This is a genomic window from Streptomyces sp. NPDC001544, from assembly GCF_042894285.1.
Classification (GTDB): Bacteria; Actinomycetota; Actinomycetes; order Streptomycetales; family Streptomycetaceae; genus Streptomyces.
In genome coordinates, this window is the sequence record NZ_JBIAVN010000016.1 from 114,756 (window position 1) to 171,969 (window position 57,214).

General features: G+C 70.4%; 49 protein-coding genes and 1 tRNA gene (2 of these 50 only partly in view). 25 read left to right on the top strand and 25 right to left on the bottom strand.

Features of this window, described 5'->3' with window-relative positions:
• The 5 genes from ACFY0F_RS31035 to ACFY0F_RS31055 all read right to left on the bottom strand — a co-directional run.
• Positions 1–2,345, bottom strand: partial view of a hypothetical protein gene (locus tag ACFY0F_RS31035; protein ID WP_388801570.1) — the 5' portion only. The gene continues 715 nt to the left of window position 1, outside the view; the window shows 2,345 of its 3,060 coding nt (coding positions 1–2,345); its start codon is at positions 2,343–2,345; its stop codon lies beyond the left edge, outside the window.
• 1 nt (position 2,346) lies between these two features.
• Positions 2,347–3,684 (bottom strand): type VII secretion protein EccB, encoded by a 1,338-nt coding sequence (gene eccB, locus ACFY0F_RS31040; RefSeq protein ID WP_388801573.1) that lies wholly within the window; start codon positions 3,682–3,684, stop codon positions 2,347–2,349.
• A gap of 10 nt (positions 3,685–3,694) precedes the next feature.
• Complete coding sequence (gene eccD / locus ACFY0F_RS31045) at positions 3,695–5,101, bottom strand: type VII secretion integral membrane protein EccD (protein WP_388801576.1); 1,407 nt, start codon at positions 5,099–5,101, stop codon at positions 3,695–3,697.
• 58 nt (positions 5,102–5,159) lie between these two features.
• The gene (gene eccCa, locus ACFY0F_RS31050) at positions 5,160–9,137 is read right to left on the bottom strand and encodes a type VII secretion protein EccCa (protein ID WP_388801579.1); all 3,978 of its coding nucleotides are present in this window, start codon (positions 9,135–9,137) and stop codon (positions 5,160–5,162) included.
• A gap of 228 nt (positions 9,138–9,365) precedes the next feature.
• Positions 9,366–12,248 (bottom strand): AAA family ATPase, encoded by a 2,883-nt coding sequence (locus tag ACFY0F_RS31055; RefSeq protein WP_388801581.1) that lies wholly within the window; start codon positions 12,246–12,248, stop codon positions 9,366–9,368.
• 187 nt (positions 12,249–12,435) lie between these two features.
• Between ACFY0F_RS31055 and ACFY0F_RS31060 the strand changes: the two genes are divergently transcribed.
• The 4 genes from ACFY0F_RS31060 (at position 12,436) to ACFY0F_RS31075 (ending at position 18,810) form a co-directional block, all read left to right on the top strand.
• Positions 12,436–13,419 (top strand): helix-turn-helix domain-containing protein, encoded by a 984-nt coding sequence (locus tag ACFY0F_RS31060; RefSeq protein WP_388801584.1) that lies wholly within the window; start codon positions 12,436–12,438, stop codon positions 13,417–13,419.
• A gap of 201 nt (positions 13,420–13,620) precedes the next feature.
• Positions 13,621–16,428, top strand: coding sequence for an AAA family ATPase (locus tag ACFY0F_RS31065; RefSeq protein ID WP_388801587.1), 2,808 nt, complete (start codon positions 13,621–13,623; stop codon positions 16,426–16,428).
• 352 nt (positions 16,429–16,780) lie between these two features.
• Positions 16,781–17,407, top strand: a complete 627-nt coding sequence (locus ACFY0F_RS31070; RefSeq protein ID WP_388801590.1) for a LuxR C-terminal-related transcriptional regulator — start codon at positions 16,781–16,783, stop codon at positions 17,405–17,407.
• 368 nt (positions 17,408–17,775) lie between these two features.
• On the top strand, positions 17,776–18,810 hold the full coding sequence (locus tag ACFY0F_RS31075; RefSeq protein ID WP_388801593.1) for an RICIN domain-containing protein: 1,035 nt from the start codon (positions 17,776–17,778) through the stop codon (positions 18,808–18,810).
• Between the two features lie 62 nt (positions 18,811–18,872).
• Here ACFY0F_RS31075 and ACFY0F_RS31080 read toward each other — a convergent pair whose 3' ends face one another.
• The 4 genes from ACFY0F_RS31080 to ACFY0F_RS31095 form a co-directional block, all read right to left on the bottom strand.
• On the bottom strand, positions 18,873–19,334 hold the full coding sequence (locus tag ACFY0F_RS31080; RefSeq protein WP_388801596.1) for a DUF3592 domain-containing protein: 462 nt from the start codon (positions 19,332–19,334) through the stop codon (positions 18,873–18,875).
• 108 nt (positions 19,335–19,442) lie between these two features.
• Positions 19,443–20,048, bottom strand: coding sequence for a lytic polysaccharide monooxygenase (locus ACFY0F_RS31085; protein ID WP_388801599.1), 606 nt, complete (start codon positions 20,046–20,048; stop codon positions 19,443–19,445).
• A 94-nt stretch (positions 20,049–20,142) separates the two neighbouring features.
• The gene (locus tag ACFY0F_RS31090) at positions 20,143–21,204 is read right to left on the bottom strand and encodes an SPFH domain-containing protein (RefSeq protein ID WP_388801601.1); all 1,062 of its coding nucleotides are present in this window, start codon (positions 21,202–21,204) and stop codon (positions 20,143–20,145) included.
• A 57-nt stretch (positions 21,205–21,261) separates the two neighbouring features.
• Positions 21,262–22,587 (bottom strand): peptidoglycan-binding protein, encoded by a 1,326-nt coding sequence (locus ACFY0F_RS31095; RefSeq protein WP_388801605.1) that lies wholly within the window; start codon positions 22,585–22,587, stop codon positions 21,262–21,264.
• Positions 22,588–22,788: 201 nt separating this feature from the next.
• Between ACFY0F_RS31095 and ACFY0F_RS31100 the strand changes: the two genes are divergently transcribed.
• The 3 genes from ACFY0F_RS31100 (at position 22,789) to ACFY0F_RS31110 (ending at position 27,214) form a co-directional block, all read left to right on the top strand.
• Positions 22,789–22,865, top strand: a tRNA-Lys gene (locus ACFY0F_RS31100).
• Positions 22,866–23,312: 447 nt separating this feature from the next.
• Positions 23,313–25,280: a glycosyltransferase family 2 protein gene (locus ACFY0F_RS31105; RefSeq protein ID WP_388801609.1), complete on the top strand. Its 1,968-nt coding sequence runs from the start codon at positions 23,313–23,315 to the stop codon at positions 25,278–25,280.
• The gene (locus tag ACFY0F_RS31110) at positions 25,277–27,214 is read left to right on the top strand and encodes a galactose oxidase-like domain-containing protein (protein WP_388801612.1); all 1,938 of its coding nucleotides are present in this window, start codon (positions 25,277–25,279) and stop codon (positions 27,212–27,214) included. Before ACFY0F_RS31105 ends, ACFY0F_RS31110 begins: the two co-directional genes overlap by 4 nt.
• Positions 27,215–27,275: 61 nt before the next feature.
• Here the strand turns inward: ACFY0F_RS31110 and ACFY0F_RS31115 are convergent, their stop codons facing one another.
• The 5 genes from ACFY0F_RS31115 to ACFY0F_RS31135 form a co-directional block, all read right to left on the bottom strand.
• A complete protein-coding gene (locus ACFY0F_RS31115) occupies positions 27,276–28,322 on the bottom strand; it encodes a glycoside hydrolase family 6 protein (protein WP_388801614.1) in 1,047 nt (348 codons plus the stop codon).
• A 97-nt stretch (positions 28,323–28,419) separates the two neighbouring features.
• Positions 28,420–29,085, bottom strand: a complete 666-nt coding sequence (locus tag ACFY0F_RS31120) for a class F sortase (protein WP_388801617.1) — start codon at positions 29,083–29,085, stop codon at positions 28,420–28,422.
• A 12-nt stretch (positions 29,086–29,097) separates the two neighbouring features.
• Complete coding sequence (locus ACFY0F_RS31125) at positions 29,098–29,715, bottom strand: hypothetical protein (RefSeq protein WP_388801620.1); 618 nt, start codon at positions 29,713–29,715, stop codon at positions 29,098–29,100.
• A gap of 96 nt (positions 29,716–29,811) precedes the next feature.
• Entirely contained in the window at positions 29,812–30,591 is a 780-nt protein-coding gene (locus ACFY0F_RS31130) for an HAD-IIA family hydrolase (RefSeq protein ID WP_388801623.1), read from the bottom strand.
• A 98-nt stretch (positions 30,592–30,689) separates the two neighbouring features.
• Positions 30,690–31,559: a hypothetical protein gene (locus tag ACFY0F_RS31135; protein ID WP_388801626.1), complete on the bottom strand. Its 870-nt coding sequence runs from the start codon at positions 31,557–31,559 to the stop codon at positions 30,690–30,692.
• A 211-nt stretch (positions 31,560–31,770) separates the two neighbouring features.
• On the opposite strand from ACFY0F_RS31135, the gene ACFY0F_RS31140 reads away from it, so the two are divergent.
• From ACFY0F_RS31140 to ACFY0F_RS31150, 3 genes are all read left to right on the top strand, one after another.
• Positions 31,771–32,853 (top strand): Gfo/Idh/MocA family oxidoreductase, encoded by a 1,083-nt coding sequence (locus tag ACFY0F_RS31140; RefSeq protein ID WP_388801628.1) that lies wholly within the window; start codon positions 31,771–31,773, stop codon positions 32,851–32,853.
• Entirely contained in the window at positions 32,850–33,365 is a 516-nt protein-coding gene (locus tag ACFY0F_RS31145) for a heme-degrading domain-containing protein (RefSeq protein ID WP_388801631.1), read from the top strand. Before ACFY0F_RS31140 ends, ACFY0F_RS31145 begins: the two co-directional genes overlap by 4 nt.
• 73 nt (positions 33,366–33,438) lie before the next feature.
• Positions 33,439–34,305, top strand: a complete 867-nt coding sequence (locus ACFY0F_RS31150) for an LLM class F420-dependent oxidoreductase (RefSeq protein ID WP_388801634.1) — start codon at positions 33,439–33,441, stop codon at positions 34,303–34,305.
• Positions 34,306–34,423: 118 nt separating this feature from the next.
• Here the strand turns inward: ACFY0F_RS31150 and ACFY0F_RS31155 are convergent, their stop codons facing one another.
• From ACFY0F_RS31155 to ACFY0F_RS31175, 5 genes are all read right to left on the bottom strand, one after another.
• Positions 34,424–35,281 (bottom strand): fumarylacetoacetate hydrolase family protein, encoded by an 858-nt coding sequence (locus ACFY0F_RS31155; RefSeq protein ID WP_388801637.1) that lies wholly within the window; start codon positions 35,279–35,281, stop codon positions 34,424–34,426.
• A 128-nt stretch (positions 35,282–35,409) separates the two neighbouring features.
• Positions 35,410–36,126 carry a YidC/Oxa1 family membrane protein insertase gene (locus ACFY0F_RS31160; protein WP_388801641.1) on the bottom strand — a complete coding sequence of 239 codons (717 nt, stop codon included), beginning with the start codon at positions 36,124–36,126 and terminating at the stop codon, positions 35,410–35,412.
• Between the two features lie 94 nt (positions 36,127–36,220).
• Complete coding sequence (locus ACFY0F_RS31165) at positions 36,221–36,532, bottom strand: DUF6412 domain-containing protein (RefSeq protein ID WP_388801644.1); 312 nt, start codon at positions 36,530–36,532, stop codon at positions 36,221–36,223.
• A 97-nt stretch (positions 36,533–36,629) separates the two neighbouring features.
• The gene (locus tag ACFY0F_RS31170) at positions 36,630–37,874 is read right to left on the bottom strand and encodes a DUF6531 domain-containing protein (RefSeq protein WP_388801647.1); all 1,245 of its coding nucleotides are present in this window, start codon (positions 37,872–37,874) and stop codon (positions 36,630–36,632) included.
• Positions 37,875–38,197: 323 nt separating this feature from the next.
• Positions 38,198–39,052 carry a class E sortase gene (locus tag ACFY0F_RS31175; protein ID WP_388801649.1) on the bottom strand — a complete coding sequence of 285 codons (855 nt, stop codon included), beginning with the start codon at positions 39,050–39,052 and terminating at the stop codon, positions 38,198–38,200.
• A 291-nt stretch (positions 39,053–39,343) separates the two neighbouring features.
• Between ACFY0F_RS31175 and ACFY0F_RS31180 the strand changes: the two genes are divergently transcribed.
• The 3 genes from ACFY0F_RS31180 to ACFY0F_RS31190 all read left to right on the top strand — a co-directional run bounded on the left by ACFY0F_RS31180 (position 39,344) and on the right by ACFY0F_RS31190 (position 43,410).
• Complete coding sequence (locus tag ACFY0F_RS31180) at positions 39,344–40,819, top strand: beta-1,6-galactanase (RefSeq protein ID WP_388801652.1); 1,476 nt, start codon at positions 39,344–39,346, stop codon at positions 40,817–40,819.
• A 128-nt stretch (positions 40,820–40,947) separates the two neighbouring features.
• The gene (locus tag ACFY0F_RS31185; RefSeq protein ID WP_388801654.1) at positions 40,948–41,958 is read left to right on the top strand and encodes an SEC-C domain-containing protein; all 1,011 of its coding nucleotides are present in this window, start codon (positions 40,948–40,950) and stop codon (positions 41,956–41,958) included.
• A 108-nt stretch (positions 41,959–42,066) separates the two neighbouring features.
• Positions 42,067–43,410 (top strand): DNA cytosine methyltransferase, encoded by a 1,344-nt coding sequence (locus tag ACFY0F_RS31190; protein ID WP_388801657.1) that lies wholly within the window; start codon positions 42,067–42,069, stop codon positions 43,408–43,410.
• Here the strand turns inward: ACFY0F_RS31190 and ACFY0F_RS31195 are convergent.
• The 4 genes from ACFY0F_RS31195 to ACFY0F_RS31210 all read right to left on the bottom strand — a co-directional run bounded on the left by ACFY0F_RS31195 (position 43,354) and on the right by ACFY0F_RS31210 (position 47,875).
• Positions 43,354–43,782, bottom strand: coding sequence for a very short patch repair endonuclease (locus ACFY0F_RS31195; protein WP_388801788.1), 429 nt, complete (start codon positions 43,780–43,782; stop codon positions 43,354–43,356). The two genes, ACFY0F_RS31190 and ACFY0F_RS31195, sit on opposite strands and share 57 nt — an antisense overlap.
• Positions 43,783–43,857: 75 nt before the next feature.
• A complete protein-coding gene (locus ACFY0F_RS31200; protein WP_388801660.1) occupies positions 43,858–45,675 on the bottom strand; it encodes a DEAD/DEAH box helicase in 1,818 nt (605 codons plus the stop codon).
• Entirely contained in the window at positions 45,672–47,102 is a 1,431-nt protein-coding gene (locus ACFY0F_RS31205; protein ID WP_388801662.1) for a hypothetical protein, read from the bottom strand. The genes ACFY0F_RS31200 and ACFY0F_RS31205 overlap by 4 nt, the downstream gene beginning before the upstream one ends.
• 17 nt (positions 47,103–47,119) lie before the next feature.
• Positions 47,120–47,875: a hypothetical protein gene (locus tag ACFY0F_RS31210; protein WP_388801665.1), complete on the bottom strand. Its 756-nt coding sequence runs from the start codon at positions 47,873–47,875 to the stop codon at positions 47,120–47,122.
• 232 nt (positions 47,876–48,107) lie between these two features.
• On the opposite strand from ACFY0F_RS31210, the gene ACFY0F_RS31215 reads away from it, so the two are divergent.
• Positions 48,108–49,136: a helix-turn-helix domain-containing protein gene (locus ACFY0F_RS31215; RefSeq protein WP_388801668.1), complete on the top strand. Its 1,029-nt coding sequence runs from the start codon at positions 48,108–48,110 to the stop codon at positions 49,134–49,136.
• Between the two features lie 30 nt (positions 49,137–49,166).
• On the opposite strand, the gene ACFY0F_RS31220 is transcribed toward ACFY0F_RS31215, so the two are convergent.
• Positions 49,167–49,793: an ATP-binding protein gene (locus tag ACFY0F_RS31220; protein WP_388801671.1), complete on the bottom strand. Its 627-nt coding sequence runs from the start codon at positions 49,791–49,793 to the stop codon at positions 49,167–49,169.
• A 215-nt stretch (positions 49,794–50,008) separates the two neighbouring features.
• Between ACFY0F_RS31220 and ACFY0F_RS31225 the strand changes: the two genes are divergently transcribed.
• The 5 genes from ACFY0F_RS31225 (at position 50,009) to ACFY0F_RS31245 (ending at position 52,173) form a co-directional block, all read left to right on the top strand.
• Positions 50,009–50,854, top strand: coding sequence for a helix-turn-helix domain-containing protein (locus tag ACFY0F_RS31225; protein WP_388801674.1), 846 nt, complete (start codon positions 50,009–50,011; stop codon positions 50,852–50,854).
• Entirely contained in the window at positions 50,855–51,052 is a 198-nt protein-coding gene (locus ACFY0F_RS31230) for a DUF397 domain-containing protein (RefSeq protein WP_388801677.1), read from the top strand. It begins immediately after the preceding gene.
• 111 nt (positions 51,053–51,163) lie between these two features.
• A complete protein-coding gene (locus ACFY0F_RS31235; protein ID WP_388801679.1) occupies positions 51,164–51,391 on the top strand; it encodes a hypothetical protein in 228 nt (75 codons plus the stop codon).
• The gene (locus tag ACFY0F_RS31240; RefSeq protein ID WP_388801682.1) at positions 51,369–51,881 is read left to right on the top strand and encodes a DUF6879 family protein; all 513 of its coding nucleotides are present in this window, start codon (positions 51,369–51,371) and stop codon (positions 51,879–51,881) included. Before ACFY0F_RS31235 ends, ACFY0F_RS31240 begins: the two co-directional genes overlap by 23 nt.
• 127 nt (positions 51,882–52,008) lie before the next feature.
• Positions 52,009–52,173, top strand: a complete 165-nt coding sequence (locus tag ACFY0F_RS31245; RefSeq protein ID WP_388801791.1) for a helix-turn-helix domain-containing protein — start codon at positions 52,009–52,011, stop codon at positions 52,171–52,173.
• 170 nt (positions 52,174–52,343) lie between these two features.
• Here the strand turns inward: ACFY0F_RS31245 and ACFY0F_RS31250 are convergent, their stop codons facing one another.
• A complete protein-coding gene (locus ACFY0F_RS31250; RefSeq protein ID WP_388801685.1) occupies positions 52,344–53,147 on the bottom strand; it encodes a nucleotidyltransferase domain-containing protein in 804 nt (267 codons plus the stop codon).
• A 467-nt stretch (positions 53,148–53,614) separates the two neighbouring features.
• Here ACFY0F_RS31250 and ACFY0F_RS31255 point away from each other — a divergent pair, with 467 nt between their 5' ends.
• The 6 genes from ACFY0F_RS31255 to ACFY0F_RS31280 all read left to right on the top strand — a co-directional run.
• On the top strand, positions 53,615–54,361 hold the full coding sequence (locus ACFY0F_RS31255; protein ID WP_388801688.1) for an alpha/beta hydrolase: 747 nt from the start codon (positions 53,615–53,617) through the stop codon (positions 54,359–54,361).
• A 385-nt stretch (positions 54,362–54,746) separates the two neighbouring features.
• Entirely contained in the window at positions 54,747–55,091 is a 345-nt protein-coding gene (locus tag ACFY0F_RS31260) for a hypothetical protein (RefSeq protein WP_388801691.1), read from the top strand.
• A 175-nt stretch (positions 55,092–55,266) separates the two neighbouring features.
• Complete coding sequence (locus ACFY0F_RS31265; RefSeq protein ID WP_388801695.1) at positions 55,267–55,779, top strand: GNAT family N-acetyltransferase; 513 nt, start codon at positions 55,267–55,269, stop codon at positions 55,777–55,779.
• A gap of 163 nt (positions 55,780–55,942) precedes the next feature.
• A complete protein-coding gene (locus ACFY0F_RS31270; RefSeq protein WP_388801698.1) occupies positions 55,943–56,158 on the top strand; it encodes a hypothetical protein in 216 nt (71 codons plus the stop codon).
• Positions 56,148–56,810: a hypothetical protein gene (locus ACFY0F_RS31275; RefSeq protein ID WP_388801701.1), complete on the top strand. Its 663-nt coding sequence runs from the start codon at positions 56,148–56,150 to the stop codon at positions 56,808–56,810. Before ACFY0F_RS31270 ends, ACFY0F_RS31275 begins: the two co-directional genes overlap by 11 nt.
• A gap of 101 nt (positions 56,811–56,911) precedes the next feature.
• Positions 56,912–57,214, top strand: the beginning of a protein-coding gene (locus ACFY0F_RS31280; protein ID WP_388801704.1) for a class I SAM-dependent methyltransferase. The gene runs 441 nt beyond the window's last position; 303 of the gene's 744 nt are visible here — the first part of the coding sequence; its start codon is at positions 56,912–56,914; its stop codon lies beyond the right edge, outside the window.

Here is a 57,214-nt window from a genome sequence, read left to right on the forward strand (position 1 = left end):
TGCAGCCCCGGGGACTCGGACAGCAACCGGGTGACGAAGGCCGCGGCGGTGTCGTAACGGGCGCCGAGGCTCCGTCGCACCCAGTCGCGTTCCCGGTCGATGCCCTTCTCCGGTGGTACGACGTCGGCGGCGGGCGCGGGCGCGGGCTGTACCCGCGGGGCGCCACCGCCCTGTGGAGCACCACCGCCCTGCGGAACCGACGGCACGGGGGGTGGCGCGGCCACGGGCAAGGGGGCTGGAAGGGCGTCGTCCCCGGCCGGCTCGGGGGCCGCCGCGGGGGGTTGCGGCGCGGGCCGGACCGGCTGGGGGCTCGGTGACTCCAGGCGGATGCGCGGCGCCGCCGACGGTGCCGGGGCAGGTGTGGCCGCCGGACCGGGCGCGGGCGGCGGTACGTGCGGGGGCGCGGGGGTGGGCCCCGCCGGCGGGGGCACCGCCGGCGCGGACGGCCCCCCGGACGCCGAGGGGATGGCCGGTGCCGACGGCGGGGGATCCGTCGGCACCGGCACGGGGAGGACCGGTGCCGACGGCGGGGGATCCGTCGGCACCGGCGCAGGGGGGACCGGTGCCGACGGCGGAGGGGTCGTCGGTGCCGGCTGCGGGGTGTTGGTCTGCTCGGGTGCGGGGGCGAACGGCGCCGCGGACCCCGCCGGTTCATGCGAGGGCGGGGCGGCTGCCGGGCCCGTGGCGACGGGCGGCAGAGCGGGCAGGCCGGGGCCGGCCACCGACCGGGCCGTCGGCACCACGGACGGCTGCGGGGCGGCCTGCTCCGGTCCCGGCTGTGACGTGGGCACACGGGCCGGCGACAGGCCGTCGGGCCCCTGCTGGGGCTGGGCGGGCCGGCCCGCGACGGGGGCGGCCCCCTGCGTCCGGGCCGCCGGAAGGTCCGTCCACGCGCTCCCTCGTACCGAGGAGGACGGCGCGGTCCGCTCCGTGCTCGGCGCGGTCTCCAGGACGCGTCCGTCGGCCGGCCCGGGCTCGGCGGGGACCGGTCCCCCGGGCGGCAGCGGCGGCGGACCGCCCTCGGGGAACCGGCCCGCCTCGCTCGAGGGCATGATGCGGCCCTGCCGGCCGAACGAGGGGTCGAGGCCGCGCAGCAGTTCGTAGGAGATGTACCGCATACGGTCGGCGGCCATCGGGTTGGTCTCGTCGTACAGGATGGCGGGGTACACGGGATCGGCCGGCGCGAAGCGCACGGTGTGGCCGTCGGGCGGCTCCGCCGCCGGGCGCACCCACAGGCCGCTCTGCACGACCTCCAGGACCACGTCCGGGGCGTACTGGTAGACGCCGTGCCCGATGGCCGGGATGTCCCCCACCGGGACCCGGGTGTTCAGGGGCAGCGGGGCCTGTGCCCGGCCGCCGGTCCGCGAGCGCGGCAGGAAGCCGAACTGTTCGGCGTACGGCTGCCAGCCCAGCGTTCCGTCGCGTCCGATGGTGCGCACCACGGGCGTCCCGCCGTCCGCGCCGGGAGTGGGCACGCCCGCGTGGACGACGACGGGTTCGTCCAGCAGGTCGGCCAGGGCCTGACCGAGCGGTGTGCCGCTGGGGACGGCCACCGGACCGTAGGGCAGGAAGCGCACCATGGGCCGTGCGGTGGGGGGCAGCGTGTCCCAGAACGCGGAGACCTCCTCCAGCGGCAGGGCGGACGTCCCCGGGCTGCCGAGCGCCACCCCGATCTGGTCGGGGTGGCCGACGAACCGGTCGATCAGCCACTGACGGTGTTCGGGTGCGGCCGCGTCCTCCCAGGTGCCGCGGATCCACGCGCCGCCGGGCAGCGGCTCGACCACGCCGCCCGCGCCGGTCGGGCGCGGCCGGTCGGGCACCGAGAACTCCCACTGCGGCTTGGGGAAACGCCGTGACTCCGGTACCGACGGCATCCCCGGCCGGTACCGCAGCCAGCCCAGGCCGTGGCCGGCGGGGACGAACAGTGCCCCGCCCGCCGCGGGGACCACGGTCCCGTCGGGGGCGAGCACCACACGTTGCAGCCGGTCCGCCAGCAACTGGGCGGCCTGCTTGACGTCCTCCCGGGTACCGCGGCCGGGGACGATACGGAAACTGCCGCCCCGGCGGGCCAGGGACCGGGCGACCTTGTCCCACACCGCGTCCTCGGGGCTGGCGGGCAGGTCGAGGACGACGAGGGTGTGCTGGGGGTCGGCGGCCAGGCGCCGGGTGAAGTTCAGCGCCCGGCTGTCCACGAAGCCGCGCGGGTGGACCAGCAGCGCCGTGCCGACGCTCCGCGACTCCAGCGCGGGCCCGCCGGTGCCCGGCGCCATACGGGACAGCCTGGCGGACAGGCGGTGGCCGAAGTCGCCGCGCGCCGCCGGACGGTCCCCGGACCGCCCGGCCATCTCAGCTGCCTCCCTGGACGACGGCGGCGGCCCCGGCCCGGCTGAGCCGGGGGCCGGCGGGGATCAGGTCGAGGGTGGCGGCCGGGAGGGTCCGCGGGGTGATCCCGCTGTAGCCGAGGGCGTCCACGGCCTGGCCGACGAGCGGGTACTTCACACCCTGCTCGGTGATCAGGAAGGGCTCCGGGGTGCCGTAGTCCCCCGGCTTCTTCGGTGGAACGGCGAGGACCGCGTGGGCCGGCGGGACGACGACCCGGGTGCCCGCGGCGGTCACGCGTCCGGTCTCCCGTACGATCCGGCTGCGCACCCCCGAGTGGTCCACGGTCCGCAGCAGGCACAGCGCGGACCCGGCGTCGGCGGTGGCGTCGGTGCCGTTCAGCAGGTCGGGGATGCGGTGCAGCAGGGAGTCGTCGGAGGAGGCGCGGACGGCGGCGATGTCGGTGGGGCTGACCTTCCTGGCGTCCTTGCCGCCCGGTGCCGCGGCGAGCAGCGCGGCCTCGGTGGCGGTGAGGGAGGCGACACCGTCGTCCCTGAGGACGTAGAAGTGGTCGGTTCCGTTGACGACGGTGCGGAACAACTGGCCGACCCGTACCGCGGCGCCCCCCAGGGTGCCGCCCTCGGTGCCGGCCTTCGGGATCCGGGCGGGAGCGATGGTGGTGCCGGTGGGCAGCGCGTCCAGCCAGGCCGAGGGAGCGCTGACGGGCTGCTCGGTGTCCAGGCCGAGGGCGACGACCGAGGACCGGCCGTCGACGGGGTATTTGGTGTTCCGCCACAGCACGTAGCGGGTCCCGCCGGGGCCCGACACGAAGACCCGGGCGTCGTCCGGCACGCCCCGGGCGGACCGCGGGGCGAAGTCGAGCGCCTCGCCCGGACCGGAGCCGGTGCGCAGGCAGTCGGTCCACGCCCCGGTCAGCAGCGACGACGGCAGTGCGACGTCGTCGGGGGCGCCCGGGATCCCCAGGGGCGCCCCCCGGGGCACGTCGTCCATCGACGCACGGGAGACCTGCTGCACGGCGGTGTTGCCGCCGGCCAGCAGGAGCGCGGAGGCGTAGTTCGCGGTGGGGTGCAGCATGCCGCCGGCGTAGAGGTAGCGGTTGCCGGTCTCCTTCTCGACGACCAGTGCGCCGGCCTTCTTCCACGACGTGTTGTCGACGGGCTTGATCACCCCGTAGACCACGGAGACGAGGACGAGCAGGACGGCGGCGATGACGCCGAACATGCTGCCGAGCCCGGACCGGCGCATGGGTGTCTCGCCGGTTCCCGGGTCACCGGAGACCAGGGCCGAGGCCAGACGGCCGGTGGCGAACTGGTAGGCGTGCAGGTGGTCGCGTCGGCTTTGCACGGCTCCCCCCTCAGCTGACCATGGCGCGGAAGTAGGCGTACACGTGCAGCAGTTGCAGTGTCAGGGGCAGCAGGGCCAGCGCGGTGACCACCTCGAGGATGTCCGCGATGTGCCCCCACACCGGAAGCAGCCGGGTCGTGGGCAGCCGCCACGCTCCGACCAGCAGCGCTCCGGCGGCCACCAGCAGGGCCAGCAGCAGCGCGCACCCGACGGAGGGGGAGGCGGCCGACGCCCACGAGTACACCACGGTGAGCAGTCCGAGCGCGCCGCACAGGGCCATCGGAACGCGCTGCCAGGTCCCGTTCAGGTTCTTCGAGCGCAGCAGTGCCGCGCCGGAGAGGACCAGGGCGAACAGCCAGTGCAGCCAGCCGCTGTGCCGGGCCGGCAGGACGAACGCGGTCGCGCACAGCAGCCCGGTGGCGATGCTCATCACCGTGAGCATGGCGTCGGCGTTGGCGGCGCGCCTGCTGAGGAGGTGCTCCTCCTGGGGGTCGATGTCCTCCTGGAGTTCGTCGGCGTTGCGCGGCAGTTGCGGGACGCGCAGCCGGGCCAGTCGCAGCGAGGCCCTCGGCGCGAGGTGGCCGAGCAGGAAGAAGACGACCGCCACCGTCACCGTGCTGCCGGCCGCGTCCAGGCCGAAGGCGGCGGACAGCGTGCCGCCGGTCGTGGCGAGGACGGCGGTGAGCAGCATCGTGCTGGTGAGCGTCAGGGAAAGCCGGGGCAGGGCCAGCAACACCGCGGACATCAGGGCGGCGCATCCCCCGCCGAGCATGATGTCACCGGGGTGGGGCGACAGCAGGCCGGCCTCGCCGTGCAGGGCGGTCAGCCCGGTCAGGGCCGAGAACACACCGGTGCCGAGGCCGGTGATCAGCAGGGTGGTCCGGTCGGCGGGCCGCCGCTGGTCCAGGGCGCCGCCGACGCACAGGGCGATGGCGGCGATCGCGTAGAGCACGGGTACGAGCGCACCGTCCGCGGTGCCGGGGACGGCCACGGCGAAACCGGCCAGTACGAGGGCGGCGAGGGAGTGGAAGAGACGGCGGGTCAGTTCCGGACGCCACCGGTCGCGGCGGGAGGCGACGGCGTGGGCGACGCCGTCGGCGACGTCGTCGAACTCCAGCTCCGGCATCGGGTCGTCGGCGGGGCGCAGGTACAGGATGTCGCCGTGGACCAGTCCCGCGCTCTGCGGTGTGGCGTCGATGTCCAGCGGGGGCTCGCCCAGCCGCTGGAGTGTCCAGGTGCCGACGCCCCGGCCGAGGTCGGTGGGGATGTGCCGCATCAGCATCGCCAGCAGGGCGGAGACGGGTGTGGTGACGGGCACGGCGAGGTCGGCACGGCCGACCGGGCCGGCGATCGTCAGCCGGCACACCTCCGTGCTGACCGTCCGGCGGGCGCCGGGGGCGGAGACTGCGGTGGTCATGGTGCTCCTGGAGGACATGGGGGGTGACGGTGGCGTGGGCGGGTGGCGGGGGCCGCCGTCAGGGGCCTGCGTATCCGACCTGGATCAGCCGGATGCCGCGCCGGGTGACGAGCTGGGCGCGGCCGGGGGGAAGCGTCCGGGGCCGGGCCTCGCCGATGAACTTGCCCTCCTCCTTGGGATAGGAGTGCAGCAGGGCGGGACTGCCCAGTTCCCAGATGCGGCGCAGGACGGGGTCCATCATGGCCCGGGAGGCGCCCGAGGTGGAGCGGGAGATCACCAGGTGCAGCCCGATGTTGACGGAGTGGGCGAGCATCGGGGCCAGGGCGTTCAGCGGTGACTGCGTGCCCATGCCCGGGCCGCCGCCGTAGAGGTCGTAGTCGTCGACGAGCACGAACAGCCGGGGCCCGGTCCACCAGTCGCGGCGGGCCAGCCGTTCGGGCGCGATGTCGGCCCCGGGGACTCGTTTGCCGACCGACACCGCGGCGCTGCCGGCGAGCTGGGTGAGGCTGTCGCCGTCGACCGCGAAGCCGACCCGGTACTCCTCGGGAACGGCGCCGAACAGGTCGCGGCGGGTGTCGGCGAGGAGGATGCGGGCCTCGTCGGGGGTGAAGCGGCGGGTGATGGCGTCGATGGCCAGGCGCAGCACGTTCGTCTTGCCGGTCTCGCTGTCGCCGAACACCAGCAGGTGCGGCGTGGTGCCGAAGTCGTGCCACACGGGGGCGAGCCGCTGCTCGTCCCAGCCGAGGGCCACCCGCAGGTCTCCTTCCGGTGCCGGCAGTTTGGCCAGCGGCAGCTGGGTGGGCAGGAGCCGCACCCCGGGGGCCGAGCGCCCGGTCCAGAAGGTGTCGATCTCGGCGACGGCGGCCTTGGTCGCGGCGGTGAGGTCGTCGCCCCGCGGGGAGCTGTCCAGCCTCGGCAGCGCGCACAGGAAGTGCAGCTTGGCGTTGGTGAGTCCGCGGCCCGGCTGGTGGGGGACGGTGGCGGCGACCCTGGAGCCGTGCTCGGACTCCCCGCCGTCACCGAGCCGCAGTTCGAACTTGGTGCCGAACAGATCGCGGGCCCGGGGCCGGATCTCCGACCAGCGCACCGCCGAGGCGACGACGTGCAGTCCGAACGACAGACCGCGGGCGGCCAGATCGGTGATGCGCGGTTCGAGGTCCTCGAAGTCCTGCTTGAGGGTGCCCCAGTTGTCGATGACGAGGAACACGTCGCCGTAGGGGTCGTCGATCTCCCCGCTGTCGCGCCTGCCCCGGTAGGCCGCGATCGACTCCAGGCCCAGTTCGGTGAAGCGCCGCTCGCGGACCTCCAGCAGCTGGGTGAGCTCTTCGACGGTGCGCTGCACCCGGTCGCGGTCCAGCCGGGTGGCGATGGACCCGACGTGCGGCAGTCCGGCCACGGACTGGAGTCCGCCACCGCCGAAGTCGAGGCAGTAGAACTGCACTTCGCGGGGGGTGTGGGTGAGGGCGAGGGCGAGCATCAGGGTGCGCAGCATGGTGGACTTGCCGGTCTGCGGTGCTCCGGCGAGCGCCATGTGCCCGTCGGCGCCCGACAGGTCGGCCACCAGCAGTTCCCGGAGCTGTTCGAAGGGCCGGTCGACCATGCCGATCGGCACGCGCAGCTTGCCGAGCGCCGGGTGGTCGCTCGCGCTCATGCCGCGCTCGGGGTCGGGGACGATGCCGGGCAGCAGTTGGTCGAGGGTGGCCGGGACGTCCAGCGGCGGCAGCCACACCTGGCGGGCCGGCGGGCCGGCGCCCTCCAGCCGGCCCACGAGGACCTCCAGCAGGCTCTCCTCGTCGTCCGACGCGGGCTCCGTGGCCCGTGTCCCGGGTTCCTGGACGAGGATCTCCGCGGCCTCTTCCGACGCGTCCAGGGACGGCGGCAGGCGCTGCTCCATGCCGAACGCGACGATCTCGTCGCTGCCCTGTGCCGTCTCGGCGGGGCCGCCGGAGACGGTGGGGGACGCCGGGCAGGGGCCGGAGACGTAGGCCGCCTTGAAGCGGGCCAGATTGCTGGTGTCGATCTTCAGATAGCCGTTGCCGGGCGCCGACGGAAGCTCGTAGGCGCTGCCCACGCCGATCACACTGCGGGATTCCATGGAGGAGAAGGTGCGCAGCGCGATCCGGTACGACAAGTGGCCCTCGACCCGGTGGATGCGGCCCTCGTCCAGGCGCTGGGAGGCGAGCAGCAGGTGGACGCCGAGCGATCGGCCCAGGCGGCCGATGCTGACGAACAGGTCGATGAACTCCGGCTTGTTGGCGAGCAGTTCGGAGAACTCGTCGACGACGACCAGCAGCGACGGCAGCGGCGCGAGGGGGGTGCCGCCCAGCCTGGCCTTCTCGTACTCGAACAGGGACGAGTAGCCGCTCTCCCGCAGCAGTTCCTGGCGCCGCATCATCTCGCCGTTCAGCGAGTCGCGCATACGGTCGACCAGGTGCAGTTCGTCGGCGAGGTTGGTGATCACCGCGGAGGTGTGCGGGAGGCGGTCCATGTTCAGGAACGTCGCGCCGCCCTTGAAGTCGACCAGGACGAAGTTCAGCACTTCGGAGGAGTGCGTCGCGGCCAGACCCATGACCAGCGTGCGCACCAGTTCGCTCTTGCCGGAGCCGGTCGCTCCGATCAGCAGGCCGTGCGGGCCCATACCGGCCTGTGCCGACTCCTTCAGGTCCAGCTCGAGGACCTCGTTGTCCTCGGTGATGCCGATCGGTACCCGCAGGCGGGTGCTCTGCGGGCTGCGGGTGCGCCACAGCGCGGCCACGTCGAAGGAGCGCGGGTCGCGGATGCCGAGCAGGGCGCTGAGGTCGAAGTCGGTCTCCAGGGGCTGGTCGACGAGGTCGACGCCGCCGTTGGTGCGGAGCGGGGCCAGGACGCGCGCCAGGGACTCGGCCGCCGAGGGGGACAGCGAGTCGCTCTCGGCGGTGACGACGGTGTCGCCCGCGGGGAACTGGACGGTGCCGTCCTGGAGGGTCAGCCGCAGTACGTGCGGTCCGCCGGTCATGGCGCCGGTGGCGTCGAGAGTGACGACGTTGCGCAGTCCGGCGCCGAGCAGCCGCGAGGTCTCCGGGATGTGCACCCGGTAGGCCAGCACGACGACGAAGGGTTCACCTACCCGGGGGACGGCGTCGGGCTCGTGGTCGGGGCGGTCGGTCAGCTCGTGGCCGAGCAGGCTCAGCAGCGTGTCGGGGTCCTCCGCCACCAGTCGCAGCGGCCCGGTCGCGTCCTCCTCGTACGGGTGGAGGTTGTGCGGCAGCCACTTCAGCCAGCCCCACTCGGCGCGTCCCACCGCGTCGGAGAGCAGCGCGACACGCAGTTCGTCCGGCGAGTGCAGCACGGCCAACTGCCCGATCACGGCGCGCAGCAGACCCAGCGCGGCGGCTCCGTCGCCGGCGACCTCCACGCTGGTGAACCGGCGCAGCGGCAGCGTCACCGGAAGGTGCCCGACCGACTGGTAGGCCTTGGTGAAGCGCCGCAGCGAGATCGCCGACAGGGGTTCGAGGTCCTCCACCGGCTTGGTCCCCGGCGGCACCAGGACCAGGTTGGCGCGGCGGGAACCGAGCCCGATGCGCACGTCCGCGAAGTCCTCGTGACCGGCCCTGCGTTCCCACAGCCGCGTCTGGCCGGCCAGCACCAGCAGGTCCTGCGGGCGCGGGTTGTCCCACTGGGCCGCCGCCCGCTGCTCGGCCGCGGACTGCCGGACCCGCCTGCGCACCTGGGCCAGGTAGCGCAGGTAGTCCCGGCGTTCGGCGCGCATCTTCCGGCGCCGGTCGGCACCGCGCCGGCCGAGCTGGCCGAGCCCCATGCTGATCATGGCGACGCCCATCATCCCCGACATCATGTACGTGGTCGTCGAACGGGCACCTAGGGTGAACATCATGACCATGGCGCCGACGCCGAGGAGCATCGGGAGGAAGACCAGCGCCGAGCTGAGGTCGGCGGTCGGGGGTTCGGGGAGGATCGGGGGCTCGGCGAGCTCGATCTGGTCCTCCGGAGCCTCGGGGCCGGGAACACGAGGTGAGCGCTTCACGACCACGGTGCTCATGAGGCTGTCTCCTGCGGAGTGGGGGCTTTCAGGGTTCCGCGGCAGCACCGGCACGGTGTGGCGGTGCGGGTCTCGCGAGCCGCAGCATGGCTGCTCGCCCACCCTAGGAACCGGCCCGGACGAAGTCCGGAGCCGGACGGACACTTTGTCCGTGCGGACCACGGATGTTGCCTGCGCGTTCAACGGCTGCGGCCGGTGTCCGACCCCCGGAGGGGGCCGACCGGGCTGTCAGATCGCGGTCGCGCCGTTTCCCGGGACGGGTCCGCCCTGGCTACCGGCGGTGTCCGGCACCAGCCCCAGCCGGGCCAGACCGCCGTCCAGCCAGGCCGCGGCCAGCTTCACCCGGGAAGGGCACCCGGTACGTCTGTACAACCGGGTCAGCCGCTGCTCCACGGTCTTCTCGCTGCACGAGAGCCGGGCCGCGATCTGCCGGTTGGTCGCTCCGCCGCTGACCAGCTCGATCAGGCTGATGTCCTGCTCGCTGAGCCCGCTGCTCGCCGAACGGCGCCTCGGCAGCGACACGTTCCGGCGTTGCGCCATGCGGTCGATCACGGCGCGCACCGGCCGCCCGATCGCCATCATGTCCGAGATCCGCCTCGCCTCGACGAACCACGGCTGGGGGTCGTCGCCGACCGCCAGCAGGCAGTAGCAGCACAGCAGGTCCAGGGGCGTGTCGCCCCGCTGGGCCAGCGACCGGTGGGCGGCCGGCAGGCCCCTGCCCGCGTCACGATGCACCAGGCCACGTCCGATGAGCACCGCCTCCCGGCTCATGGGCGAGGCCTCCTCCTCGTGCAGCGCCTCCAGCTCCTCCAGCGCCTGCCGCGCCGTCTCCGGCCGCTCCTCCAGCACGGCCACCACGAGAATCCGCAGCAGCACCCGCTCCACGCCCGCGAGCGTGCCGTCCTTGAGTGCCCGGCGCACGGCGAGCCATCCGCCCGCCAGCGCCTCGTCCGTCTGCCCCGACCAGTACCGCACGGCGATGCGCGCCCGGTCCACCAGTGGATGGACCACGTCGTCGGGGATGAGGTCCAGCCAGGCGCGGGCGTGCCCCAGCTCACCGCGCATGCAGTGGATCTCCGCCGCCAGCGCCCGGGCCAGCTGCCCCGGCCCGACCGCGCCGTCGGGGCGGCTGCGTGTCTCGATCCGGCGCGCGGAGGACAGGGCGCTGTCCCAGCGTCCCTGGAGGTAGTCACGCACCATCGCCCGGTAACGGATGGCGGTGCTGTGTCCGGCTCCGGTGTAACGGTCACCCAGCACGGCTGCGAAGGCGCCCGCCAGGTCCCCGTAGGCCGCGGCGTTCCGCAGCCGGTCGAGGGCCTCGTCGGTGACGGCGCCCGACGGCAGCGCCTGCCGCGCGCGGTCGAGCTCCGCCTTGCCGCCCACGGCGGCGGCCACCAGCCGCAGTTCGACGTCCGCGGGCAGCGGGCCGTGGGCGCAACCCGGGGTGGGCCCGGGGGGCTCGACGTCGTCCCATGCCGTCAGGGCCACCGGACCGATCCCGTACAGCCCGGCGAGCGACACCGCCCTCGCCACGGCCGGCATCTGCTCCAACGCGGTTCGGTATCGCTCGCCGTCGCCCTGGCAGGAGGGGAACCGGTGCTCGTGCAGCGCCGCGAGAACCCATAACCGGACCGAGAGTTGCAGGGCGGTCCGGTGCCCGCCGGACCGGCCTCCGGCGGGCGCGTGGTCCGCCCACCGTTCCACACAGGCGAGCAGCGGCTGACCGAGTTCCAGCACCTCCTCGTAGTCGGCGTACCGCAGGCTGAGTTCGGCGGTCTCGCGGAGCACGCCCGGCGTCCTGGGGTCACCGGGGGACAGCCGCCGCAGTGCCGACCGGTAGGCCTGCGTGGCCCGCCGCAGGGCCGACGGTGCGTAGTTGCGGCCGGCGGCGAGCAGCAGCGGGACCGCGATCCCGTCGTCCAGCAACGGGCCGGCCGCCGCGACGTGATCGGCCAGATACGGGTAGCGGGCGCCCGCGGTGGCGGCGTCCATGCGGTCGGTCACCGACGTGACGATCCGGGCGTGGACGCGCGGCGGATCGCTTCGCTCGGGCAGCGTCCGCAATGTCGCGGCCAGCGCGGGAACGGGGAACGACAGGCGGCGGTCGTCGTCGACGGTCAGCACCTCGTCCTTGACGAACCGGTCCACCTCGGCGGCGACCGCCGCGGCGTGTGCCCCGTCGTCCGGCCACATGAAGTGGAGGTCGTCGACACGCACTTCGCCGCCATCGATCAGGTGGGCCAGCGCGGCGGCCAGCTCCACGGACTCGGCGTCCATGCCGGGCCGCACGAGCTGGAGCAGTCCGTCCGGCCGGCTGAGCGGGCCCAGCCGGTCCGTGCACTCCAACACGCAGAGCGTGCCGTCCAGTTCGAGCAGGCGGCCACTCTCGCGCCAGCAGGTCAGCAGGGACAGCACCGCCTCCGGGTTTCCGGCCAGCGGCCCGAGCGCCCGCGACAGCGCCGTGAGCAGCGCCGGTTCGACGGGCCGGCCGGCCCACCACACGGCCAGCTCGCCGATCCCGGACGGCGGAAGCGGCCGCAGTTCCAGCACCCGGTCGGCCGTCGCCGCCAAGCCGGTTCCGCCGGCCCGTGCCGCGGCCGCGGGACGGCCGGCCATCACCACGGGGATGTCCGCAGGGCGGAAGGCGCGCAGGAGCACCCCCAGAGCGGAGGCGGTCTGCGGCGGCATCCGCTGCACGTCGTCGAGAACGACAGCGAAGGGGAAGGACCGGGCGGCGTCGGCCAGTACCTCACCCATGGTCTTCAGCAGGACCGATTCACCACCGCGGTGGGTGATGCGCCACTGGACCCGGCGTACGGCGGTGATCCGGGCCGGCAGCCAACCGTCGTGGATCCTGGCGAGCACGTCGCACACCGCATCGGCCAGGGCCGCCACACCAGGTGGCTCCTCGGTGTCCTCCCAGTTCATCGGCACGATCTTGGCGCCGTTCCGCGTCGCCACCAGCCGCGCCTGCTCCAGCAGGGCGGTCTTCCCCACGCCGGCCCGGCCGCTGATCAGCAGGGTCTGCGCCGGCGTACCGGCGGAGCCCAGGATCCGGGCCACTTCGTCGACCTCGTGGTTCCGCCCGACGAGAGGCGCACGGTGCCGCACGAGCACTCCTCCCACATCTGCGAATCACAGCCTTCGGAGTCGGTCGACCGCACTGGCGCGGCCGACGGACAGTAGATCGTTGACTGTTCAAGTGCAGCCAAGAGTAGGGACGGTGGTGCGGAGGGAGCGTGTACCGTTGCGACACCAGATGGGATTGAGGCGACATCTTCATCGGCGCGGAGGAAGCATGAGGAGCGAGCCGCGTTTCCTTGGTCCGGGCGGCGCGACGGGCACGTTCGCCGTCGACGCGAGCACCACCGGCACCGGCCGGGGCACCTGGGAGCCGTTCATCAGCACCTGGAACGACCGCCTGGGAGACCTCTACCCCCTGCCGGAGTTCAGCGCTTCCACAGTCGAGGGCTTCCAGGGAACGATGCAGTCGGTGGCCCTGCACGACATCGCCGTGAACGAACTCTGGGCCTCCTCTCCCGTCAGCACCCGGGCGGTCGGGACGTACGAGCACGACCAGGTCAGGCTGTACGTCGGGCTGCGCGGCGCGGTGGCCCTGCAGGACCCGCACGACCAGGGCGGTGACGCGTACGTCACGGCCGGGACCTACTTCATGCACCACGTCGTGACGGAGAACCACTTCCACACCACGCCGCAGATCGGCACCCGCATGTTCAACTTTCCCGGCGACGCCCTGCGGTCCCTCGTCGCCGGGAGACCACGCATCGGGCAGGCCACCTCGCCCGCGGCGCAGATCCTCATGGCACACGCCGGCATGGTGCAGCGGACCGTGAGCGAGCTCAGCCCCGCGGGGGCGCACGCCTCCCGCAACGCCCTGCTGGAACTCGCCAAGGGACTGGCCCTGGACCAGTTCGACGACTGCGAGCCCGCCTTCACCCCGTCGCTGGCCCAGGCGGCCAAGGACCTGGCCGACACCCGGCTCACCGACGCCGACCTCTCCCCGAGCACGGTCGCCGCGCACCTGCATGTCTCCGTCCGCACCCTGCAGCGGGCCTTCGCGAGTCTCGACGAGTCGTTCAGCGCCTACATCCGCCGCCGACGCCTGGAGGCGGCCGCCACCGCGCTCACCGCCCCGGGATCACGCCTCACCGTCTCCGAGGCCGCCGCGCTGTGGCACTTCACCGACAGCAGCCACTTCGTCCGCGCCTTCAAGAAGCAGTACGGGACGACACCGGCGCGGTTCGCGCGCCGCCCCGTCTGACGGCCAAGGCGTCGTGCGGGCGGCCATAATGACTGCCGTGGACGTACGTTCGTCCGCTGGAGTCCGCCCGGGAGGACCGGGCGCACCCGCCTGCTGTGCACCGTTCAGCGAAAGGCGCGGTCGGAAGTGACTGATCGGACAGTGACGACAGACGTGGTCCACGGTGACACGTCGCCACACGTGGACCGCACGCGGGAGCGCATGGTCGGACGTGAGTCGGAACTGGACGCGATCCACGGCCTGCTGAGTGATCCGGACGGGCCGCGCCTGGTGTACGTCCGGGGCGAACCGGGGGCGGGGCGCAGCTCGTTACTGCGAGCGGTTCATGGACGACTGCGCGCGGAAGGCACCGGCGCGCTGTTCTTGGCGTGCGTGCCAGGCGATGAGCACCACCCTTTGCTGCTGGCTCTGCGCCTGATCACGACGCTGCTGAAGCCCCAGTCCGGCACGGCGCAGCAGCAGTCGGACGGCAGGCCGGTGGCGGACCTGATGTCCGCTGCCGAGAAGGGCGACCGGACGGCGGCGGCTGAAGCGCTCACCGCCGCTCTGACGCACTGCGGACCCACGGTGCTGGTGGTCGACGACATCGAGCACGGTGACGCCGACTCGCTCACCGTCCTCGGCGAACTCGATGCCGCGCGCATCGGTCCGGGCGTCCGGCTGGTGGTGTCGGCGGGCCGGTCGGTGAAGCCCCATGCGCCCGGCCTGGCCGGGTACCGGCCGGCGGACGGCACGGTGGTGCGGACCATCGACCTCCCGCGCCTGCTGCCCCACGACATCGCGACCGCCTTGGCGCGACGGTTCCGGGCGAGTCCCGAAGACGCGCTCGTCCGGCGGACGCACGAACTCACCCAGGGGGTCCCCGGGGCGATGGACGCCCTGCTCACCGCGTGGACGCGGCAGGACGCGATCCGGGTGGTCGGGGGTCACGCCTTCCTGGCCGTCGGCGTCCCGGTGCCGGCCCTGCCGGACAGTGCCCCGTTCCTCGCCCCGCTGCACAGGCTGGGCGAACCCGGCCGGACGGTGGCCGGCGCGCTGAGCGTGCTGTGGCCGTTGGGCCCCCGGGCCCCGCAGCTGATCGCGTCGTCCACCGGACTGTCCGACGCCTCTGTCGCCGAGGGCGTCCACGACCTGACCGAGGCGGGGATCATCGAGGAACTCCCCCGCCGGGACGGCGCCGCGGCAGGCGGTTGGGCGTTCCGCGTGCCGCTGACGGCCCGCGTCGTCGAAGCCCGGCTGGGCCCCTTGGAACGCAGCCGGCTGTCCGCCGCCGCGGTCGAGGCGCTGTGGAACACGGCGGAAGGAGGCAGCGGCGCCCGGCGGGTGGCCGTCGCGCTCCCGCAGCCGCACGCGGACTTCTATCTGGCGGACCGGATCGCGGACGCGGGTCCCCTGGTCGACCGTGACCGCGCGGTGGCGGAGCTGACCGCGATCGCGGAACGCGAGTGGCCCGACTTCGGCGGCCGGGGGATGCTGCGCTGGTTCCGGGCGGCGGCCCGCCTCATCGAGGACCCGGCGGCCCGCGGTCCGGCCCTGCTGCGGAACGCGAGGGCCGCGTACGCTTCGGGCGACTACCCGGCGGCACGGTCGATCGCCGAGTCACTGCTGCGCACGCCTCCCGACGGTGTCACCGTGCCGGTGCTCCAGGGCATCGCCGGTGTGCTGGCGTCAGCGACAGCGGTCGAGAAGGACTGGGCGTTCCTGAAGCGGATGGCCGCGGCGCGGTGGTGGGACAGACTGCCGCTGCCCGCCGGGGTGGCCGTGGGAGGCAGGGCGGTGGCCCTGTGCCAGCTCGGGAGGTGGCGGGAGGCCCTGGATCTGCTGGAGGGGACCGAGTCGGTATGGCACACCACCACGGACGAGCGTGTGGTACCCACTCTCGAAGCCTACCGCGTCGTCGGTGAGTTGATGGTGGGCAGACCCGAGCTGTTCACGCGCTCACTCACCTCGCCGGAGCTGCTGGAGCTGCCTCCCGACCTGCGGTACGTGCTGACGGTGGTCCAGTGCGAACAGCTGCTCTGCTCCTGCGACCTGCAGGGGGTGCGTGCCCTGCTGTCCGACCGTGGGCTGGCGCCCGAAGCACTCCCACCGTACAGCCTGTTCCTCTGGCACCACCTGGAGGGCCGCTGGGACGAGGCACTCAAACATGCCCGCTGGCTGCTGGCCACCGGTCAGGCGTTGTCGTCGGCCACCGACGGCTATCCGCTCGCGGCGCGGACCGCGGCCATCCTCCTCGCCCGGGGCGGCGTCAACAACGCGCACCGCCTGATCACCGACGCACGGGGCGGCCCGGACGGTCCCCTCGAGCACTCCCTGGACAGTGCCGAGGCCGAGGTGCTGCGGACCCTCGGCGACCTGTCCGGCGCCGCGGAGTCGCTCCGCCGCGGCCTGGGCGCCGCGAACGCCCGGGGACACGTCTTCGGAACCGACGAACTGTGGGCCGCCCTCGCCGACCTGCACGCCGAAGCCGGCCGCACCGGTGAGGCGGCGGCCTGCCTGAAGCGCCTTCAGAAGGTGGCGGAGCAGCTCGGCAGCGACCGCTCACGCCTGCTCTGCCTGCTGGCCTCGGCGAAGGTCCGGCGCCAGGACGACCCCGGCCGAGCCCGACGGGACCTGCGGGAGGCGGTGGAGCTGGCCCGCTCCCGGTCGCAGCCGTTCGAGACCGCGGTCACCCTGTCGGCAGCCGCCGGCAACGGCGCGGGCCCGGCCACCCTGCTGCACGAGGCCTACGAACTGTTCCAGCGGACCGGGTCCGCGCTGTGGCGCTTCCACACCAGGACGGCGCTGCGCGAAGCCGGACTCCCCGTCCCCGGCCGCAAAGAGGCCACAGCCGAGAGCGAGCACCTCCTCGCCACCCTGATCGCCGAGGGGCTCACGAACCGCCAGGTCGCCACCGTGCTGCGGCTCAGCGAAAAGGCCGTCGCCGACCGGATCTCCCGGCTGCTGGCGCGCACCGGTCTGCGGTCCCGCACCGAAGTCGTGACGGCCGTGCTCACCCAGGACTACTGACGCCACCGCCCGGTGGCCGGATATCTCCCTTCCCCCCGGCGAGAGGCACACTGCCGCACCCCGTCCGCACGGCCGGGTCCCGGCCCGTGGTGCTTCGCCCCCCCACCGCTGTTGTCCGCTCTGTGCCGGTCAGGTGTGCGCCACAGGCCGGACCGCGATGCCGGAATGAACCAGAAGCAACGCTTCCGCCCGGTTCGCCCGCCGGGCACTCGTGCGACATTTCCCTGCCCTTAGAGGGGACTGCCCGTATGGACACCGGGTGCGGATACCGCCATGACACGATCCTCGTCAGCTGTAACAGGCCGCACGACAAGCACGGTTCCCGAAGGGAAAGCGAATGCCGCAACAGGTGGTGAGAGACACGATCCGGGTGGCGATCCACGCTCCCGACGCCGTCACACGGGCCGGACTGGTCAGTTCCCTCAAGAGCGACCGCCGCGTCGTCGAGGTACCCGTGGACGAGCCGCACGAGGCCGACGTCATGGTGGCGGCGATCGACACCGTGGACGCCGGGGCCCTCGACCTGCTCCCCACCCTGTGCGACCGGCCGGAAGCACGCTTCGTACTGGTGGTGGGACGGCAGTGGCTCGCCAACGTCTCGACGGCGGTCGACAGGGGGGTGCGCGCCGTGCTGTGGCGCGACTCCTTCACCCCCCAGGCCTTCATCCGGACACTGCTCACCGTCGCGTCGGGCGGCGGCAGCTTCCCTCCCGCCCTTCAGGGCACCCTGCTGGAACAGGTGCAGTGGACCCACAGGGAGGTCCTCACCCCGCGCGGCCTGAACGCCTCCGGCGTCACACCCCGGGAGGTGGACGTGTTGCGCCTGGTGGCCGACGGCCAGGAACTCTCGGAGATCGCGCGGAAGCTCTCCTACTCGGAGCGCACCGTCAAGTACATCCTCTACGGCCTCATGAAGCGCATGCAGCTGCGCAACCGGGCCCACGCCGTCTCCTACGCCATACGCTCGGGCATCATCTGAGGGCTTCCGGCGCCCCTCGCCACGAAGGGGCCGGCCCAGCGGCAGTACAAGGCAGCGGGCGTGCAGGACGCCCGCTCGGACAACGTTGCCAACGATCGAAGAGGTCGGCCCGCCGAAGTCCCGACCGGGCCGACCTGCGCCGACCTGCCTGGCCCGAAGGGCGGTCCCCGTCCGATCCACCGCCAGGTACCACAGAACCCTCGGAAGGAGGGCGTGGCTTGTCCTCGTCCCCGCAGCAAGACGCCGCCGGTGCCACCAGGAGTCCACTGGTCCGCCGAGCGGTCGCACTGCCCGCGATACCCGACAGCCCCTCCGCGGCACCCACCCCTGACCCCACGTCACAACCACCGCGACAGGCGGCGGTTCCGGTGGCCGGAGCGACCGGCGCGCCCTCGAGTGCGGACAAGGACGCACGCACGGGCAGACCGGCGGACAGCGGCTCACCGGCGTTGTGGGAGAACGATCCGTCGTTGGCCGAGACGGCCGTACCAGAAGACCCTCCCCGGTCCGCGGCCACGGACACCGGCGAGCGCGCGCGGATTCCGTCCGGCCGGCCGAGAGTGGTGTTCGTCGGCGCGGTCCTCGGTGCCGCTGCGCTGCTCGCGATCCCGTTCCTGGCGACCGGCTCGAACTCGTCGTCGAAGGGCGCCCACGGAACTCCGCTCAAGGCCGCCGACGTCCCTGCGAGCGGTTACCTGCCACAGCAGAAGGCGCTCCCGTCGGCCACGGCGGCCGCACGGTCGAAGTCCCCCTCCGGGGGGCATGCGGCGTCATCCGCTCCCGGCCGCTCGTCATCGCCGCGCAACACCCACGGACCCGCGTCCGGGCCCGCTGCCGGGGCGCACAAAAGCGGTCACGGCAAGCCCCGGCCCGGCGGTCACAGGACTGCGAAGAGCGCCAAGAAGTCCACCGTCATCGTCCCCGCGGTGTTCGCAGGCGCCGACAACATGCTCCTGAAGAACCTCGGGACGGGCTACTGCGCCGACGTGCCGAACTACGGCCCCGGCGCCAAGAACGATCCGGTCCAGCAGTTCCAGTGCCAGTCGGGCTCGACGGACAACCAGATGTGGAACCTCGCGGTCACCTCGGGACCGAAGGGGCCGGGCGGGGCGCGGCTGTTCGTCATCCGCAACACCAAGGACGGCCTGTGCATGGACCTTCCGAACTACGGGGGCCAGGCGGCCGGTACGAAGGTGATCGAGTTCTCGTGCGACGGCACGAACAAGGACAACCAGCTCTGGTACCTGGCGTACGGGCACCGGAACCACTACCGGATACGCAACCTGGCGAGTCACGGTCTCTGTCTCGGCGTCACCGGCGGCACGGGAGCCGGACCCGACGCCCGGCTCCAGATCCAGTCCTGCGGGTCCACAGCCGGGGACTGGGGATGGTCGTCCCGGTGACCGTGCGCACCCTGGAGTCCATGGCGTCGCACGGCGATTGACATGACGTCAGCCGTGGAGGGCTACGGCATCAGGCCGTCCGACTCCGCGAAGATGACATGGGTGACGAACATGAAGGCGACGCACAAGGCGATGAACACGCCGAAGAAGACCAGCATGCAGCCGGTGCCCGCGGCGAGCTTGCCTCGCGCGGGGGCGTGCGCCGTGGCCCGCTCGGGCCGGTCCGCCAGGTAGTGGACGGTCACGTGATCGCCCTCGAGGACGGTCGCGGGGCCGTTCGCCTCTTCGAACCGGACCGTGTGTCCGTCACGTGTCGTGAACTCGTAGACGTGGTGGAGCGTGGTGCTCACGGAGGTGTTCCCACCGCCGCTGGTCGTGGTGTACGACCGCAGACATCGGCCCTCGGCCGTGAGCCCGCTGTTCCAGGCGCTGCTGATCTGCCGGGAGCGGCCGAACAGCCGGACCGCGGCGAACGCGACGAACGCGATCATGACAAGAGGTACGGCGTAGAACACGGCTTCCATGAGATCCCCCGGAGACGCGCACGCCGTTCCTGATGATCGGCGTGGCGGGAACGTACCCCGCCCGTCGGCGCGCGCGCCTCAAGGGAAGCTCTGAAAACTGAGCGGCGGTCAGAACGTGACGTCCGAGCAGGCGTAGAACGCGTTGCCCGTGTCGGCGATCGTCCAGACCGCGAGGATGACGTGGTGGCCGCTCAGGCCGCTCGGCAGGGTGCCGCTGTGGCTGAGGGTGGCCGGCGGGCGCTGCCCGTTGTAGGGGACGGTCAGGAACGGGGTGGTGTTGAGGTCCGAGCGGGACAGGGCGTGGTTCTGGTTCCAGCCCTGCTTGGTGACGTAGTACCTGAAGTCGGTGGTGGCGTGCATGGCGGTGAACTGCCAGCGGAAGGTGTAGCTCCTGCCGCCGGTCACCTTCGTGGTCGGCCAGGCCTCGCCGGACGGCGTCTTCGGTGAGCTGAGCTGGGCGAACCGGCTGACGCCGCCGTTGCAGATCTGGCCGTCCGCCGGACCGGACGCGGGGAAGCCCTTGGGGCCCTCGACGCTCTGCGGCTCCCACTGGATGTCGCCGCAGTTCGCCACGGTGCCGTTCTGGCAGAGCTTCTGCCTGCTGATGGGGAGGTCGGTGTAGCCGTGACCGCTCGCCCCGCCAATGGAGAGCACGAAGGCTCCGGCGGTGGCGAGGCCCAGCACGGCCGCGGACACCTTGGTCTGTGTGCGCATGCTGCCGCTCCTGGTGAACGTGGGGATTCAGTGAGCTGTGCAGGTCTAGACCAAGTGGGAGATTATTGCCGTTCGTCGAACATGTCCATCCCCGTCACACCGCCGGTTCCCGTCCCACGCAGAACGCCACCGTCAGGTCCCGCACCAGCACCTTGCGCTCGTAGTCGTCGAGTTCGACCAGCCCGCGCATGGTCAGCCGGGTGACCGTGTCCTCCACCGAGTCCACGACCGAGGAGAGCACGCTGGAGCGCTGCTGCGCGTCGAGCGCGGCGATCCGGCGGCGCTGCATGGCGGCGGCGATCTCGGGCGCGTACTCCACCCGGACCGGCTGCACCGAGAACACCTCCAGTCCCACCGGCGCGACCTCGGCCGCCACCAGCCGGGTCAGCGCCTCCCCGGCCGCCTGCGCGGCCCCCCGCGCCCCGCCCGGCGCCGCCACCGGCACCCGGGCCAGCGCCGCCTCCACGCACTCCCGCAGGTACGTCTCGTGGTCGTCGATCCCCAGCAGCGCCCGTGCGGTGTCCCGCACCCGCCACACCACCAGGACCACCGTCCGCAGCGCGACCCCGTTGCCGTCGGTCGCCGGCATCGGCTCGCTGCGCCAGTGCCGCAGGCGTACGTCCACCCCGCGGCGCGGCACCAGCGGGTTGATCCAGAGCAGGCCGGTGCGCCGTACCGTCCCCCGGTAGCGGCCGAACAGGCCGAGCACCAGGGCCCGCCCGGTCCGCCCCCGGGCCAGCCCGCCGAAGCCGAGCAGACCGAGGGTCCCGGCCCCGGCGCAGGCCGCCCACTGGGCGGGACCCGGTCCGGTGCCCGCGTACGCGGTGAGGCATCCGGCCAGCCCGCTCATCCCGGCGACCACCCCCGCCGCCCCGGGCAGCACCCGCGCCCGGCGCTCCATCAGCCCGGGCTCGGTGTCCGGCACCGGGCGCGGCCTGGCCGGGGCCGGACGCCTCAGGCGCGGCTGCTCGCCCGTGCCCTGTCTGCGGCCCACGACGGCCGGCCGCAGCGGCACCGGCGCCGGATCGGGGTCGTCACGGAAGAGGAGGTGGACGGGGATCTCGGTGGTGGCCTCGGTGTGGATCAGCCGGGTCGGCCGGGGCGGGTCCCCGGCGGGCCCCTCGGAATCGGACGTGTGCTCGGTCGTCGTGCTCATGCGTGCCTCCAGCCTCCGCGCCAGACGCTTCACGAATAGATGATTTTCGGACTGCGATTACGAGAACAGCCGCCGCCAGGTCTCCGGCCCCGGGTAGCCGTCCGCGGCGCCGCCCCGCCAGCCCTGGGCGCGCTGGAAGGCCTCGACGGCCCGCCGGTCGGCCTCGTCCCAGCGGGAGTCCGCCCCGTGGGGGTAGAACCTGCCGAAGCCCTTCTTGATCAGCTGCTGCGCCAGCCGGGTCACGTACGTGTTGTCCGCGCCCGGGCGGAACAGGTTCCGGCCCGGATACCCGGCGACGCCGTGCGAGGCGGGTGCGCCGGCCGCGCCGGGGGTGATGTCCTTGCCCTTGCCGGTGGTCAGCAGTTGCCAGGTGCGCGGCCCGGGCAGCCCGTTCGCGTCCGTGCCCGTCCAGCCCTGGGCGAGCTGGAACGCCCGGGTCGCCCGCCGGTCCGCCTCCGACCAGCGCGGGCCGGGTTCCCGGGTGTAGTACGGCCCGGCGCCGCGGGCGACCAGCATCCGGCCGAGCTGGGTGACGTACTTGTTGTCCGCGCCGGGCCCGAAGTACGCCTTCCCCGGGAAGGGGGTCCGTGCGGTCCTGGCGGACGCCGGGGCCGCGTCCTGCTTCGCCCCGTCCGCGGCGGCGGCCACCCCCTTGTAGCGGTAGGGGACGTACTTGGCGGAGTTGGTCCAGTAGGCGTACGGGGTGGACTGGCGGCGGGCGTGCGGGGGTGTCTGCTCGTAGGCGGTGTAGTAGGTGTGCGTGTAGTCGGTCCAGCCGCCGAAGAGGACGACGTGCGAGCCCTTCTCCGGGTTGTCGGGGTTGTGGAAGAGCAGCATGTCGCCGGGCTGCAGCTCCTCCTTGGAGATCTTCACGCCGTACTGGCCGAGGCTGCCGGTCCATTCGTTGCTGCCCAGGTTCCAGGCCATCGAGACGTAGCCCGAGCAGTCCTGCCGGTACCCGTCCGACCAGTACGCGGTCATGCTGTACGGCACCTGCGCGGCGACCCAGGTCTTCGCCCGGTTGATGATCTCCGTGCGGGTGGTGGGGGGCGGGTTGGCCGGGTCGGCGGGCTTGCCGCCCTTGCCGCCGGGGCCGTGCAGGGGCGTCTTGGCGCCCTGCGGGGTGGGGGGCGTGTCGCCGTCCGTCCTGAGGTGCGGCACGCCGGGCCGGGCCGGGGTGTGCGCCGGGGCGAGTGCGGCGGCCGGATGGCCCGCGCCGACGGCGGCGGACGCCGCGGCGGCCACCACGAGGGCCCCCCGGGCCGCCGGGTGGCCGCCGAACCTTCCGGACGGCCAGGAGGGACTCACGCGCCGCCGGTGGGCGCATCCGGGGCAGTCGCAGTCGCTCGCGGGGTCGACGTCCTCGAACACCGGAGCCACCATGCGACCTGCCTCACATCCCGCTTCGACGCTCTTGTTGAAATGTCCTAGTCTGTGCACGTTGATCAGTTTCCCAACTGTGTTCGCAACGCGCATGCTGACGGTCCGAATGATGTACGCACCCCTCACCCACTCGTGGACGCCGCCACGCTCCGGTGGTCCGGAGCACCCCCCGAGGTCGGGTAGAGTTGTCGACGTCAGCAGGCGCCGCTAGCTCAGTTGGTTAGAGCAGCTGACTCTTAATCAGCGGGTCCGGGGTTCGAGTCCCTGGCGGCGCACCATGATGCTCGACAGTGACAGGCCTCTCGTACGAACGAGGGGCCTGCCGCCATTTGCCCCCCGCCCTGGACACGGTTCGGTCCACCCGGGTGACTGCCGGGTGACGGCGTACGGTCGAGGGAGCCACAAGAGGCCGCTTCGGTGACATCCGTACCCGGCTGTCCCCCGTGGCCGTATTTGACCGGTGAACAGTGCGTCGCGTCTTGTGATCATGCCGAGCGCCGTAGAACCCTGTTGCTTCAACGCGCCGCCGCCTCACGGCAGTTGGGGGACTGTAACCGGTTGCGGCGGACAGGGGACGAGGGATCCCGTTCAGGAAGGGCCACCGAGGGGGGCGGCCCGCACCCGGAATGCCACGGTTCCATGCCTCCGGGGTGTGGAAGACATGGTGACTGTGGCTCGCCAGGAACGAACGAACACGCGCTGACCTGCGTGTGGGGGGATGACTCATGACGTCGACGCCGACGGGCGCCCGGCATAATCACGAACCATCACAGTCCGCGCACGACCGATCACAAACCACACAACCAAGAGGTCCGTCGCACCGGACCGACGACACGGGGGCGATCCGCCGCATAAGGAAGACCCTGCCGAGATACGACTACGAGCACCACAGCCGGCTCGCCGGCCCCCTCACCCAGCCCGACCCGGGCAAGCCGTACAGGGTGAGGTACCGCTCCCTGCTGTCGCAGGAGCCGCACCGCGTCCGCGCCGCGCTCATGCTGGGCGCGGCACCGCTGCTCTCCCTGGTCCTGCTGGGCTGGCTGCTCCAGCCCGGCCACTGGACCGAACGGGACTACCCGGCGTACGACTTCCTGCCGGCGCTGGACGTGGTGATGCTGGTCTCGATCGGCCTGATCGAGACCTTCCGCTGCCTGAACGTGCTGTCGAACGCGCACGCCACCCTGGTGGCCCGCGATCCCGTCCCGGTGGTGCCCGAGACCGGCACCCGGGTCGCCTTCCTCACCTCCTTCGTGCCCGGCAAGGAGCCGCTGGAGATGGTGACCAGAACCCTGGAGGCGGCCGTACGGCTGCGCCACCGCGGCCTCCTGCACGTCTGGCTGCTCGACGAGGGCGACGATCCGGAGGTGAAGGCGGTCTGCGCACGCCTCGGCGTGCACCACTTCACCCGCAAGGGCGTGGCCCGCTGGAACCGGCCCTCCGGCCCGCACCGCGCGAAGACCAAGCACGGCAACTACAACGCCTGGCTGGAGGCGCACGGCGACGGCTACGACTTCTTCGCCTCCGTCGACACCGACCACGTGCCGCTGCCCAACTACCTGGAACGGATGCTCGGTTACTTCCGCGACCCGGACGTCGGCTTCGTCATCGGCCCGCAGGTCTACGGCAACTACGACACGTTCGTCACCAAGGCCGCCGAGTCGCAGCAGTTCCTGTTCCACGCACTCATCCAGCGGGCGGGCAACCGGTACGGCGCCCCGATGTTCGTCGGCACGTCGAACGCCGTACGCATCAAGGCGATCCGGCAGATCGGCGGCCTGTACGACTCCATCACCGAGGACATGGCGACCGGCTTCGAGATCCACCGCGCCAAGAACCCGGCGACGGGCCGCAGGTGGCGTTCGGTCTACACCCCGGACGTGCTCGCGGTCGGCGAGGGCCCGAACGCCTGGACGGACTTCTTCACCCAGCAGCTGCGCTGGTCGCGGGGGACGTACGAGACGATCCTCAAGCAGTACTGGAAGGGCTTCTTCTCGATGCCCCCGGGCAAGCTCTTCAACTACACGATGATGATCATCTTCTACCCGATGTCCGCCCTCAACTGGATCCTCGCGGCGCTGAGTTGCTCCCTGTTCCTTGGTCTGGGCGCCTCGGGGGTGAACATCGACCCGACCGTGTGGCTGATGCTCTACGGCAACGCCTCCGCGCTGCAGATCGGCCTGTACGTGTGGAACCGGCGGCACAACGTCTCGCCGCACGAGCCGGAGGGCTCCGGCGGTGTCGCGGGCATGATGATGTCGGCGCTGTCCGCGCCGGTGTACGCCCGCTCGCTGATGGACGCCGTGCTGCGCCGCAGGAGCAGGTTCGTGGTCACGCCCAAGGGCGCGTCGGCCAGCCCCGACACCCTGTTCGGGACCTTCCGGATCCACTGGTTCTTCATCCTGCTCTTCGGCGGCTCGCTCGCCGCGGGCTTCGTCTTCGGGCACTCCCACCCGGCGATGGTCACCTGGGCCTCGTTCGCCCTGCTGATCACCGCCTCGCCGATCGTCGTGTGGCGGTACACGCTGCGGCGGGAGCGCAGAGCACCCGCCGCCGCACCCGGGCCGGCCGAGCCGGCCGAGCCGGCCGAGCCGGAGGACGCCGTTCCCGTCGGACACGCGCCGCACCCCCGGGTGAGGGCGGAGGAACAGACGATGCAGATCGTGCTCGGTGGACTTGGGGGACGTAAGGAATGAACGACAGTGCCGGCCGCCGCCGGGCCCGTCGACTCGCGATCGGCACGGCGGTGGTACTCGCGCTGGCCGGGACGAACGGGCCGTGGGTCTACCGCTTCGGGACCGCGCAGTACCACGAGTACGCGATCAACAGACCTGAGTACAAGGCCGAGAACGGCCACTGGGACATCGTCGAGTTCCCCCCGCGGTACCGCCAGGACACCATCCACGCGGCGCTCCTGCACACCGGCAAGGTGCTGCTGGTCGCGGGCTCGGGCAACAACCAGAAGAACTTCGACCGGAAGAAGTTCGACACCCGGATCTGGGACCCGGTCAAGGGCACGATCAAGAAGGTCCCCACGCCCAACGACCTGTTCTGCACCGGCCACACCCAGCTCGCCGACGGCAGGCTGCTGATCGCGGGCGGCACGAAGCGGTACGAGAAGCTCAAGGGCGACGTCACCAAGGCCGGCGGCCTGATGATCGTCCACAACGAGAACCCGGACAGGCCGATCACCCTGCCCGCGGGAACCGTCTTCACCGGCAGGGCGAACCACAAGACGTTCGTCTCCAAGGACCCGGTGCTCGTACCCCGCGCGAAGAAGGTGTTCGACAGGAGGACCGGGAAGTACCTGCGCAACGACCCCGGCCTCGGCCGGATCTACGTCGAGGCGCAACGGCGCGGCACCAGGTACGAGACGGGCTCCCAGGACAACTACCGCATCCGGGGCCTGCGGGGCCTCGACGCCCGCAACACCTACGGCATCGCGCAGAAGCTCGCCCTCGACAAGAAGGACTTCCAGGGGATCCGGGACGCCTACGAGTTCGATCCCGTCGCCGAGAAGTACATCAAGGTCGACCCGATGAACGAGGCCCGCTGGTACCCGACGCTCACCACCCTGAGCGACGGCAGGATCCTCAGCGTCTCCGGCCTCGACGACATCGGCCAGCTGGTCCCGGGGAAGAACGAGATCTTCGACCCGAAGACCGGGAAGTGGACCTACACCGGGAAGATCCGCCAGTTCCCCACCTACCCGGCGCTGTTCCTGATGCAGAACGGGAAGATCTTCTACTCGGGGTCCAACGCGGGCTACGGGCCGGACGACGTCGGCCGTGACCCGGGTGTCTGGGACGTGGCCGACAACAGGTTCAGCAAGCTGCCCGGGCTGAGCGACCCGGACATGATGGAGACCTCGGGCACGGTGCTGCTGCCGCCGGCGCAGGACGAGAGGTTCCTGGTGATCGGCGGCGGCGGGGTCGGCGAGTCCAGGCTGTCCAGCAGGAGGACCCGGCTGATCGACCTCAAGGCCGCCCACCCGAGGTTCGTGGACGGGCCGTCACTGGAGAAGGGCACCCGGTACCCGCAGTCCTCGATCCTGCCCGACGACACCGTGCTGGTGTCCGGCGGCTCGGGGGACTACCGGGGCCGCGGCGACTCCGACATCCGCCAGGCGCGGCTCTACCACCCGGACGGCAACAGCTTCACCCGGGTCGCCGACCCGCTCGTGGGCCGCAACTACCACTCCGGGTCGATCCTGCTGCCCGACGGCCGCGTCATGTTCTTCGGCTCCGACTCGCTGTACGGGGACAAGGCCGGCACCAAGCCGGGCACGTTCGAGCAGCGGATCGAGATCTACACCCCGCCGTACCTCTACCGGAAGTCCCGGCCGACGCTCGGCTGGGGCCCGCAGACCATCGCGCGGGGCGCCTCCGGGACGTTCACCGCACGGCACGCGTCCAGGATCAGGAAGGTCCGGTTGATCCGGCCCAGCGCGTCGACGCATGTGACGGACGTGGACCAGCGGTCCGTCGCCCTGGACTTCCGGACGGCCGGCGACAAGGTCACCGTGACCGTGCCGAAGAACCGGAACCTGGTGCCGTCGGGGTGGTACATGCTGTTCGTCGACGACGCATGGGGGACGCCCAGCAAAGCGCGGTGGGTCAGGGTCCCGTAGCGACGGTGCACCGGGGGGCGCCTTCCATGTCGGAGGGCGCCCCCCGGTCGTGGGGCGCGGACTACCCGCCGGCCCGGGCCGCCAGCCCCAGCGCGTAACTCGGCCACCAGTCACCGGCCTTCGGCCCGCCCTTGCAGGTGCCGTCCGACTCCCCCGGCCGCTTGACCCAGAGATACGCGTCCACCAGGGGGTCCGCCGTCCTGGTCGTCGGCGTCTCCCCCAGCGCCCGGCCCGGCGGGTTGCACCACCGTTCGGCCGGGTCGCCGCCCGTGTAGGGGCCGTTGCCGTTGCGGCTGGTGTCGACGACGAAGTGCTTGCCGCCGAGCTTGGCGGAGAGCTGCTTGCCGTAGGTGATGGAGTCCCTGGTGGAGTAGAAGTTGGCGACGTTGACGGCGAAGCCGTCGGCCAGGTCGGCGCCGGCCCGCCGCAGGGGATCGAAGATCTGGTCGGGCCGGCCCCAGCCGGCGTTCCCGGCGTCCAGGTACACCTTCGTGCGCTTGAGGGACTTGAGCCTGGTGACCGCGGTGCGGAGGAGGAAGTAGCGCTCCTCCTGGAACCGGGCCGGGGTGCAGCCGTCCACCAGGTGCAGGACGGCGTCGGGCTCGACGATCACCGTCGCCGGCCGGTCACCGATGCCTCTCGCCACACCGTCGATCCAGGCCCGGTAGGCGTCCCCGTCGGCGGCCCCGCCCCGCGAGTACTGGCCGCAGTCGCGGTGCGGGATGTCGTAGAGCACGAGCAGGGCCGTGCGGTCGGACTTCTCGGCGGCCTCGGTGAAGCCCCGGGCCTCCTGCTCTGGGTTCTCCGGGCCGATCCACTCGCCGGTCGGCTGCTCGGCCATCTTCCTGATCCGCCCGGCGGCGGCCTTGTCACCGCTCTTCTCGTAGGCGGCCACCTGCCGGGCCGCGTTCCCGTCCGGGTTCACCCAGAACGGGTCGGCGTCCTTGGGCTGCTGCGTGATCGCGGACTTCGGCTCGTCCACCGCCTTGTCACCTCCCGCCGGGGATCCCCCGGAGGAGCACCCGGCGGCCAGCAGAGCCGCCCCCAGCACCACCGCGACCGCCCCGGCGCGTAACGGGGACAGGGCCGCCCCCCAGCTGTCGTACATCCAACTCCCCCCTGGTTGCACGGTATTTCAGGTGCCAATCCTGACATATCCGCCGTGCCGGTCACGACCATGTCCGGGGGTTGCCGGGCAGTTGTTCCTACGGTCCCGTGCCCGTCAGGTACGCCGACACCACCACGTTCGCCGTGTAGCTGCGGCTCGCCCGCTCGAAGGTGCCGCCGCAGGTGATCAGCCGCAGCTCGGCCCGGCCCGGCTTGCGGGGCCCGTAGGCGAGCCGGGCGTCGAAGTGGTCACGGGAGAGCACCCGGACATCGTCCACGGTGAACTCGGCGACCCGGCCGTCGCCGCGGACCACCCGCACCGTCTCCCCGGGCCGCAGCGCGCTGATCCGGTAGAAGACGGCGGGCCTGGTCCTGGTGTCCACGTGCCCCACCATCAGCGCGGGCCCGGCCGCCCCGGGTTTCGCCCCGGCCGCGTACCACCCCACCACCCCGGGCTGGTCGAACGGCGGCGGATCGACGGCGCCCCGCCCGTCCAGGCCACGGGCCACCACCGGCGCCTGCACCCCGAGGTCCGGAATGTCGATGCGCTGCGGCACCGCGTCACCGAGCGGCCGGGCGGCGGGCGGCAGCCCCGGCCCGGCCGGCCGCCCCACCGCGGCCACGTCACCGGTCGCAACCCCGGACGCCCCCGCCGGTACGTCGGTCACCTCACGCCCCCACATCCACAGCCCGAGCAGCAGCAGCACCCAGGCCACGCCGGCCGACAGCCGTCCGGTGCCGGAGGAGGACTCACGGTCGTACACCACCGACTCCCCTCACCGCGTGCCGCGGCTCCGGCGGGCACCACGCACACCGCGCAGCCCGACGGCGACCGCGGCGACCCCGGCGAGCACCAGACCGGTCACCGTCTGCGCGGTACCGGGCCCGGCCACCCGGGCGTCCACCGAAGCGAGGCGGGCGGTGCCGCCACCGCCCGCCTCGACGGGGGCGGTGGGCGACGCGGGGGCGGACGGCTGCGCGTACGACCCGGAGCCCGACTGCCCGGCCGGACCGGCGGGACCGGCCGAACCGGCCTTCGGCGCCACGGTGATCCGGCCGGCCACGGCATCGCCGGCGCAGGCGACCCGTACGTCGTACGAGCCGGGCCGCAGCGTCGTGCGGATCCTGGTGTCGCCGGTGAGCGTGCCGCCGCCGCCGGTCAGCCGGGCGTCCGCGACGAACGCCTCCGACACGGCGGTGCCGACCGCCCCGGAGCAGCCGCTCACCCGCAACGCCACGTCGGTGCCGGCGGCGGGGGACGGCGGGATCAGCGAGACCCCGGCCCCGTCGTCCACCGCGTTTGCCGCGTGGGCCGCGTGGGCCGCCGGGGCGAACTCGACGAACGCGACGACGGCGAGGAGTCCTGTACAGAGAGTGCGGCGTACTGAGCCCATCGTGAACCTCCAGCGCTATCTGGAGGCTGCCCCGACGGGTGCCCGTTCGCATCCTCGAAGGGCGCCGCTTTGCTCCGTACGGGTCAGGCGCCGGTCTCAGACCCGGTCCACGAGGTCCGCGATGGAGTCGACCACCTTGGACGGCCGGTACGGGAAGGCCTCGACCTGCTCGGGCCGGGTCAGGCCGGTGAGCACCAGGAACGTCTGCATCCCGGCCTCGATGCCGGCCAGCACGTCGGTGTCCATGCGGTCGCCGATCATCGCGCTGGTCTCGGAGTGGGCGCCGAGGGTGTTCAGACCGGTACGCATCATCAGCGGGTTGGGCTTGCCCGCGAAGTACGGCTTCCTGCCCGTCGCCTTGGTGATCAGCGCGGCCACGGCGCCGGTCGCGGGCAGCGGGCCCTCGGTGGAGGGGCCGGTCTCGTCCGGGTTGGTGCAGATGAAGCGGGCGCCGGCGTTGATCAGGCGTACGGCCTTGGTCATCGCCTCGAAGGAGTACGTGCGGGTCTCCCCGAGGACCACGTAGTCGGGCTCGTGGTCGGTGAGTATGTAGCCGATGTCGTGCAGCGCGGTGGTCAGTCCCGCCTCGCCGATCACGTACGCCGACCCGCAGGGCCGCTGGTCGTCCAGGAACTTGGCGGTGGCCAGCGCCGACGTCCAGATGTTCTCGATCGGCACGTCCAGCCCCATGCGGGCCAGGCGGGCGTGCAGGTCACGCGGGGTGTAGATCGAGTTGTTGGTCAGCACCAGGAAGGGCTTGCCGGACTCGCGCAGCTTCTTGAGGAAGGCGTCGGCGCCGGGGATGGGCACACCCTCATGGATGAGCACACCGTCCATGTCGGTGAGCCAGGACTCGATGGGCTTGCGTTCTGGCATGGGCCGTCTCCCGCCGTACCGGATGCTGCGTGGGCCCCAGCCTAAACACACGCCCGATCTTGCGGGAACGCCCTGCTCACTGTGTGGTCGGCCGCACCTCAGCGCCTGCGTCCCACGAGCACCAGCGCACTGCCCGCCGCGAGCAGCAGGACGGCGGCCGCGAGCACGCCGAGGGCGGTGCCGAGGCCGGTGCGGGCGAGTTCGTCGGCAAGGGTGAGGCCGTCGTCGGGGGAGGCGGAGGGGGCGGGCGTGCCCGTGGCAGCCGGCGAGGCCGAGGAGGAGAGCTCGGGGCCGGGGGTGGGGTCGGGGACGGCGGTGGTGGTCGGAGTGGCCGTGAGGGTGGGGTCGGGGGTGAGGGTGGCCGCGGGGGTGTCCGAGGCGTGGGGATCGGGCTCGGTGGGCTCGGTGTCGGGCTCGGTGTCGATGCCGAACCGGTAGTCCTCGGACTCCCCCAGCCACTCCCCGTCGTCCCCGCGCCGTTCCACGACGGCGGCCTTGGCGGTGACCACGTTGGGCACGGCGTCCGAGGTGACCGTGAGCCTGACCTTCACGGAGACCGTCTTGCGCGGACCGACGGCGAACCCCGGGAAGCCGTCGTCGAAGGCCCCCACCAGCTCGTTCTCGTCGGTGCTCTCGAAGTGGACGGGGTGGGCGCGCGGACCGTCGTAGAACTCCATCCGGGCCTGCCCCGGCTTCAGCGCCCGCTTGTCGTCGACGAGCACGACGACCGGGTGTACGGCGGTGCAGGCACGGTCGGTGGTGTTGACGAGGTCGAGGTACCAGGTGCCGAATCCTCCGCCGGCCTCGTACGACGTGGGCCCTCCGTGAATACGGGCACTGAGCGGAAAGTCCCGCGCCTCCGCCCCGGCACAGTCGACCCCGGCCTCCCGTCCGTGCGCCACCCCCACGGGCCCGAGAACGACGACGGCTGCGGCAAGGCAGAGGGACAGGGACGTGCACAGTCGCATGAACACATCCCTATGCCGACCGACCGCGACCCTCCACGGACCCCGCCCACTTCCGCCCCGAACGGCGGCCCGCGTCCCCCCATTCAGCAGACCTGTCGCCCCTCCCCCCGGCTGCGCACCCCCTGCCCAGCGACAACCCCGCGCACCGACCAACGCCGGCCAGCAAGCCCACCCCGCCAGGCCCCAGCCACCGCATGCGAAAGTGGACCGCATGACTGGCACAGGCAATGACCTCCCCCTACACGTAGGCCTGGTCGGCTACGGCCTCGCAGGCTCCGTCTTCCACGCCCCGCTGATCGCCGCCACCGAAGGCCTCACACTCGACACGGTGGTCACCGCCAACCCCGAGCGGCAGGAGCAGGCGAAGGCCGAGTTCCCGGACGTCCGCATCGCGACGGCCCCGGAGGAGCTGTTCGACCGCGCCGGCGAACTGGACCTGATCGTCATCGCCTCCCCGAACAAGACGCACGTCCCGCTGGCCACCGCCGCGCTCAAGGCGGGCCTGCCGGTCGTGGTGGACAAGCCGGTCGCCGGTACCGCAGCCGAGGCACGGGAGCTCGCCGCCCTCGCCGAGGAGCGCGGGGTGCTGCTGTCGGTGTTCCAGAACCGCCGCTGGGACAACGACTTCCTGACCCTGCGCAAGCTGCTGGAGGAGGGCGAGCTGGGCGACGCCTGGCGGTTCGAGTCCCGGTTCGAGCGCTGGCGTCCGCAACCCAAGGGCGGCTGGCGGGAGTCCGGCGACCCGACAGAGATCGGAGGTCTGCTGTACGACCTCGGCAGTCATGTCGTCGACCAGGCCCTGACCCTGTTCGGCCCGGCCACCCGGGTGTACGCCGAGACGGACGTCCGCCGCCCCGGCGCCGAGGCCGACGACGACACGTTCATCGCGGTGACGCATGCGAGCGGTGTCCGCTCCCACCTCCACGTCTCCGCCACGGCCTCCCAGCTCGGCCCCCGTTTCCGGGTGCTGGGCTCGCGCGCGGGCTATGTGAAGTACGGCCTCGATCCGCAGGAGGCGGCCCTGCGCGAGGGGCTGCGGCCCGGCCCCTCGGACTGGGGCACGGAAGCGGAGTCCCTGTGGGGCCGGATCGGCGCCGGGGAGTCCCCGCTGACCGGGGGCGGTCGGCCCGTACCGACCCTGCCCGGCGACTACCCCGCCTACTACAAGGCCGTGGCCGCTGCCCTGACCGGCGCCGGTCCCAACCCGGTGACCGCCCTGGAGGCCGCCGCCGCCCTCGACGTGCTCGAGGCGGCCCGGCGCTCCGCGCGCGACGGTGTGGCGGTGACGCTGTGAGCAACAACCCGCGGATCACCCCGAGGTCCACCCCCGAGATCACCCCGTCCGTCGAGGAGCTGGAGGCGCAGGAGCGCCGCCTGGTCTTCCACCGGTTCACGCACGAGGACGCCTGGGCCCTCGGCTCCCTCCTGGTGGAGCTGGCCAGGGAGCGCCAGGCCCCGGTCGCCATCGACATCCACCGCGCCGGCCAGCAGCTCTTCCACGCGGCCCTGCCCGGCTCGACCCCCGACAACGACGCCTGGATCGAACGCAAGCGCCGTGTCGTGGAGCGCTACGGCTCCGCGTCCTACCTGGTCGGCGCCCGTTTCCGGGCCAAGGGCACGACGTTCGAGGAGTCCTCCCGCCTCGACCCCGACACGTACGCGGCCCACGGCGGCTCCTTCCCGGTCAACGTCGAGGGCGTGGGCGTGATCGGCGCGGTGACCGTCTCCGGGCTGCCGCAGTTGCAGGACCACCGGTTCGTGGTGGAGGCGCTGGAGGAGTTCCTGGGCCACAGCGGCCGGGATTAACTGGAATCACCCTCCGGTTGGCACAGCGGTACGGCCATCACGGCACACCGCCCGACCGGAGGGATCACCACCCATGAGTGACGCGCTGAAGCAGGCCATCGGACGGTACGGCGTCTGGAGTGTCGGCCTGCGCGCGGAGGACCCCGCCCGGCGAGGTGAACTGGCCGAGGCGGCCGGGGAGTTGCAGGAGCTCGGTTACGGGGCCGTCTGGCTGGGCGGCAGCAGTGCCGCCCACCACGCCGTACCGCTCCTGGAGGGCACCGACCGGCTGGTGGTCGGCACCAGCATCCAGAGCATCTGGGACTACGAGGCGGACGCGAGCGCGGCGGCCTTCGCGGAGGTGGAGGCGGCGCACCCGGGCCGCTTCGTCCTCGGCCTGGGCGTCAGCCACGCCAAGCTCGCCGACCAGTACCGCCGCCCGTACTCGGCGCTGGTCGCCTACCTCGACGCGCTCGACGGGGCCGGGGTGCCCGCCGACCGCCGTGTGCTGGCCGCCCTCGGCCCAAAGGTCCTCGAGCTGTCCCGGGACCGGGCGGCGGGCGCGGTGCCGTACCTGGTCACGGCCGAACACACCGCGCGGGCCCGCGAGATCCTCGGCACGCGCCCCCTGCTGGCCCCGGAGCTCAAGGTCGTACTGGAGACCGACCCGGCCCGCGCCCGCTCCCTGGCCCGGGAAACTCTCGCCATGTACCTCGCGCTCCCCAACTACACCAAGAACCTTCTCCGTCTCGGCTTCACCGAGGACGACCTGGCCGACGGCGGCAGCGACCGTCTGGTCGACGCGGTGTTCGCCTGGGGCGACGACAACCGCATCCGCGACCGGATCAACGCCTTCCACGAGGCGGGCGCGGACCACGTGGCCCTCCAGGTGGTGGACGACAGCCCGAGGGACGGCCTCCAGCGGGAGAGCTGGAGGAGGCTGGCGTCTCTGCTGGCGTGACCGAACCGACCTCAGGGGCGCGGGGCCGTGTTCGATATGCGGCTCCGCCGCGTGGGCGCGACCAGCCACCCACTGCCCGCAGCCGAACCGTGTCGTTCCCCGCCCCCCAGCGGAGCGCCTACGCGTCCTTGAACTCCTGCCGCTGGCGCCCCAGCCCCTCGATCTCCAGCTCGACGACGTCCCCGGCCCGCAGGAACGGCTTCGGCTCGGGCCGGCCTAGCGCGACCCCCGCCGGCGTACCGGTGTTGATCACATCGCCCGGGTACAGGGTCATGAACTGGCTGACGTACCGCACGACCTCCGCGACGGGGAAGATCTGCTCGGCGGTCGTCCCGTCCTGCTTCAGCTCCCCGTTCACCCACAGTTTCAGCGCCAGCGCCTGCGGGTCGGGCACCTCGTCCGCGGTCACCAGCCACGGCCCCAGCGGGTTGAACGTCTCGCAGTTCTTCCCCTTGTCCCAGGTGCCGCCCCGCTCGATCTGGAACTCCCGCTCGGACACGTCGTGCGCCACCGCGTACCCGGCGACGTGCGCGAGCGCCTCCTCGCCGGACTCCAGGTAGCGGGCCGTGCGCCCGATGACGACCGCCAGCTCCACCTCCCAGTCGGTCTTGGTGGACCCGCGCGGGACGAGCACGGTGTCGTACGGCCCGACCACCGTGTCCGCGGCCTTGAAGAAGATCACCGGCTCGGCGGGCGGCTCGGCGCCCGTCTCGCGGGCGTGGTCGTGGTAGTTGAGCCCGATGCACACGATCTTGCCGATCCGCGCCAGCGGCGGCCCGACCCGCAGCCCCGTCGCGTCCAGCACGGGCAGCTCCCCGGCGTCGGCGGCGGCCCGGATCCGGCCCAGCGCGGCGTCGTCGGCGAGCAGCGCCCCGTCGATGTCCGCGACGATCCCCGACAGGTCCCGCAGGACTCCCTCGGCGTCGAGCAGCGCGGGCCGCTCCGCCTCCGCCGTACCGACTCGCAGCAGCTTCATGGTCACATTCTCCCTTGATCGCGGGTGCGCGGGTGCCCGCCGGATGTGCGCAGCCATCGGAGGTCTGGTCGATCCTCCAAGGCATATGTCCGGTACGCAAGACCTGGTTCACGGACTGGACCGCAGTCTCAGCGGTACAGCGCCGCCCGCTCCACCGCGCTCCACGCCGTACTGGTCACCACGTACAGGGCGGCGGCCAGCGGCACCACGGCGACCGACACGAGGGTGAAGAAGGACATGAAGGGCGTGACCTTGTTGACCGCCGCGAGGCCGGGCATCTGCTCGCCGTCGCCCCCGCCGACGGCGACCGGGTTCTTCGCCATCATCTGCTTGGTACGGCGGTAGTTGAACGTGGCGACGGCGGCGACGACGACGAACAGCCCGAGGTAGACCAGCCCGGCCGCTCCGAACACCCCGCCGTGTCCCAGCGCGTCCGCCCACCGGCCGCCGAGCGGTGCGGCGAACAGCTCGTGCGCGAGGAGGCCGTTGCGCTCCCCGCCGACCGTCGAGCTCGAGAACAGGTGGTAGAGGAGGAAGAAGGCGGGCAGCTGGAGCAGGCTGGGCAGACAGCCGGACAGCGGGGACACCTTCTCCTCCTTGTGCAGTTCGAGGATCGCCTTCTGCAGCTTCTCCGGGTTCTCCCGGTGCTTCTTCCGCAGCTCGGCGACCTTCGGCTGGAGTTCGGCCCGGGCCCGCTGCCCGCGCGCGGCGGCCCTGGACAGGGGGTGGACGAGGAGTCGTACGAGGGCGGTGAACAGGACGATCGCGGCGGCTGCCGCGGAGGCGTGGAAGAGGGGCCGGAGCAGGTCGGCGAGCTGCTCGACGAGGTGCGCGAAAACGGACATGGGTGAGCCCTCCGTGGGTCACGTCGTGCCGGAGTGAAGACGGGCATGGCGGCATGACGACCCGCGCGGGGTCACGGACGAGGGAGTGTCACCCCTACGCGAGGGTCGTCGCGGGGGCGTGTCCGGGCGCCCGGGGCCGGCGGCGGCCCGGGGCGTCGGGGTCGCGCTGCGGCAGGAACGCCGTGCGGCGGGCCCGGTCGCGGATGGCCGTACGTATGCGCGTGGGCGGCACGGCGGGCGCGCAGCGGGCGGCGACCAGGGCGCACGCGGCCAGCGCGGTTCCGGCCGCGGCGGTCGCGGCGAGCGCGACGGTGGCGTAGAGGCTGCCGGTGTCGAGCAGGGCCACGGAGAGCAGGAAGAGCAGGAGACCGACGGCAGGCCGCGTCACGGCCACGTATCGCGCCATCCGACCGCTCCCCCCTGCCTGCTCGCATCGCTCACGTCCGAGCTGGACCCCACGATAACGTCCCCGACGTTCCCCGACGTATCCGACCGCTGCGAAATCATCGCCCGGGTCGGTGGCCGATCCGGCCGTCGGCGTCATGGGCGTACTTCGTCGCGTGCAGCCGAGGGTCGACGGCGGTGGTGGTGCCCGCCGCGGTCGCCGAGTCGCTGGTGTAGGTGTACGTCCAGATCGGGCCGGTGGGAGCGCCGCCGTGGGAACCGGTCCCGCACAGCATGCTCGTGACGCGGTTGACGTCGTCGTAGGTGAAGACCGTCACTCGGCCCTTGCCCGTGCTGATCCTGCTGACGCGGCCGGAGGAGTCGTACGAGAACCGCGTGGTCCTGCCCTCGGTGTCCGTGGTGCGGTCGATGTCGCCGTGGGCGTCCAGGCCGTAACGGACCGTCCGGCCCGCGTTGTCCTTCGCCTGCCACAGCCTGTCGTCGACCTTGGTCAGGGCGATCCAGTGGCCCGAGCGGGTGTCGGTCAGTCTGAAGCCGCCCTTGGCGTTCTGGGTGACCGTGATGGTGCCGTGGCCGCGGTCCGTGACCTTGGTCAGCGTTCCGTCGGCGTCGTAGGTCTCCTTCGAGCCCGACTTCCCTTTCAGCGTGTAGGTGCCGTCGGGGTTCTTCTTCAGTTTCTGCGCGTAGCCGCGCGGGGTGGTGAAGGAGCCGTCACTGTTCTTGTCGAAGCGGACCGTCGCGCCGGAGGCGTCGTAGAAGATCACCTCGCCACCGGAGACGGACAGGTAGCGCTCGTACTGCAGCCACCAGCGCTGCGCCACCCTGCCGAAGGGGGCCTCCAGCGAGTTGTACGTCCGCGCCAGTCGCAGGTGCCGTCCGTCACCGGCGAGGTCGTCGTCCCTCGCCGTCAGCATCAGGTCGCCGGTCGAGTAGTCGATCTTCGCCGTCAGTGCGTTCGTGATCGCGAAACTGGTGTACCGGTGCCAGGGCACGTCGCCCTGCCCCTCCGGCACGAGTTCCACCACCGACGGGTCCGCCGCGGTGCCGGCCGGCTTCGCGGCCTTGCCGGACGCGGGATGCTTGGCGTGCGCCCGCTGCTCCAGCAACCACGGCATGTACACCTCGTCCGTCGGCTTCCTCGACGGCTGGGACCTCACCGGCCGGTGCGCGCCCGCCTTGACCGGTGGCGTCTTGGCGCCGGAACCGTTCTCGCACCAGGTCGACATCGTTGTGCCGTCTGTGCCGCCGGTGCCGCCGGTGGCGGTGGCGTGAGTGGTCGGCAGGAAGGCCGCGGCCAGCGCCAGCGTCGCCGCCGTCGCCACGGCCACAGCCGCCGCGGCCACCGATCCCGGTCTTTTCCACAAACGTCGAAGAGACGTGCCCAAGGCACGCGTGTGCATGACTTCCCCCACAGGAAGACAGACCCCGGCAACCCCAGCGGCCCCCAGACTCGTACACGCTGTCACACGATTCGCACAGAGATCCGCACCATTCCCGGGAACTGCCCACGCATGGACCGAAATCCGCCGCTCCACTTCAAGGCGGCGAATACGAGGAAAAGGGAAACACAGGCGCTCACGACCGCATTCAAGACCCGACGGCCGCGTGCGAGGCCTGGCGCGAACGGCCGAAAAGTGAGGGCACTCCGAGGGCGCTCGGCGCTCCTCTACCTCCTCGGCCGCATCGACACCAGCTTCCCCCACACCACCATCCGGTACCGGGACGTGAACTCGGGGGTGCACGTCGTCAGCGTGATGTAGTACCCGGGCTCGCTGTACCCGTACGAGGGCCTGACGAGGGACCGGGGCACGGCCCTGACGACCCCCGCGTCACGGGACGAGGTCTGCGGCAGGATCTTGTCGACCGTGTACGTGTAGGTCGCCGTCCGCGTCTCGACCTCCACGGTGTCCGCGCGGCGCAACCGCGGCAGGTAGCGGAACGGCTCCCCGTGGGTGTTCCGGTGCCCGGCGACCGCGAAGTTCCCGGCCTGGCCCGGCTGTTGGGTGCCGGGGTAGTGGCCCACGTACCCCCGGTTGAGGACGTCCGGCTTGCTCACGCCCTCGGCGACCGGGACACGCAGCCCGAGGCGCGGGATGGTGAGGATGGCGTAGGCCTGGGAGCGGCGGGGCAGCGCCGCGTCGGCGGTGCCTGCGTACGACCGCCGCCCCGCCGCAGCCCCCGTACGCGACGGCCCCGTACGCGACGGTCGCGAGGACTGCGGGCCGGACGACGTACCGTCACCGGAGGACGGCGACCCTCCGGAGGCCCCGGCACCGCCTGTTCCACCACCCTCCGCCCCCCACTCCCGCTCCAGCGCCTCCACCTTCCGCTCGGCCCCGCGCCGGGCCTCCCGGTTGGTCCACCAGAGCTGGTGGACGACCAGGAGCGCGAGGACGACCCCCACGGTCACCAGCACCTCACCCCCGCCCCACAGCACCCGCCGGCGCCGCGCACGCCGCCGCAGGGTGCTGTGCTGCACGAGAGGTACGGGACGTACGGCTCGCACGACGGAAGCCCGCATACGCAGTACGCCTCCTCAGACCTGGTACGGCCCGCCGCCGGGGGCCGCCCGCACGCCCGCACGATAAGGCGCGGGCCGCCAAGTCACCAGAGCGGAAGGCGCTCGGGCCGGACGCCCACCGGACGATCCCTTTCTCCACTGGTTTTAGAAAGGGCTGAGAAAGGTCTGGCACGACTCTCGACAACCTCGCGCGCCACGCCCGATGCTTCGTTCTGGCATGCGGGGGGACGAGCGAACACCGGCGAGGACGACCGGTGTTCGGGCCGCACCGAGAGGCAGACGACACAAGCCATGATCCGACGCAGAACACTCCTGGCCGCCGCGGGCGGCGGCCTGCTGGGCAGCGCCCTGGCCACCGGGACCGCCCGCGCCGACGCGACGATCGCCGTCAACCCGTCGACCACGTACGGCACCTGGGAGGGCTGGGGCACCTCCCTGGCCTGGTGGGCGAACGTCTTCGGCGCCCGGGACGACTTCGCCGACATCTTCTTCACCACCAAGTCGACGACGTACAACGGCACCACGCTCCCCGGCCTGGGCCTGAACATCGCCCGCTACAACCTGGGCGCGTGCAGTTGGAACAGCGTGGGCGGCACGAGCATGGTGGCCTCCCCCAACATCCCCAGGTTCAAGCAGATCGAGGGCTACTGGCAGGACTGGAACAACGAGGACCCCACCTCCTCGGCCTGGAAGTGGACCGCGGACGCCACCCAGCGCGCGATGCTGACGAAGGCGGTGGCCCGCGGCGCGACCACCGAGCTCTTCGCCAACTCCCCGATGTGGTGGATGTGCCTCAACCACAACCCCTCCGGCGCCTCCGACGGCGGCAACAACCTCCAGTCCTGGAACTACCGCCAGCACGCCTCCCACCTGGCGGCCGTGGCCCTCTACGCCAAGAACAACTGGGGCGTGAACTTCGCGACGGTCGAGGCCTTCAACGAGCCCAGCTCCAGCTGGTGGACGGCGACCGGCACCCAGGAGGGCTGCCACATCGACGCCACCGTCCAGTCGGCCGTACTGCCCTACCTGCGCGGCGAGTTGGACAAGCGGGGCCTGACCGGCACGAAGATCTCCGCGTCGGACGAGACGAGTTACGACCTCGCGCGCACCACGTGGAACTCCTTCAGCTCCACCACGAAGGGCTACGTCAACCGTGTCAACGTCCACGGCTACCAGGGCTCGGGCGGCCGCAGGGACCTCCTCTACTCGGACGTGGTGACGACCGCCGGCAAGGCCCTGTGGAACTCGGAGACCGGTGACAAGGACGGCACCGGCTACACGATGGCCTTCAACCTGCTCTACGACTTCCGCTGGCTGCACCCGACGGCCTGGGTCTACTGGCAGGTGATGGACCCGTCGACGGGCTGGGCGATGATCGCCTACGACCAGAACACCCTGCAGCCGACGACGATCCAGACGAAGTACTACGTGATGGCGCAGTTCAGCCGCCACATCCGCCCGGGGATGAGGATCCTGGACACGGGCGCGAGCAACGCGGTGGCGGCCTACGACGCGTCGGCGAAGCGGCTGGTCGTCGTGGCGCTGAACACGTCCACCTCGGCCCAGACCCTGACCTTCGACCTCTCCCGCTTCACCACGGTGACGGGCGGCTCCGGCGGCCTGGTCCCCCGCTGGAACACGGTCACGACCGGAGGCGGCGACCTGTACTCGGCGCACTCGGACATCCACCTCTCCGGCAAGACCGTGAGCGTGCCGTTCGCGGCGCAGGCGGTGCAGACACTGCAGGTGGACGGGGTGACGCTGTGAGGCGGCGGACGACGGCGGCACGACCGCCCCGCGGCTGACCGCGCCGGGGGCACCGCGACCGGTGACCACATGTGTGGGTTGGGAATTCGCCCCTCCCCTTGTCACCGGTCGGCAGTACGGTGTCCCCCATGCGCCCCGACACGCCTGCCGAGAACGCCGACCACACCGCCGAAGCGGCACGCCTGGAGCGGACCGCCGGCCTGTACCCGGAAGACGCCGAGGCCCTGCTCCTGCGGGCCGCCGCCCACCTGGAACTCTCCGGCGACCGCCCCGCCGCCACCGCCCTCTACGACCGCCTGCTCTCCTCCGCCGACGGCCTGGACGACCCCCACCTGGTGCGGGCCCTGAAGGCCTCGAACCTCTGGGAGTACGACCACGAGGCCGAGGCCCGCGCGATCATCGACGGCATCCGCGCGACCGCTCCGCGGGACCCCGCCCCCTGGGTCATCGTGGCCGAGGCCCTGGAGTCCCACGACGAGCTGGAGGCGGCGCACGACACGTTCACGGAGGCCGTGAACCTGCTCCTGGCGGAGGCCGCGGAGCCCCCCTACTCCACCCACCCCCTCCTCTACGGCCGCCACCGCGTCCGCCGCATGCTCGGCCTGCCCCACGACGACTGGGACATGCTGGCCGACACCCTCCACCACTCGCCGGTCTCCCTCGACGAACTCCACGACCCCAAGCGCGTCTGGTCCCTCGGCTCCGACAACCCCGCCGAACTGCAAGCCGAGATCTCACGCCTCCAAGCCGAACTCGGCGCCTACCGCGAGGCGCTTTCCCGCCCCTTCCCGGTGGCGGTCCTCCACTGGCCGGCCGGCGAGCTCGCCGAGCTCCTCGCCGCGTACCCGGGCCTCACGGCGGAGTACCCCTCCCACGAGCAGCACCTGGCGACGATAGAGGCCTCGCTTCGGGAGCTGGCGTCTTCAGGCACCCCCAACCTGGGCATCGTCTCCGGGACGGTCCCTTCCTACGAGGCGTTCGCGGCGTCGGAGGGGTCCTCACCGGAGGACGTGACGTTGCTGCCGCAGTACGCGACCACGTTGGCGGCACGGGGGCGGGCGGTGGCTTGGCCGCCTCAGCGGGGGGTGGCTTGCTGGTGTGGGTCGGGGGCGGTTTACGGGGTGTGTCATGGGGTGTGACGAGTAGGGGCGCGCTTGCGCTCTGAGAAAATGCGAGACTCTTGGTGCCGAGGGTGCCGTGGGAAGATCACCAACTCTCGCATGAACCACCGTCCAGTAAGGAGAGTCATGTCCAGCGGCCATGATCGCCCCCAGTTCACCCAGCCACTGACCTCAATCGAGATCTGTGCGGGGGCAGGCGGCCAAGCCGTTGGGCTGCACCAAGCGGGATTCAATCACAGTGCCCTGGTCGAGTGGGATGCTCACGCTGTCAGCACTCTGCGCGCCAATGTGGGGGATTGGCCCGGATGGAGCCCTGAGAAGGCCCAGCAGATCACTCCTATGGATGTCCGCGACTTCCTGAGCTCCGACCTGAAGAAGAGCCTAAACCTAAAACCAGGCGAGCTTGATCTCCTTGCTGGCGGAGTTCCCTGCCCACCTTTCTCCTTGGCCGGGAAACGACTGGGGGAGGATGACGAGCGCGATCTCTTTCCAGCCGCTTTGGACATCATTGACGAGCTGCAACCGAAAGCTGTAATGATCGAGAATGTGCGAGGGATTCTCGAACCTCCGGAGTTTTTCATCGACTATCGGATTAAGATCTTGGACCGCCTGCGAGAGGCAGGTTACGTAGTCCCAAAGACCAATCCTCACCAGTCGCCCAAGGCTCTGGATATCGCCATGCGCAAATCCTGGCGACGGCTTGACGCCAAATATTTCGGCGTGCCACAGCTACGCCCGCGGGCGATCCTTGTTGCCATCCACAAGAGCGTAATGGACAAAAGTCCGCACGATTTCGAATGGCCGACGCACCTAAGAGCCGAAGAGGCTACGGTCTTTTCTCGCCTCCAGGAAACCATGCGCGAGCGCTGCGGCGACTACTGGGAGCTAAACAAGCACGGCAGGCCCGCGAAGCCAGACGAGCGCACCGGCAAGGACGTTTACGACGACTGGTACGACGCGGCCGAGAAGGCTGCCGCAGCAGGTCGGGGCGTGGCTCCGACTCTGGTCGGCGGCTCTAGGAAACACGGCGGAGCAGACCTTGGCCCTACCCGTGCCAAGCGCGCCTGGGCGGCCATGAACGTAGACGCCATGGGGGTCGCAAACGACCGCGAAGAATGCAACCCCGAGCGCGATCTGTTCAGGCCTGCCGGTCCTATGCTGACGGTTGAGCAGGCGGCGATCATCCAAGGCTTCCCACGCGGCTGGAATTTCCAGGGCGGGAAGACGGCACGTTATCGCCAGGTTGGAAACGCCTTCCCGCCACCGGTCGCTGAAGCAGTTGGCCGCGCCATCGCTGCGATTCTGCGTCCCGAGCATCGGACGGAATTGCTGGCCAATTACGCCATGGAATCCAGCGACAGCATCTGCTCTGGGAGCTCCGGCCCCAGAGCAGAGCAGATGGAGCTTTCCGTGTCAGCGCGGCCTGCGCGCGAGGACCGCGTCAGTGATCTGGCTAGCGCAAGCCTCTGACGGCTCGTGTTCCCAGAAACGGAGAACGAGCCATCCCGCCTCGGTCAGCCGCTGGTCCGTATCCCGGTCCCTCCTAATATTCCGGAGAACTTTTTCGGACCAGTAACCAGAGTTTGTCTTCGGCGGCACGTAATGTTCGGGGCACCCGTGCCAATAACACCCGTCAACGAATACCGCGACCTTCACCGGCCGAAAAACCATGTCTGCCGTCCGGCGAAGGTCCGGGAGCGGGCGGGCCGCGACACGGTAACGAAGCCCCTTGGCGTGAACCAGCCGACGGATCAACTGTTCGGGCTTCGTGTCACGGCTCCGGATCGCCTGCATGTTCCGGCGTCGCGCCGCAGAGGAGGCCCACGAACCCGCTGGAGCCACCCACTCGGTTTCGTTCGTCACACTTCCACAGGGTAGTGGGCGCTCCGTCGCCGCCGGTAAGTAGCCGACAGTTTGTCAGCGACCGCCTACATGCCGCAGCAGGGCTTCGACGTCGCTGGGCGCCAGCCCAGCCCCAACTGAGGGCTCTTCCTCGAGGTCTGCAAGCTGCTGGACTGTCGGATCATCGAGTATTCGCCCCATAAAGTCCAATTTCTTCTCCAGTCTCTTCGCCACCACGTCATCGATCGTCTTGCGGGCCGCCAGTACCGTGACCCTGGTCTCTGTGTCCGGTGCCAGCCCGAGCCGGTGGATGCGGTCGAGGCTCTGCAGGAACCGGCCGGCCATGAAGTCGCGGTCAACATAGACCGCGTCATGGCAGACGTGGTGCAGGCTGATGCCTTCACCCAGCGTGGCGGGGTTGGAGATGAGGACCATGCAGCTCGGGTCTTCACGAAAGCGCCTGAGCTGTTCATCACGGTCGGGCGTGCCGCCGTAGACCACGGCGGGGTTGTACTTGTCCAGCAGGCGCTCCAGGGTCGTCAGGCTCCGGACAAAGGTCGTCCAGAGCAAGGTCTTCCGCCCACGCGCGGCGTTCTCCGCGATGATTGTGATGGCCTCCTGGTACTTCGGTGACAGCTCGTGGTCAGGCAGGGACTGCATGAGCGAATACAGTGAGCTGCTCTCCGGGATCTCCAGAGGCGGAAGCTGGTAAGCCAGCGGCTCATACTTGCTGCCGCCTTCCAGCAGGAGCGCGGGGCTGACCGCGGCCATCAGCAGGCGAAGCGCCGTCCTGCCGAGAGCACTGAGATCGTCCCGGGCTCGGTCCGCTTTCGCACCCTGGGTCAGCGACTCGTAGATCTCGTCGTGGAGCGGGGGCAGATCCACGTAGCGGAGATTCAACTGCACTGGAGGCAAGCCGAGTTCATGCTTGGTCGTCCGGGTGAACAGAGGCCGCAGCACCGTACTTGCATGGGCGAGGTCGCCGCCGGCCACGGCCTGGACCACTGTGCGCTGGCCATGCCCCGGCCACACGAAGCCCAGCAGGTTCTCCAGATCCTTGGCACCGTTCGGCGCTGGCGTTCCCGTAAGGATGAGACGACGCGCGGCCAGCGGTCCCAGCGCCATGCAGGCAGCCCCGTACGTGCCCCGCGCACCGAGCTTCATCCGGTGCGCCTCATCTAGGATGATCATTGCGGGTCCGGCTTTGAGCCATCCGGCCAGCAGGCCGAGTGAGCGGTCAAGGCGTTCGTAGTTGACGATCAGGACTTCTGTCCACTGGTCCATCGAACCGTCGAGCACATGGGTCCGCAAGGCGTATTGGAAGCACACGGCGGTCTCGTAACGCCATGACTCGTATGCCGACTTGGGGCAGACGACCAGCAACCGGCCCACCCGTCCTTGCGTCTTCTGAGCCGCGTACACGGCCAGAGCAACACGGGTCTTACCCGCGCCAGGGACGCTGAAGTTGGCTCCATGCTGCAGAGACAGGAGCTTGGCTATGTCGCGGAGCTGGAACTCGCTGAGCTCGCCCCGCCAAGTCTCTCCGAGGAGGCCGCGTACTTCACTGGGGGCAGTCTCCGTGGCTCCCCGGGACTCATCCAGGCGCTGCTTGACCGTGTTCGCGTCCTGCACAACGCCGGCCACCAGGGTACGCAGCTCCGGCTCCCACTCCACACCCTGGGGATGCGGCCAGGAACCGAGCACCCCAAGGTCTGCGAGGAGTTCATCCAGCGCGATCGACGCGTTGAGAGGGCCAAGCTGGCCGCCCGTACGGAAACGGGCGGCCAGCTGGACGAGATCCTGCTGGTACTCATCGGTGGTACGCAGTACGACACGGGTACGCGTTTCATCGAAACCGAGTCGCAGCGAGGTTCCCTCGGCACTGAGCGTCATGCCGTAGGCTCCGCCGTTGCGGCTTCAAGCAGCCAGGCAACCCCGTCACCAGGGTCAGACAGACCCCGGCCTGCCTGCTGTGCCAGCTTACGCAGGCTGCTGCGAAGTTTGAGGACCGCGTCGTCGAACGCTTCCTCGTCCAGGCTGCGGGACGAGCGGGCCTGGACGAGGTCGGCCACGCACTGGTCGATGCTGGCGCATGCATCGGCAAGCCGGGCGGGAGCGAGCTGCTTACGCTTGCGCAAGCGACCATTCCGGCCGGCCGCCTCGATGGCCGCGTCGAAAGCTATCTTCGCCTCAGTGATCACTTCCTGCTTCTCGGCCCTCTCGCTGTCCGCAAGGCCAGAGTTACCGGTGTTCACCACTGCCTTGGCCCGAAGGAGCCGGTCGTTCAGCGCCCTGGCCTCCGAGACAGCGGAGGAAGCCGCTGGAACGGTAAGCCCCAGCCCAGGAATGACCACCCCGGCGGCCTCAGGCGTCGAGGATCCGGAAGCCTCCGGAGCGGGGAGAGTGTCGCCCAGGCCGTCCTTCAGGAAGTCCTCGTCGATGTGCCGCACATCGGTCTTGGAGAAGTCCAGAAGGATTGCGGCAAGTCGCCACTCCTTGAGCACTTCGGCCTGGTCGCGGTCAACCGACTCCAGCTTCATGTAGAGCCTGTGCAGTTCCTTCAGGCGCTCCTGAGCCCCTTCCCAGTCGACGAGGCGCAGCCTTGAACCCCCGCCGCTCGCGCTCCGGTCGATCAGCTCCCGAATCGTGGTCAGGATCCAGCGCTCCTGGTGGTACGTCTTTACCTGGATCCTGAAGGCCTTGGCGATCTGTTCCGGGGTCCGCCCGAGAGCGGCCTGCTCCTCCATCGCGAGCAGTCGGTTGATGTACGAGTAGTCCCTGCGGTGGTCCCGGCGGAGCTGCAAGGACAGCTCGACGGCATTGATGTCGGCCCAGGTGAACGACTCAGGCAGGACGCCGACCCGCATCGACTGCACGCCGAGTTCCCGCAGGGCACAAGCCCTCGTGTTGCCGTTGACCAGAATGCCGTGGTGGGTGACCAGACCAGGATCGTTCTGCCCGAACTGCTTGAGGCTGTCCTTGAGGCCGTCGAAGTCGGTGTCGCGCAGGTTGGGGTCGGCTGGGGAGGCCTGGAGGAGGAACCTCAGGTAGTCCTGGCTCTCCGCACTCCACGGATCCTTGTCCAGCCCCTCGTCGCGGACGGGGTCGTGGCTGCGCTGGGCCCGGATCCGGTGGGTGCTGGGGTTGAGGTACAGGCTGCTGATCGGGAGGTCGATGACCTCGACGTGAGCCTGCTGCTCGTTCCAGTCGACCGTCACGGTCTCACGGGTGCCGCCGGCGTCGCGTACTTCTCGTACCTTCGTCTTGATCAGCTCGCTGAACTCATCCGCCCTCGGCGGCGGGGCATACTCTCGCACCATCGTCGTCTCCGCTCCCGTCAGTCGTTGTCGTCGGCCAGTTCAGCGGCCACGGCCTTGCGCGAGTCCTCAGGGAGGCTCCGGTAAGTGCCCCAGGCCCTTTCGAGCGGTCCGAGCGTGCGCTGGTCAGCCTCGATCCAGGTGGTGAGCACCTGCCGCTCCATCGGAGAGAGGGCACGAACCTGCGCCAGCACCTGCGCCAGGTCCACCGTCCGCTCACCACTCCCCACGCCGCACCGCTTGCACTCCGTCACGGGCTGGTGGTCCGTGGACCCGTCCGACAACACCACCTTGCGCCGGGACACGTTCAGCACGGCCTGGGTGATGGTGTCCTCGTAGGCTTCGCCGGCGGCGATCCCGCACGCGCGGCACATGTAGTTGTCAGCCGCGAGAATCTTGGTCCGCTGCGCCGCGGTGATGCTCGCCTTGTGCTTGGGCGCCTTAGCCTTCCCGGGCAGCCATACCTCCGTTCCAGCGGTGACGAAACGCTGCTCCTGCTGCGTCAGCGTCGGGTCTTCGCGGCTCGTATCGATCTGCCAGCCGTAGTCCCGGAGGTCGCGCATCCGCCGGTCGATCTGCGCAACGTCCGGAAACGCCTCCCGCAGTTCAACCTTCTTGAACGTCTTGCCTACCCCCACCTCCTGGAGAAGCCACAGGGCCGTACGCGCCATGCTTCCCAGGTTCTCGCTCTGCCAAGACGGCAGCGTCATCTGCTGATCCTCCAGATCTGCTAAACGGCGAAGGCGGACATAGGCCGCCAACAAAACAAGCTGCATGAAAAGCGCACTTAAAGAGCAGCCTTAGATGCAACAGCCCCCCACTGCATGACCTCGGCGACGTCATGAGCGATTGCCTGCGAAAATTCTTGCATCAGCGATCAGGGAGAAGTCAACGGTGTACCTCTTGCGACAAAAACAGCAAGCACACCTGCCTTATCTTGCGGCACAATCCATGACGGCAGCACCTTGACCTGAACCGGCCGTAGAGCAAGGGATGGACCACCGAGACATGACGCACGCCAACCCCAGTCACGCCTGGGCAACAAAGAACATCAGCAGTGACGTTCCGCCCGGGAAGCGGGAGCTGGCCCTGCAGATCCAACAGCTGTGCCGCCACTTGACAGGCGAAAGTGACACAAAAAAGGGCATCCTCGAACCGACCCAGGCGCAAGCGGCAAAACGGCTTGGAATTTCCGAGACTTCACTATCGCGGTTTCTGAGTGGAAACTCCGTTCCAGCGCTAGAGCTCCTGGAGCGGATACACGTGTCAGCTTGCACGGACGCGAACGGTGGCCCACCTGCCAGCATCACGCTCGCCGACCTGGGGGAACTGCGGGAACGGGCGAACGCGGACCATTGCGACAGCTGCGTAAACCTGCGCGCCGAGCTGGAGAAGCTGAGGGCGCAGATGGGCGCACGAGTTGCGGACGCACATACAGGCGGTGTCGCCGAGAGTATGACCCAACAGCGAGCCCTGGTGGAGCAGCTCAGCCACCGACTTCAGGCCGTGGAGGCAGAGCGGGACCATCTGGAAGCCCAGAGAGATCACCTGAAGCAGCGCTGCGACCGCTCCAAGACCGAGCGGGACCGACTCAGGGAAGAAAATGCACGGCTCAGCATCCTCGTCACGGAGTCGGCGAGACATGCCGGCCTGGAATCTGGTCCGGCGGTAACCGCAACGTCTGAGCCGAGTCCGCTGCCGGTCCCCCGCCAACAAGGGGACCGGCAGCGGAGTATCGCGGACGAGCGCGCCGCCCGGAACATTGCCATCAAGGCTGACGCCCTCCAGGCAAGCGGCCGGCAAGGCAGCACAGTGTCACTCATGCATCACGCCGTGCGCACTCTGAGTCACGCAGAGGTAGCGGCGCTCTTGTGCTTGTTGCGTCACCAGCAGGAGAGCGAGCTTGCTGACAACCTGATCCACATCTACGGTCGGGACCAGAGCCATCAGGACGTTGTCCGCGTGGCGCTGGAACTCCATGAACGTGGAGCCCCTGACGACGCCGGCGCCCTGCTCAGCGTCCGCGCCGCCATGTGATCAGCCAACAGCAGGCGACCGGCAGGCTACCTACGCGGCAACCTCCCCTTCGTACCGCGCCTGAGCCTGGTCCAGCACACCGTCCGGATCGCCGCCGAAGGCCGCTGTCCAATGCAGGAGATCCGCGATGAGCGCGACCGCGGCGTCTTCCATGCGCATGCGCCGATACCGGCCGTCAGTTGGGGATGCGACCGCGTGCCCGTAACGTTCCAGTGCCTCAGCCGCCCGTTCGACCCTAGGGCACGAAGCCGTGGGGTTGACCGCGACCTCGCACCACACCGCCTTGCCGACAGCCGTCAGCACAGTGCCCCAGTCGACGGCGAGTGTCGCGAGCAAGTGCAGGCCGCGGCCGCACTCGTCGTCGCACCCCGCCACCCTGAGCGCCGGTACCGCGCTGCTCTTGTCGTGCACCTCAAGGCGCAGCCGCTCGCCTCTCCACTCAAGGATCAGGGTTGCTGAGGCGCCTTCGCCGACGTGCTTGATCACGTTGGTCGCCAGCTCAGTGACGAGCAGACCTGCTTCATCGGCAGCCATGGACATTCCCCAGTGTCCCAGTTGCCTGGTCGTAGCTCTTCGCAGGTGCCCCACCTCCGCAGGCACCGCCTCGAAGGGCAGGACACAGCGGAGTCGGGGCTCGGTGACATCGCAGTCAGTCATGACCGCTCCTCCCTCCCAAGCACGCAGAGCTGCGCCTTGCCGTTCCTTACGGCTGCACTGCGTAGCTGTCGGTAAGGGGAGCATGACACAGAGAAATCTCGCTGTGTAACTTCTCATGGGAATCTATCGAGTGAATTTGATGGTGGGGTGTTGGGCCCGTACCTAGCCTGATGGGGATCTCCGGGCCATCGCCCGGCGCACGGTGAAGGAACCGAATGGCAGAGCGGACTACAACGCGACGACGTCAACTAGGTGCAACTCTGCGCAAGCTGCGGGCGCGTAGAGGTATGACCCTGGAGGAGGCGGGACAGCTCGTCGGGGTCTCGAAGGCTACGGTCAGCCGGTACGAGACCCAGGCCGGGCCGGTCAAGTGGATTGTCATTGATGCCCTGTGTCGCGAGTACGGCGCAACCGAGGCTGAGCGGAGGGCGGTTGTCGGGCTCGCGAAGGATGCCAAGCAGCAAGGTTGGTGGAGCTCCGTCGCCGACTCGATCCCCGAGAGCATGAACCTGCTGCTCACGCTTGAGGACGAAGCGGTCGGTGAGAGCCACTTCTCGTGCGTCTACGTGCCGGGGCTCTTGCAGACCCGCGCCTACAGCACAGCGCTACAGAAGGCCAACGAAGTTCCCCTTGAGCCTGCGGAGATCGAGCGGCTGGTCGACATCCGTATGAAGCGGCAGGACATCCTCACACGGCAGAAGCCGCTGCGGCTCTGGGCGATTCTCGACGAGTCCGTGATCCGCCGCGTCGTCGGGTCGCCGCAGATCATGAATGAGCAGCTCGGCCGGCTGCTCGACGCCAACGAGTCCCCGCACATCACCCTGCAGGTGCTGCCGTTCTCCAAGGGGGCACACGCTGCCGCTCTCGGCAGCTTCGTCATCATCGGTGGCCCGGAGCCGGCTCTCGACGTGGTGTACGTCGACTTCCACACCGGCTCCCTCTTCCTGGAGAAAGACGAGGAACTGGAACGCTACAGACTTGCGTTCGAGTACCTACGCGCACAAGCGTTGGACATGGAGGCTTCCTCCGCCGTGATCCACCACGCTCGCAAGGAGCTGTAAATGACCGTCGACCCGCAGACCGTCTCTGAACCGCTCTGGTTCAAGTCGTCGTACAGCGGCGGGAACGCTACTGAGTGCCTGGAGACCGCTGTCGTACAAGCCAACGTGTTGATACGGGACTCCAAGCGTGCTGAGGGTCCTTACATCGCGGTGTCGGCCGTTGCGTGGTCCAGGTTCTTGTCCGCTTCGGTGAAGTAGTCGGCTATTTGCCCCCCATCCGTGGCAAGTTCCGGCAAGTTCCTGTCCTCCGCGACGTCCTGGCGGCAGGTTCTGGCATACGGATCGTCAGCCACGACGGAGGTGGACACCATGGCCCTGCGCAAGCTCGGCAAGGATCCCGAGAGCCCCAGCGGCGGTTCCCCCACGGTGTATCTGGACGAGGAGAAGGACACCTACCTGGTGCAGGGCTGGAGAGTGCTGGAGGAGGAGCGACTGGGCCAGATGGACATCCCCGGCCACGAGACCGTGGTGGAGATCCCACGACGCATGGTTCAGTTCTTCCTGGAGGTAAGGCATGACCGAGGTACCGACGTTTGAGGAGCTCTTCCGCGACTGCCACAAGTCGGCGGTCCACCTGGAGATGCGGGACTCCTACATGAAGTCGGACCCCGCCTACCTCGACTGGTCGGCCGGCGTCGCCATCGATCCCGCCGAGAGGTGGGCCGACTGGCTCGCCCTGGTCTCCGGAGCGACGAGCCGGGGTGTGAAGGTCCGCCGCGCCCGCATCGTGTCCGAGCCTGTCAGCAAGTACATCCAGTTCGAGCACGAGGTGACGAGTGGCCTGAACATCGCCGCGGGTGAGGAAGTCCGCTGGCTCCCGCGGCGGAGGGCCACCGGCATAGCCTTGCCCGGCAATGACTTCTGGCTGTTCGACTCGTCCTTGCTGCTGGTGAATCACTTCGATGGTGAGGGCGAGTGGCTGGAGCCGTCCCTGAGTACGGACCACCGCGAGATCGAGCTGTGCTCAAGCGCCTTCGAGGCGGTTTGGGAGGCAGGCATTCCGCACACCGACTATCAGCTCGTTTGACCGGCCTGGCAAGAGTTCTGCGTCAGCAACATGTCCTCCCCCTCAAGCGTCCAGGAAGCCCGTAACGCTCTCGGCAAGCGCGTGCGCGAAATACGGCTCGACGCCGGGCTGGCCGCGGGCGTTGGCCGTGCTTGTCGGCTGGCACGAATCCGAGTGCTCACGGTACGAGAGCGGCGCTCGTAGTCCGTCCGAGGCTGACCTTCGGGCATGGGCGCTGCGCTGTGGTGTGCCACATTCTGCCGAAGACCTCGTGACGACAGCACGCGGCATCGACGGCACATACGTGGAGTAGCGGCGCTTGGAGCGCTCAGGCCTGTGAAGCTCACAGGAATCGGTGGTTCCGCTCTGCGAACGCACGCGCGGTACGGCTAGCAGGATCCCTGGTGCACGCCGCCCCCGCCTCGGATGCGTCGGGCACCGTGGGCGGCGGCCGGGTGGTCGACTACGTCACCGTGGCTTCGCTCAGGACGTGATCTGCCTGCACACCTCGGCAGCCAGCCCGTCAGCGGCATCGAGCACGGCGGACAGTCCGTCCGGGGTGGTGCCTGACATGGCGAACAACCCGTGGGCGCGTGCCGTGAAGTCCTCAGGAGCAATCGGGAGTTGCCCCGCAGCCTGAACAGCTCCCTTTTCGTTCAGCACCCAGCAGCCCGCGTGAGCATGCAGGCCGTGCACAAGAAGCCCCACCGCGCGGAAGAGGCAGCCGGCGACATAGAAGGCGTCTCCGCGAGCCGCTCCCTTGCGTGCGTTGGCCAGTGTGAAGGGAGCCTCCCACTGCGCGTTGGCGATCAGCGCCTCGCGCAACGGCTCCGGATACCGGCGAGTCTTCTCTTGCAGGGCCCGCAGTTCACCACCGGGATCAGCAAGAACGCGTCCAACGGCCACCTCGCCGACGTAGGCATGGGAGTACACCCCCAGCGGGTGACCGGCCTGAACTCCTACTTCGAAGTGCCCCGCCCGGCATTCTTCCCAGATCCGCTGAACTCGGTCCAGATCGCGGTAGATCCAGTCGACACGGCAGCCGTCAACGGTCAGCCATGCTCCACCGTCCACCCACGGCCCCCAACCGCCCGGTTCCGTCACCTCAACCGATTCGCCAGTCAGCTCGGACGCGAGGAGACGCAAGGCAGCGGTGTCCAGCGGCGGTCGGTAGTACAGACCCAGATCGAAATCGGAGTCAGGCCGGTGGGTTCCCCTCGCTCGGCTGCCGCCCAGACACACGCCGACCACTCCGCGGACGTCGGTCAACCGATTCGCGATCTCCATCAAACGATCCACAGCCCAGAGTCTGCAGAGCCAGATCACTCACTGCGACCCCATTTCCCAGGGCCCACACCCGCCGCCCCGCGGGACCCTGCTTGGAGGTGCGGCATGACCAAGTCGCCCTCCGGCCCCACCTGTTCCGGCGGTGCGTCAGGCTCGATGTTCGTGAGGAACACGCCTCGGCGGCCCCCGCTGTCGCAGGGCCTCGCCTTGGCAAGCCGGGATGATACTCAAGGGGCTCTGCGCGGTGTTCCGACTCCTTCGTATCCGGCGTATCCGGCTACGGACCCCGCGCGAAAACCCGTTGGCGGGCCGCGGCGGCCACTGCTACCTTCACGGAGGCCGTGCGAGAGAACGAGGAGGTGGTACCCGTGAACGTATTCACATGGGTGCTCCCCTCCGGGGTCACGGTCGGGCGATAGGTCGTCGTCCGGGAGCGCCGTCCAAGCGCACTCCCGAAAGGCACGACCATGCATGTCACTTCTGAACGACGCCTCGATGACGGCGTCGTCGAGCGCGAGTTCACCCTCGGCGAGATCCCCGGACTCCTGTGGACGCCCGCGTCCGCGTCCGCCTCCGCACCGGTGCCGCTGATCCTGCTCGGCCACCCCACGCTCGGACTGCACAAGATGTACCCACGATTGGTGGCGCGGGCCCGGCGCGCCGCGGCGGATGGTTTCGCCGCGGCCACGATCGAGCTCCCCGGATGCGGTGACCGGCCCCGTTGGCCTGCCGCCGAGCAGGCCCGCGCCGACCTGCGCCGGGTCATGGAGGCCGGCGAGCCGGTCGGCGACGAGATCGTCGACGCCCTCGTCCTCCCGCTCGTCGAAAGGGCCGTACCGGAATGGCAGGCCGCCCTGGACGCCTTCCTGTCGCTGCCCGAGATCGGCGGCCCGGTCGGGTACTCGGGGGGAGTGATCTCCATCGGCGTCCGCCTCGCGGTGGTCGAGCCGCGCATCGTGGCCGCCGGCCTCTTCGCCGGGAGTCTCATACCTCGCGCCATGTTCGAGGAGGCCCGGCAGGTCACCATTCCGTTGCACGTCCTGCTGCAGTGGGACGACGAAGGCAACGACCGGCAGGCGGCCCTGGACCTGTTCGACGCCTTCGGCTCCAGGGAGAAGTCCCTGCACGCCCACATGGGCGGGCACACGGGCGTTCCGCAGTTCGCGGGGGAAGCCGCCGCGCAGTTCTTCACCCGGCACCTGAGGCTGGAGTGAAGCCGGGCCGTCAGGCCGCCGGCAGACGGTAAGCCGCGCTGACCGGGATGCGGCTCGTCGAGGGAGCGCCCCGGCGCTCCTTGGCGGCTTGTGCCGTGGGCCCCTTGGCATGCGTCACTCGCCAGGGGCCCATGCCGCCCGAAGCCATGAACAGGTCGATCTCTGCGGTGCTTTCGAGTGATGAGCCGTGCGGGCACCTGGCTGCTCATCAACCGACGGCCCACAGGCGGACGTTGCCTGACGGCGCTCACTCGGGTGCGCCGTTAAAGGCTTGGACGTGATCCGCTACGGATCAGTACCCTGCTTCGCGACCAGCCTGTCGGTCATCCACAACCGACGGCGCACGGCCGGCCCGACCAGCCGGCCCGAACAGAAGGGGGATCTTGTGTTCAACAGGAAGACGCTCGGCAAGAGGAAGCTCACCTCGCTCCTCTCGACACCGCTGCTGCTCGGCGGCATCGCCGTGGCCGCGCCCATCGCCGCGGCCACCCCGGCCATGGCCGCGCCGCACGGCTGCGGGTTCCACCAGATCAACACCTACTCGATCAGTTCGACCTGCCACTACGGCCCGGGAGAGCAGCGGATCAAGATCCTCTGCACCGACGGCATCACCGGCGACACGTACACCGTCTACGGCCCGTGGAAGCAGTGGTACCAGAACTCCGTGGGCGAGTGCGGCGCGCCCCAGCGGACCAACGCGAGGTTCCTCGAAACGCAGGTCAGGAACTGACCCGCGCGCTCACGGTCGTCTTGGGGCCCTGCCCGTCGTTTTCGGCGGGCAGGGCCCTTTTCCCCGGTCGGCCTCGCCCAGCCCCTAGCCGTGGAGCGCACGCGTACGAAGCCCTCGGTCCACTCGTCAAGGGCGGTGCCGTGGTGAGCGAGGGTCCAAGGACGGGTGATGTGACGTGACGGTGGTCGTGGCCCAGGTCATCGGTACGGAGCGGCTGGAGTTGGAGCCGCTGCGGGTGGAGCATGCCGAGGAGATGGCCGCCGTGCTGGACGATCCGGCTCTGCACACCTTCATCGGCGGCGCTCCGGACAGTCCGCAGGAGCTGCGCGCGCGGTACCAGCGCATGGTCGCGGGGTCCGGTGACCCGGCCGTCTGCTGGCTGAACTGGGTGATCCGGCTTCGGGACGAGGGCTGTCCGGCGGGTACGGTCCAGGCCACGGTCAGCCTCTCCGGGCAGGACTCCGGCGCCGAGATCGCCTGGGTGGTGGGGACGCCGTGGCAGGGAAGGGGCATCGCCGGTGAAGCGGCCCGTGGGCTTGTCGGCTGGCTCGCGGGGCAGCCGGTGCGGCGCGTCATCGCTCACATCCATCCCGAGCATCGGGCTTCCGCCGGTGTCGCCGCCGCTGCCGGACTCGCTCCAACCGGTGAATGGAACGAGGGCGAGATCCGGTGGCGTCGGGTCTTTTGACCGCGTTGGGCGATCAGCGCTCGGCATGTGGCGTTTCTTGCGGCTGCCAGCCGTTCGGGTGATAAAAGATCAGCCATTCGGGGCATATAACTGTCGGCGACCGGTTGAGTACGCAATGCTGTGAGTGTCACGTAGCACGCCACAACCGTCTGGGGGGTAGACGATGAGTGTGACGATCGACGAGAAATCGCTCACCGATCACGAGGACGACATCGTGATCGTTGTGTCCGACGCCGACTACCGGGACGCCGCACAGCGAGCCCTCGACGAGCTCGGCCTCACCTACGCCGAGCTTCGGGCTCAGGCCGAAGAAGGCAACTTCACGTCGTCTCAGGCTCACGCCCTTTGGGTGTCTATCGGCGGCACGGTTGACCTCTGACCTGTCCAAGCAGGCCTACAAGTTCGCCAAGGAGTTACAGGAGACCCTCAACGGGACCGTGTGTCAGCATGTGCGCATCGCCGCCGTGCTGCGTCCGCGGTCCGCGGCCGGGCCTGTCTTCACTCTTGGCCATGGCCTGTCTGCCACCAACCCCACCCAGCCGACAGCCTTCCCGCTGCGCATCGACAACAAGAAGCCCCGGGCCTGGATGAACCTGTCGTTTCAGGTCCGTCTGGACGATGAGGTCGATTTCCTGACGGTGCACTCGTCTTACTGTGGGATCTTCACGGATGAGGCCCTGGAGACGTGTCTGCTCCATTGGGACTACGAGCGGGAGAAAGAGAAGTACACGAGCGCGCATGTGCAGGTGTACGGCACATCGCCCGCGTTGGAACTGCTCAACAGGAACACCGATCAGAAGCGGTCACTGGACAAGCTGCACATCCCTGTCGGAGGCAAACGGTTCCGCCCCTGCATCGAGGACGTGATCGAGTTCCTGATCACCGAGCGGCTGGCTGACGGCCGAGAAGGCTGGGAGAAGCGTGTCGAGGAGGGACGCAACCGCTACCGTCGCGGACAACTTCTGGCGACGATGAGGCGTAACCCGGATGTCGTCAAGGAATTCCTTGACGGCCTCGACAAGGACGAGTGAAGGCGGGTCACTTCATCCTGGCGCCAGCGCGGCGCGCCGGTGCGCGGATTGGCGGGAAGGTGGGCCGCGGGGGGTGCGGCTTCCCCGCGACACTGGCCGGTATGGCGCTCTACGACTCGCTCGGTGCGACGTACGCCCGGACCCGGCGGCCCGATCCGCGGATCGGTGCGCGGATCCACGGTGCGCTCGAGGGCATGGCGAGTGTGATCAACGTGGGGGCCGGTGCCGGGTCCTACGAGCCTGAACGGACCGTGCTCGCGGTCGAGCCCAGCCGGGTCATGGTGGGCCAGCGGCCGGTGGGAGCGGCGCCTGCGGTGCGGGCGGTGGCGGAACGGCTGCCGGTACGGGACGGCGCGGCAGACGCCGTCATGGCGGTGCTCACCGTGCATCACTGGAGCGACCTG

Excerpts from the sequence above, each read along its gene's own strand:
- eccD (WP_388801576.1), bottom strand. The coding sequence starts at position 5,101 with ATGACCACCGCAGTCTCCGCCCCCGGCGCCCGCCGGACGGTCAGCACG.
- eccCa (WP_388801579.1), bottom strand. The coding sequence starts at position 9,137 with ATGAGCACCGTGGTCGTGAAGCGCTCACCTCGTGTTCCCGGCCCCGAG.
- ACFY0F_RS31060 (WP_388801584.1), top strand. The coding sequence starts at position 12,436 with ATGAGGAGCGAGCCGCGTTTCCTTGGTCCGGGCGGCGCGACGGGCACG.
- ACFY0F_RS31065 (WP_388801587.1), top strand. The coding sequence starts at position 13,621 with ATGGTCGGACGTGAGTCGGAACTGGACGCGATCCACGGCCTGCTGAGT.
- ACFY0F_RS31080 (WP_388801596.1), bottom strand. The coding sequence starts at position 19,334 with ATGGAAGCCGTGTTCTACGCCGTACCTCTTGTCATGATCGCGTTCGTC.
- ACFY0F_RS31085 (WP_388801599.1), bottom strand. The coding sequence starts at position 20,048 with ATGCGCACACAGACCAAGGTGTCCGCGGCCGTGCTGGGCCTCGCCACC.
- ACFY0F_RS31090 (WP_388801601.1), bottom strand. The coding sequence starts at position 21,204 with ATGAGCACGACGACCGAGCACACGTCCGATTCCGAGGGGCCCGCCGGG.
- ACFY0F_RS31095 (WP_388801605.1), bottom strand. The coding sequence starts at position 22,587 with ATGGTGGCTCCGGTGTTCGAGGACGTCGACCCCGCGAGCGACTGCGAC.
- ACFY0F_RS31105 (WP_388801609.1), top strand. The coding sequence starts at position 23,313 with ATGACGTCGACGCCGACGGGCGCCCGGCATAATCACGAACCATCACAG.
- ACFY0F_RS31110 (WP_388801612.1), top strand. The coding sequence starts at position 25,277 with ATGAACGACAGTGCCGGCCGCCGCCGGGCCCGTCGACTCGCGATCGGC.
- ACFY0F_RS31115 (WP_388801614.1), bottom strand. The coding sequence starts at position 28,322 with ATGTACGACAGCTGGGGGGCGGCCCTGTCCCCGTTACGCGCCGGGGCG.
- ACFY0F_RS31125 (WP_388801620.1), bottom strand. The coding sequence starts at position 29,715 with ATGGGCTCAGTACGCCGCACTCTCTGTACAGGACTCCTCGCCGTCGTC.
- ACFY0F_RS31130 (WP_388801623.1), bottom strand. The coding sequence starts at position 30,591 with ATGCCAGAACGCAAGCCCATCGAGTCCTGGCTCACCGACATGGACGGT.
- ACFY0F_RS31135 (WP_388801626.1), bottom strand. The coding sequence starts at position 31,559 with ATGCGACTGTGCACGTCCCTGTCCCTCTGCCTTGCCGCAGCCGTCGTC.
- ACFY0F_RS31140 (WP_388801628.1), top strand. The coding sequence starts at position 31,771 with ATGACTGGCACAGGCAATGACCTCCCCCTACACGTAGGCCTGGTCGGC.
- ACFY0F_RS31150 (WP_388801634.1), top strand. The coding sequence starts at position 33,439 with ATGAGTGACGCGCTGAAGCAGGCCATCGGACGGTACGGCGTCTGGAGT.
- ACFY0F_RS31155 (WP_388801637.1), bottom strand. The coding sequence starts at position 35,281 with ATGAAGCTGCTGCGAGTCGGTACGGCGGAGGCGGAGCGGCCCGCGCTG.
- ACFY0F_RS31160 (WP_388801641.1), bottom strand. The coding sequence starts at position 36,126 with ATGTCCGTTTTCGCGCACCTCGTCGAGCAGCTCGCCGACCTGCTCCGG.
- ACFY0F_RS31165 (WP_388801644.1), bottom strand. The coding sequence starts at position 36,532 with ATGGCGCGATACGTGGCCGTGACGCGGCCTGCCGTCGGTCTCCTGCTC.
- ACFY0F_RS31175 (WP_388801649.1), bottom strand. The coding sequence starts at position 39,052 with ATGCGGGCTTCCGTCGTGCGAGCCGTACGTCCCGTACCTCTCGTGCAG.
- ACFY0F_RS31180 (WP_388801652.1), top strand. The coding sequence starts at position 39,344 with ATGATCCGACGCAGAACACTCCTGGCCGCCGCGGGCGGCGGCCTGCTG.
- ACFY0F_RS31185 (WP_388801654.1), top strand. The coding sequence starts at position 40,948 with ATGCGCCCCGACACGCCTGCCGAGAACGCCGACCACACCGCCGAAGCG.
- ACFY0F_RS31190 (WP_388801657.1), top strand. The coding sequence starts at position 42,067 with ATGTCCAGCGGCCATGATCGCCCCCAGTTCACCCAGCCACTGACCTCA.
- ACFY0F_RS31200 (WP_388801660.1), bottom strand. The coding sequence starts at position 45,675 with ATGACGCTCAGTGCCGAGGGAACCTCGCTGCGACTCGGTTTCGATGAA.
- ACFY0F_RS31205 (WP_388801662.1), bottom strand. The coding sequence starts at position 47,102 with ATGGTGCGAGAGTATGCCCCGCCGCCGAGGGCGGATGAGTTCAGCGAG.
- ACFY0F_RS31210 (WP_388801665.1), bottom strand. The coding sequence starts at position 47,875 with ATGCAGCTTGTTTTGTTGGCGGCCTATGTCCGCCTTCGCCGTTTAGCA.
- ACFY0F_RS31215 (WP_388801668.1), top strand. The coding sequence starts at position 48,108 with ATGACGCACGCCAACCCCAGTCACGCCTGGGCAACAAAGAACATCAGC.
- ACFY0F_RS31220 (WP_388801671.1), bottom strand. The coding sequence starts at position 49,793 with ATGACTGACTGCGATGTCACCGAGCCCCGACTCCGCTGTGTCCTGCCC.
- ACFY0F_RS31225 (WP_388801674.1), top strand. The coding sequence starts at position 50,009 with ATGGCAGAGCGGACTACAACGCGACGACGTCAACTAGGTGCAACTCTG.
- ACFY0F_RS31230 (WP_388801677.1), top strand. The coding sequence starts at position 50,855 with ATGACCGTCGACCCGCAGACCGTCTCTGAACCGCTCTGGTTCAAGTCG.
- ACFY0F_RS31235 (WP_388801679.1), top strand. The coding sequence starts at position 51,164 with ATGGCCCTGCGCAAGCTCGGCAAGGATCCCGAGAGCCCCAGCGGCGGT.
- ACFY0F_RS31240 (WP_388801682.1), top strand. The coding sequence starts at position 51,369 with ATGACCGAGGTACCGACGTTTGAGGAGCTCTTCCGCGACTGCCACAAG.
- ACFY0F_RS31250 (WP_388801685.1), bottom strand. The coding sequence starts at position 53,147 with ATGGAGATCGCGAATCGGTTGACCGACGTCCGCGGAGTGGTCGGCGTG.
- ACFY0F_RS31255 (WP_388801688.1), top strand. The coding sequence starts at position 53,615 with ATGCATGTCACTTCTGAACGACGCCTCGATGACGGCGTCGTCGAGCGC.
- ACFY0F_RS31270 (WP_388801698.1), top strand. The coding sequence starts at position 55,943 with ATGAGTGTGACGATCGACGAGAAATCGCTCACCGATCACGAGGACGAC.